The organism is Priestia sp. RMT2NF4, assembly GCF_047872835.1.
GTDB classification, from domain to species: domain Bacteria; phylum Bacillota; class Bacilli; order Bacillales; family Bacillaceae_H; genus Priestia; species Priestia zanthoxyli.
Window position 1 is genome coordinate 1 of record NZ_JBLQZO010000002.1, and the last position, 57,671, is coordinate 57,671.

General features: G+C 35.9%; 62 protein-coding genes (1 of these 62 running past the window's edge). 13 read left to right on the plus strand and 49 right to left on the minus strand.

Annotation, left to right across the window (positions count from 1 at the left end):
- Positions 1-321 (plus strand): VanZ family protein (locus ACMX9J_RS09060; RefSeq protein WP_416225694.1); only part of this gene is annotated, 321 nt, incomplete at its 5' end.
- 106 nt (positions 322-427) lie between these two features.
- Complete coding sequence (locus ACMX9J_RS09065) at positions 428-997, plus strand: hypothetical protein (protein ID WP_063247061.1); 570 nt, start codon at positions 428-430, stop codon at positions 995-997.
- Between the two features lie 78 nt (positions 998-1,075).
- Here ACMX9J_RS09065 and ACMX9J_RS09070 read toward each other — a convergent pair whose 3' ends face one another.
- A complete protein-coding gene (locus ACMX9J_RS09070; RefSeq protein ID WP_063247062.1) occupies positions 1,076-1,492 on the minus strand; it encodes a hypothetical protein in 417 nt (138 codons plus the stop codon).
- A gap of 480 nt (positions 1,493-1,972) precedes the next feature.
- Between ACMX9J_RS09070 and ACMX9J_RS09075 the strand changes: the two genes are divergently transcribed.
- From ACMX9J_RS09075 to ACMX9J_RS09085, 3 genes are all read left to right on the plus strand, one after another.
- Positions 1,973-2,527, plus strand: a complete 555-nt coding sequence (locus ACMX9J_RS09075; protein ID WP_416225695.1) for a hypothetical protein — start codon at positions 1,973-1,975, stop codon at positions 2,525-2,527.
- 128 nt (positions 2,528-2,655) lie between these two features.
- Positions 2,656-3,315, plus strand: coding sequence for a DUF3885 domain-containing protein (locus tag ACMX9J_RS09080; protein ID WP_063247065.1), 660 nt, complete (start codon positions 2,656-2,658; stop codon positions 3,313-3,315).
- Positions 3,316-4,087: 772 nt separating this feature from the next.
- The gene (locus ACMX9J_RS09085) at positions 4,088-4,276 is read left to right on the plus strand and encodes a hypothetical protein (protein ID WP_063247067.1); all 189 of its coding nucleotides are present in this window, start codon (positions 4,088-4,090) and stop codon (positions 4,274-4,276) included.
- A gap of 192 nt (positions 4,277-4,468) precedes the next feature.
- Here the strand turns inward: ACMX9J_RS09085 and ACMX9J_RS09090 are convergent, their stop codons facing one another.
- Both ACMX9J_RS09090 and ACMX9J_RS09095 read right to left on the minus strand, forming a co-directional pair.
- On the minus strand, positions 4,469-5,026 hold the full coding sequence (locus tag ACMX9J_RS09090) for a GNAT family N-acetyltransferase (protein ID WP_416225696.1): 558 nt from the start codon (positions 5,024-5,026) through the stop codon (positions 4,469-4,471).
- Positions 5,027-5,131: 105 nt separating this feature from the next.
- Positions 5,132-6,013 carry an ABC transporter six-transmembrane domain-containing protein gene (locus tag ACMX9J_RS09095; protein WP_416225697.1) on the minus strand — a complete coding sequence of 294 codons (882 nt, stop codon included), beginning with the start codon at positions 6,011-6,013 and terminating at the stop codon, positions 5,132-5,134.
- A 192-nt stretch (positions 6,014-6,205) separates the two neighbouring features.
- Here ACMX9J_RS09095 and ACMX9J_RS09100 point away from each other — a divergent pair, with 192 nt between their 5' ends.
- Positions 6,206-7,027, plus strand: a complete 822-nt coding sequence (locus tag ACMX9J_RS09100) for a MerR family transcriptional regulator (protein WP_416225698.1) — start codon at positions 6,206-6,208, stop codon at positions 7,025-7,027.
- Between the two features lie 228 nt (positions 7,028-7,255).
- Here ACMX9J_RS09100 and ACMX9J_RS09105 read toward each other — a convergent pair whose 3' ends face one another.
- On the minus strand, positions 7,256-7,669 hold the full coding sequence (locus ACMX9J_RS09105) for a DUF6892 domain-containing protein (RefSeq protein WP_416225699.1): 414 nt from the start codon (positions 7,667-7,669) through the stop codon (positions 7,256-7,258).
- Between the two features lie 226 nt (positions 7,670-7,895).
- Here ACMX9J_RS09105 and ACMX9J_RS09110 point away from each other — a divergent pair, with 226 nt between their 5' ends.
- The 3 genes from ACMX9J_RS09110 to ACMX9J_RS09120 all read left to right on the plus strand — a co-directional run bounded on the left by ACMX9J_RS09110 (position 7,896) and on the right by ACMX9J_RS09120 (position 9,609).
- Complete coding sequence (locus tag ACMX9J_RS09110; protein ID WP_416225700.1) at positions 7,896-8,333, plus strand: MarR family winged helix-turn-helix transcriptional regulator; 438 nt, start codon at positions 7,896-7,898, stop codon at positions 8,331-8,333.
- 144 nt (positions 8,334-8,477) lie between these two features.
- A complete protein-coding gene (locus ACMX9J_RS09115) occupies positions 8,478-9,032 on the plus strand; it encodes an SDR family NAD(P)-dependent oxidoreductase (RefSeq protein ID WP_416225701.1) in 555 nt (184 codons plus the stop codon).
- Between the two features lie 49 nt (positions 9,033-9,081).
- On the plus strand, positions 9,082-9,609 hold the full coding sequence (locus ACMX9J_RS09120; RefSeq protein WP_243556218.1) for an NAD(P)H-dependent oxidoreductase: 528 nt from the start codon (positions 9,082-9,084) through the stop codon (positions 9,607-9,609).
- 198 nt (positions 9,610-9,807) lie between these two features.
- On the opposite strand, the gene ACMX9J_RS09125 is transcribed toward ACMX9J_RS09120, so the two are convergent.
- The 20 genes from ACMX9J_RS09125 to ACMX9J_RS09220 all read right to left on the minus strand — a co-directional run bounded on the left by ACMX9J_RS09125 (position 9,808) and on the right by ACMX9J_RS09220 (position 31,859).
- Positions 9,808-10,113 carry a PTS sugar transporter subunit IIA gene (locus ACMX9J_RS09125; protein ID WP_243556215.1) on the minus strand — a complete coding sequence of 102 codons (306 nt, stop codon included), beginning with the start codon at positions 10,111-10,113 and terminating at the stop codon, positions 9,808-9,810.
- 84 nt (positions 10,114-10,197) lie between these two features.
- Positions 10,198-10,638, minus strand: a complete 441-nt coding sequence (sufU, locus tag ACMX9J_RS09130; RefSeq protein ID WP_416225702.1) for a Fe-S cluster assembly sulfur transfer protein SufU — start codon at positions 10,636-10,638, stop codon at positions 10,198-10,200.
- 143 nt (positions 10,639-10,781) lie between these two features.
- Complete coding sequence (locus ACMX9J_RS09135) at positions 10,782-11,726, minus strand: CobW family GTP-binding protein (protein WP_416225703.1); 945 nt, start codon at positions 11,724-11,726, stop codon at positions 10,782-10,784.
- 143 nt (positions 11,727-11,869) lie between these two features.
- The gene (gene dcd, locus ACMX9J_RS09140) at positions 11,870-12,403 is read right to left on the minus strand and encodes a dCTP deaminase (protein ID WP_367077210.1); all 534 of its coding nucleotides are present in this window, start codon (positions 12,401-12,403) and stop codon (positions 11,870-11,872) included.
- A gap of 158 nt (positions 12,404-12,561) precedes the next feature.
- A complete protein-coding gene (locus ACMX9J_RS09145) occupies positions 12,562-13,758 on the minus strand; it encodes a GTP-binding protein (protein ID WP_154989978.1) in 1,197 nt (398 codons plus the stop codon).
- A 526-nt stretch (positions 13,759-14,284) separates the two neighbouring features.
- Positions 14,285-15,187: an AEC family transporter gene (locus tag ACMX9J_RS09150; RefSeq protein ID WP_028414821.1), complete on the minus strand. Its 903-nt coding sequence runs from the start codon at positions 15,185-15,187 to the stop codon at positions 14,285-14,287.
- A gap of 91 nt (positions 15,188-15,278) precedes the next feature.
- Positions 15,279-16,712, minus strand: a complete 1,434-nt coding sequence (locus ACMX9J_RS09155; protein WP_311264854.1) for an aldehyde dehydrogenase family protein — start codon at positions 16,710-16,712, stop codon at positions 15,279-15,281.
- Positions 16,713-16,742: 30 nt separating this feature from the next.
- A complete protein-coding gene (locus ACMX9J_RS09160) occupies positions 16,743-17,477 on the minus strand; it encodes a GntR family transcriptional regulator (RefSeq protein WP_155007777.1) in 735 nt (244 codons plus the stop codon).
- An 84-nt stretch (positions 17,478-17,561) separates the two neighbouring features.
- Positions 17,562-18,902: a sulfoquinovose isomerase gene (gene sftI / locus ACMX9J_RS09165; RefSeq protein WP_416225704.1), complete on the minus strand. Its 1,341-nt coding sequence runs from the start codon at positions 18,900-18,902 to the stop codon at positions 17,562-17,564.
- A gap of 114 nt (positions 18,903-19,016) precedes the next feature.
- On the minus strand, positions 19,017-21,056 hold the full coding sequence (locus ACMX9J_RS09170; RefSeq protein WP_416225705.1) for an alpha-glucosidase: 2,040 nt from the start codon (positions 21,054-21,056) through the stop codon (positions 19,017-19,019).
- A gap of 56 nt (positions 21,057-21,112) precedes the next feature.
- A complete protein-coding gene (locus tag ACMX9J_RS09175; protein WP_251439553.1) occupies positions 21,113-21,784 on the minus strand; it encodes a DUF4867 family protein in 672 nt (223 codons plus the stop codon).
- An 87-nt stretch (positions 21,785-21,871) separates the two neighbouring features.
- Positions 21,872-22,552, minus strand: a complete 681-nt coding sequence (locus ACMX9J_RS09180; protein WP_016766295.1) for a transaldolase family protein — start codon at positions 22,550-22,552, stop codon at positions 21,872-21,874.
- A gap of 163 nt (positions 22,553-22,715) precedes the next feature.
- Positions 22,716-24,113 carry an MFS transporter gene (locus tag ACMX9J_RS09185; protein WP_209367445.1) on the minus strand — a complete coding sequence of 466 codons (1,398 nt, stop codon included), beginning with the start codon at positions 24,111-24,113 and terminating at the stop codon, positions 22,716-22,718.
- 1,172 nt (positions 24,114-25,285) lie between these two features.
- Positions 25,286-25,882 (minus strand): GNAT family N-acetyltransferase, encoded by a 597-nt coding sequence (locus tag ACMX9J_RS09190; RefSeq protein ID WP_176344716.1) that lies wholly within the window; start codon positions 25,880-25,882, stop codon positions 25,286-25,288.
- 248 nt (positions 25,883-26,130) lie between these two features.
- On the minus strand, positions 26,131-27,462 hold the full coding sequence (locus ACMX9J_RS09195) for a DUF4179 domain-containing protein (protein ID WP_176343594.1): 1,332 nt from the start codon (positions 27,460-27,462) through the stop codon (positions 26,131-26,133).
- Positions 27,452-28,018 (minus strand): RNA polymerase sigma factor, encoded by a 567-nt coding sequence (locus ACMX9J_RS09200; protein ID WP_217916001.1) that lies wholly within the window; start codon positions 28,016-28,018, stop codon positions 27,452-27,454. Before ACMX9J_RS09200 ends, ACMX9J_RS09195 begins: the two co-directional genes overlap by 11 nt.
- Before the next feature lie 271 nt (positions 28,019-28,289).
- A complete protein-coding gene (locus ACMX9J_RS09205; RefSeq protein ID WP_176343593.1) occupies positions 28,290-29,276 on the minus strand; it encodes a beta-ketoacyl-ACP synthase 3 in 987 nt (328 codons plus the stop codon).
- A gap of 416 nt (positions 29,277-29,692) precedes the next feature.
- Complete coding sequence (locus ACMX9J_RS09210) at positions 29,693-29,980, minus strand: 3-isopropylmalate dehydrogenase (RefSeq protein WP_176343592.1); 288 nt, start codon at positions 29,978-29,980, stop codon at positions 29,693-29,695.
- Between the two features lie 131 nt (positions 29,981-30,111).
- Positions 30,112-31,275: a DUF418 domain-containing protein gene (locus ACMX9J_RS09215; protein ID WP_176343591.1), complete on the minus strand. Its 1,164-nt coding sequence runs from the start codon at positions 31,273-31,275 to the stop codon at positions 30,112-30,114.
- 374 nt (positions 31,276-31,649) lie between these two features.
- Positions 31,650-31,859, minus strand: coding sequence for a hypothetical protein (locus ACMX9J_RS09220; RefSeq protein WP_034267334.1), 210 nt, complete (start codon positions 31,857-31,859; stop codon positions 31,650-31,652).
- Positions 31,860-32,547: 688 nt separating this feature from the next.
- On the opposite strand from ACMX9J_RS09220, the gene lepB reads away from it, so the two are divergent.
- Complete coding sequence (gene lepB / locus ACMX9J_RS09225; RefSeq protein WP_176343590.1) at positions 32,548-33,087, plus strand: signal peptidase I; 540 nt, start codon at positions 32,548-32,550, stop codon at positions 33,085-33,087.
- Positions 33,088-33,172: 85 nt separating this feature from the next.
- On the opposite strand, the gene ACMX9J_RS09230 is transcribed toward lepB, so the two are convergent.
- Together ACMX9J_RS09230 and ACMX9J_RS09235 are read right to left on the minus strand one after the other, a co-directional pair.
- On the minus strand, positions 33,173-33,484 hold the full coding sequence (locus ACMX9J_RS09230; RefSeq protein WP_047750148.1) for a carboxymuconolactone decarboxylase family protein: 312 nt from the start codon (positions 33,482-33,484) through the stop codon (positions 33,173-33,175).
- A gap of 2 nt (positions 33,485-33,486) precedes the next feature.
- The gene (locus ACMX9J_RS09235) at positions 33,487-33,897 is read right to left on the minus strand and encodes a tautomerase family protein (protein ID WP_034267341.1); all 411 of its coding nucleotides are present in this window, start codon (positions 33,895-33,897) and stop codon (positions 33,487-33,489) included.
- 106 nt (positions 33,898-34,003) lie between these two features.
- On the opposite strand from ACMX9J_RS09235, the gene ACMX9J_RS09240 reads away from it, so the two are divergent.
- The 3 genes from ACMX9J_RS09240 to ACMX9J_RS09250 all read left to right on the plus strand — a co-directional run bounded on the left by ACMX9J_RS09240 (position 34,004) and on the right by ACMX9J_RS09250 (position 36,679).
- On the plus strand, positions 34,004-34,882 hold the full coding sequence (locus tag ACMX9J_RS09240) for a LysR substrate-binding domain-containing protein (protein WP_416225706.1): 879 nt from the start codon (positions 34,004-34,006) through the stop codon (positions 34,880-34,882).
- Positions 34,883-34,980: 98 nt separating this feature from the next.
- Positions 34,981-35,880 (plus strand): alpha/beta hydrolase family protein, encoded by a 900-nt coding sequence (locus tag ACMX9J_RS09245; protein ID WP_047750145.1) that lies wholly within the window; start codon positions 34,981-34,983, stop codon positions 35,878-35,880.
- A 181-nt stretch (positions 35,881-36,061) separates the two neighbouring features.
- Complete coding sequence (locus ACMX9J_RS09250; protein ID WP_416225707.1) at positions 36,062-36,679, plus strand: methanogen output domain 1-containing protein; 618 nt, start codon at positions 36,062-36,064, stop codon at positions 36,677-36,679.
- A 317-nt stretch (positions 36,680-36,996) separates the two neighbouring features.
- On the opposite strand, the gene ACMX9J_RS09255 is transcribed toward ACMX9J_RS09250, so the two are convergent.
- From ACMX9J_RS09255 to eutH, 23 genes are all read right to left on the minus strand, one after another.
- On the minus strand, positions 36,997-38,376 hold the full coding sequence (locus ACMX9J_RS09255) for a PTS ascorbate transporter subunit IIC (RefSeq protein ID WP_028414843.1): 1,380 nt from the start codon (positions 38,374-38,376) through the stop codon (positions 36,997-36,999).
- A gap of 21 nt (positions 38,377-38,397) precedes the next feature.
- The gene (locus tag ACMX9J_RS09260; protein ID WP_028414844.1) at positions 38,398-38,679 is read right to left on the minus strand and encodes a PTS sugar transporter subunit IIB; all 282 of its coding nucleotides are present in this window, start codon (positions 38,677-38,679) and stop codon (positions 38,398-38,400) included.
- Positions 38,679-40,721, minus strand: a complete 2,043-nt coding sequence (locus tag ACMX9J_RS09265) for a PTS sugar transporter subunit IIA (protein ID WP_047750142.1) — start codon at positions 40,719-40,721, stop codon at positions 38,679-38,681. Before ACMX9J_RS09265 ends, ACMX9J_RS09260 begins: the two co-directional genes overlap by 1 nt.
- A gap of 336 nt (positions 40,722-41,057) precedes the next feature.
- Positions 41,058-41,894 (minus strand): alpha/beta fold hydrolase, encoded by an 837-nt coding sequence (locus tag ACMX9J_RS09270; protein ID WP_416225708.1) that lies wholly within the window; start codon positions 41,892-41,894, stop codon positions 41,058-41,060.
- Between the two features lie 36 nt (positions 41,895-41,930).
- Positions 41,931-43,022 carry a low temperature requirement protein A gene (locus ACMX9J_RS09275; RefSeq protein ID WP_416225709.1) on the minus strand — a complete coding sequence of 364 codons (1,092 nt, stop codon included), beginning with the start codon at positions 43,020-43,022 and terminating at the stop codon, positions 41,931-41,933.
- 256 nt (positions 43,023-43,278) lie between these two features.
- Positions 43,279-43,923 carry an isochorismate family cysteine hydrolase YcaC gene (gene ycaC, locus ACMX9J_RS09280; protein ID WP_033580062.1) on the minus strand — a complete coding sequence of 215 codons (645 nt, stop codon included), beginning with the start codon at positions 43,921-43,923 and terminating at the stop codon, positions 43,279-43,281.
- A 172-nt stretch (positions 43,924-44,095) separates the two neighbouring features.
- Positions 44,096-44,662: an NADPH-dependent FMN reductase gene (locus ACMX9J_RS09285; protein ID WP_028414849.1), complete on the minus strand. Its 567-nt coding sequence runs from the start codon at positions 44,660-44,662 to the stop codon at positions 44,096-44,098.
- A 155-nt stretch (positions 44,663-44,817) separates the two neighbouring features.
- Positions 44,818-45,756 (minus strand): ring-cleaving dioxygenase, encoded by a 939-nt coding sequence (locus ACMX9J_RS09290; protein ID WP_416225710.1) that lies wholly within the window; start codon positions 45,754-45,756, stop codon positions 44,818-44,820.
- A 142-nt stretch (positions 45,757-45,898) separates the two neighbouring features.
- Positions 45,899-46,297 (minus strand): DoxX family protein, encoded by a 399-nt coding sequence (locus ACMX9J_RS09295; protein WP_013084346.1) that lies wholly within the window; start codon positions 46,295-46,297, stop codon positions 45,899-45,901.
- Positions 46,298-46,875: 578 nt separating this feature from the next.
- Complete coding sequence (gene mdh / locus ACMX9J_RS09300; protein WP_078082069.1) at positions 46,876-47,832, minus strand: malate dehydrogenase; 957 nt, start codon at positions 47,830-47,832, stop codon at positions 46,876-46,878.
- Positions 47,833-47,867: 35 nt separating this feature from the next.
- Positions 47,868-48,281, minus strand: a complete 414-nt coding sequence (locus tag ACMX9J_RS09305) for a BMC domain-containing protein (RefSeq protein ID WP_116740191.1) — start codon at positions 48,279-48,281, stop codon at positions 47,868-47,870.
- Positions 48,274-48,558, minus strand: a complete 285-nt coding sequence (locus ACMX9J_RS09310) for a EutN/CcmL family microcompartment protein (RefSeq protein WP_013058362.1) — start codon at positions 48,556-48,558, stop codon at positions 48,274-48,276. Before ACMX9J_RS09310 ends, ACMX9J_RS09305 begins: the two co-directional genes overlap by 8 nt.
- Positions 48,555-49,220: a hypothetical protein gene (locus tag ACMX9J_RS09315; RefSeq protein WP_416225711.1), complete on the minus strand. Its 666-nt coding sequence runs from the start codon at positions 49,218-49,220 to the stop codon at positions 48,555-48,557. Before ACMX9J_RS09315 ends, ACMX9J_RS09310 begins: the two co-directional genes overlap by 4 nt.
- Entirely contained in the window at positions 49,217-49,870 is a 654-nt protein-coding gene (locus ACMX9J_RS09320) for a phosphate propanoyltransferase (RefSeq protein ID WP_416225712.1), read from the minus strand. Before ACMX9J_RS09320 ends, ACMX9J_RS09315 begins: the two co-directional genes overlap by 4 nt.
- 25 nt (positions 49,871-49,895) lie before the next feature.
- Positions 49,896-50,189: an ethanolamine utilization microcompartment protein EutM gene (gene eutM / locus ACMX9J_RS09325; RefSeq protein WP_013058365.1), complete on the minus strand. Its 294-nt coding sequence runs from the start codon at positions 50,187-50,189 to the stop codon at positions 49,896-49,898.
- 16 nt (positions 50,190-50,205) lie between these two features.
- Entirely contained in the window at positions 50,206-51,735 is a 1,530-nt protein-coding gene (locus ACMX9J_RS09330) for an acetaldehyde dehydrogenase (acetylating) (RefSeq protein ID WP_416225713.1), read from the minus strand.
- Between the two features lie 34 nt (positions 51,736-51,769).
- Positions 51,770-52,423, minus strand: a complete 654-nt coding sequence (gene eutL / locus ACMX9J_RS09335; protein ID WP_416225714.1) for an ethanolamine utilization microcompartment protein EutL — start codon at positions 52,421-52,423, stop codon at positions 51,770-51,772.
- A 12-nt stretch (positions 52,424-52,435) separates the two neighbouring features.
- Positions 52,436-53,464 (minus strand): ethanolamine ammonia-lyase subunit EutC, encoded by a 1,029-nt coding sequence (eutC, locus tag ACMX9J_RS09340; RefSeq protein WP_251439520.1) that lies wholly within the window; start codon positions 53,462-53,464, stop codon positions 52,436-52,438.
- Positions 53,465-53,476: 12 nt separating this feature from the next.
- Positions 53,477-54,841, minus strand: coding sequence for an ethanolamine ammonia-lyase subunit EutB (locus ACMX9J_RS09345; RefSeq protein WP_116740200.1), 1,365 nt, complete (start codon positions 54,839-54,841; stop codon positions 53,477-53,479).
- Between the two features lie 17 nt (positions 54,842-54,858).
- Positions 54,859-56,304, minus strand: coding sequence for an ethanolamine ammonia-lyase reactivating factor EutA (locus tag ACMX9J_RS09350; protein ID WP_416225715.1), 1,446 nt, complete (start codon positions 56,302-56,304; stop codon positions 54,859-54,861).
- Positions 56,305-56,499: 195 nt separating this feature from the next.
- The gene (locus ACMX9J_RS09355) at positions 56,500-57,000 is read right to left on the minus strand and encodes a EutP/PduV family microcompartment system protein (RefSeq protein ID WP_098334146.1); all 501 of its coding nucleotides are present in this window, start codon (positions 56,998-57,000) and stop codon (positions 56,500-56,502) included.
- A gap of 24 nt (positions 57,001-57,024) precedes the next feature.
- Positions 57,025-57,366 carry an ethanolamine utilization microcompartment protein EutS gene (gene eutS / locus ACMX9J_RS09360; RefSeq protein ID WP_013058372.1) on the minus strand — a complete coding sequence of 114 codons (342 nt, stop codon included), beginning with the start codon at positions 57,364-57,366 and terminating at the stop codon, positions 57,025-57,027.
- A gap of 41 nt (positions 57,367-57,407) precedes the next feature.
- A protein-coding gene (eutH, locus tag ACMX9J_RS09365; protein ID WP_116740204.1) for an ethanolamine utilization protein EutH crosses the window boundary here: on the minus strand, positions 57,408-57,671 show its final stretch. It continues 1,026 nt past the right edge of the window; the window shows 264 of its 1,290 coding nt (coding positions 1,027-1,290); its start codon lies beyond the right edge, outside the window; it ends in the stop codon at positions 57,408-57,410.

Sequence of the window (57,671 nt, forward strand, 5' to 3'; positions counted from 1 at the left end):
TACTTCTTTCAAACAAATACAAATGTCGATGAATGGAACAGCGTATCGCTTTTAAATTTAACTGCAAATGTTATGTTATTTTCACCTTTAGGCTTTGTCGTAGCCCTTATTTGGAGAAAATATCATTCAATTAAGAAAGTAACAATTTTAGGTTTATCTGTTACATGTTTAATTGAATTTATTCAATACTTTATAGGTCGTAGCTCAGATATTGATGATGTTCTACTCAACACGTTTGGTACAGTTATAGGTTATGTGGTTCTTTTAATCATTCAGTATTTAATAAGTAAACCAGTAAGACAAAAAAAGGCGACTATGTAGCTAGTAGCCTTTTTTTATTCCTATAAGCTACATTAAGGTAACTAAGGTTGTATAGTGTATACCTGAGATGATATTGAGAAATGTATGAAGAAAGAGGGATAACAGCTTGAAGATAGTTACTTTAATGGAGAGTGAAATCTCCTCTTTAAAACGACTATATGGGGATATTTATTTTCAGGATATTCAACTTATAGACAAGTTCTTTGTAAAAGGAGCTTTGGATCGGTTTAATCGAATTTTAACTGAAGAGGAAGCAGAAGAACTGTTAACTAATAAATATCAAAATAAGCTTGATGAAATTAATTATATAAATTACTTTCATGAAATTTTTGAACTATGCGGTAAACAGCAGGTATACGTGCATTGTGCAGATATTTTTCACAGTAGCTTAGCTTCTTATAAAAAAATTCTTTCGATCGAGGAATATCGCTATATTTTATTACTAAAACAGGCTATAAAAGGAGAATTTATTCGAACAGATGATAGTAGAGTTTTGGGATTTTTATTTAGACTCTCATTAGATACAAATAGTTTCTCAACTTTCTTCTTTCCTTCAATCTCTACAGTAATATTAGGAAATTACGATATGTCATTACCTATCTTTTGTAAGGATAATCAAACTATGACAAGATTAGAAAATATAGCTCACATATCAGGGTTGTATATTCGAAGATAAAAGCCCTTTTAAAGGGCTTTTATTTGTTACTACCTATAATTTTGATTATTTAAACTGAAAATGTATAGAGTCTACATCTTATGTTTCTCTTTTTAAAATATATCTTGGTGGAGCTCCATATCCTTGTTCTGCTTCAAAATATGCTAGTTTATTTGGAATGCAAACGATAATAGAAGGAAAACCATAACCTACTGCATCTTTAAGAGCTGTAAGTAAAGGTAATTCTTCTCCGTCTATTTTCTTGTTCCATGAAATTGAATAACACTCTTTTCCTGCCCCGTGCTGCTTTAATAATTTGGCTATTTCATTGGCACAAGAATTTGGTTTAGGAATCTCAATCATATATTCTTCTCTCAATGTTTTTGTGTAATTATGATTAAGACGATGTAATGCGTCTTCTCTTTTCTTTTCAGAGAAAAGTTCGAATATCACTCTATCTTGGATTCTCTTAGTAAAGAAGGATCTTACTACTTTTTCTTCTAGCTCTTTATCCATTCAATCCTCTCCTTGAGTAATCTTTATTATATAGAATTTTTCATCAGAGAATCATTAAATTGGTATACGATGTAAATTTAATAATAGGTCAATTAATGCAAAGATAATACCTAATATGAGTGAAAGGGTCAGTATGAATATCCATTTAGTTTTCTTCTCTAACTGAAAGACATTCAGTTTTTCTAATGCAAACGAAACAAGCCACATTATAATTATTGTTTCAATAAATTCAACTATAAAATTAAAAATAAAATCCACTTGTTCTCACTTTCTTGTTTTGAAATATTTACTTTTCTATTAAAACACTTATAGATAAACATTAAAATACTTTTATTCTTATAAAATCCATTATGTTAACTACGTGTGTATTGAGTATACAGTAAAAATATCATTTAAAATAAAAATGTTTTGTATAATGTACTTCTACGATCTCAATTGTAATATTTAGTTTTAAACAAAAAATGGGAGTAAGATAATGCTATGAAATGGACAAAAGTAAAAGGAAATATAGAGAGTTTAATTTGCGATAAATTAAAACATAGATTAAGTATCCATTTGACTCAATATAATGTTTCCCTTGGTGAGCAAAAGCGTATATGGATTACTCTAGATAAAAAGGAAGTCTTCAATGCGTCTTCAGCAAATTATTTAATGGAACATGATAAACTTTGGGCGGAAATAAAAAAGGCGACTGACAAATCTTTTCCCGACTGTTTATATGAATGTTTTCCAGAGTTTATTGGCAAGACGAAAGATTTAAACTACACTACAGTAATTCTAGAGGATAAAGGTATCTTTAATGTCGATCTAGTTTATGATGCATTTATTCAGTATCCTCAACTATCCATTGACAATGCTTTAAATTCTGAGAATGTTATTATCAAAGCCTTCGCACTGTTGGATAAAAGGTTAGGTAAGAGAAAGTTAAAAAATTTGAGATACAGTTCTAATGTTCATCCATTAATCTTGGAGTTTTACAAATTGAGATGGGAAGTTGAAGGGATTAGGACCTTTGAAGACATACCTAATTACTAAAAAAGGCTCTTTTCAGAGCCTTTTTTGGTGCCGGTAATGGTGATTATATTGACTAGATATTTATATCACACAAAAAGAATTCATTAAAAAAATGTTAAAATAAAATCAAAAACCACGGAGAAAAACATATGAACCATGATATTCTACATTCATTTTTAGAAAAACATTTTGAAAAACTAATTTTAAGCCCTTCCTTATTTTATTCTTGGAAAAATAGCATTCGATTTGAAATATCAAATCCTTTAATACCTCATTACAAAAAGGAACATTTAGAGCAAGCATTTTATCGTTCAATCAGATTATTTGAAGCAGTATTTGGAGAAGAAGATGAGATTCTTCTTGTTACAGATGTACATTCCATAAAAAAAGATATCTTTCTCCAAAAAAGGCCTTTAAACGTATATTTAAAGTACATAAAAGATAAAGAAAAGTTATACCAATTAAGTCATTATCTTTTACCCAGTGTATTTGATGAGGAAGATGATCAATCTATTACTCATCGATTTGCAATTTCTTGTAAGAAGTCAGAACTAAAGTATATACAACTCTTAAAAGCTATTTGTTATGAAGACTTTACTCATCCATCTAGTATACTTAAAAGCAATCCACAAAGTGGTTATGATATTTATTTTATCAATCGTTCTAAAGAAATCATTTTTCACCTGTATGATGATCGAGGCTGTGATGTATTAGCCTCTAATAAAGAATCTATAGAGTTTCTTTATGAAGAATATAATCATTGGATTTTAGATTATGACCGAAAAGAAATTGACCTTTTATTTAAATAAAAACATTATCAATGCGCTAACGATTGTGCTCTTTAAACTACCGATAAGCTACACTACGTTAATTAACAATGTATTGGATAAATGTGTTAAATTTAGTAATATTGGGGGGGGGATATAATTGATTTATTTAGTTTGCACAATTATAGGTTCAATAATTGCTATCTTCAACATTGTCAAAGATAGCAATTTTATATGGTTATGTATGTTTATACCTATGTTGATAGACCTTCTTATAGCAAATGTTGATCTTTTAAATTTTATAACCAATGGTTACAGGACTGCTATTTTTTTAATTCTTTATATTGGAATATATTTCACTGTGTTTTTATATGACATTGATAAAATAAATCCTGAAGAACAACCTGACCATTAAAATATATTTTAATGGTCAGGTTGTTCTTCGTACCGATAATACGTTTTATGTTAACTAGAAAGAAATAGCTGCTGCCATAACATCAAATGCTGTTCGATTTCTAAAGTATTAAAAATTAAAAAAACTGTTAAAGTTACAGGTGGTGCAACTAAATTTGCTAACAAACTTGCTAAATCTTATGATTACTATTCAAGAATTAAAAAGCCTGGTAGCAGAGTTGCTAAATACTCCAAAACAAAAGCTATGAAATTAGCGTTGAAAAAGACAGCTAGAGCTACACCAGGTGCTTTTGACGCATTATAAGCACCTCTAGGAATAGATACGTTTATTAATGGTTTTCTAAAGTAAGTTTCACTACACCCTTGGAGTAGCTTATTCAGGTAAAGGGGATTGTTTTTTATGTTTAGTAAAAAAAGAACCTATCAAATATTAATAGCAATTGTTTCGATTGGACTTGTTGTTTACAACTACACTTTAAAATCTAGTGTGAGTGAAGCGACAGATGCCTACGTTATTTTCCCTATTAGTATTGTGTTACTTTTATTATTTGCCTTTATGTACGTAAAAATAGATAAAAAAGATGATTAAAAACAGCTTTTGTCTCCCCTACTTAAACCCCAGATAATCAAAATATCTGGGGTTTTTTATTATAAAGGTTTTAATGTTTACATTAGATAACGACAAATACATAGCTTTTCTACAAATTGCCTATATCTTAGATTACTAAATATTAATGGATTTAATACTAATTCTGTTTATCTAGATGAATTAAGGAGATACTTATTCCTCAGGTTCATTAAAAGAAGTATTTTTTATCCACTCTTTTTTCAATAATGCATACTGAAGAGTATTTTCATACTTAGGTGTTCCATCTTCGTATTTAGTAAACGAAATAAACTCAACAAAACGTCCTTCTTTACGCATTCCTAATTTTTCACATAGTTTTTGTGATTTATAGTTATCCTCCTCAACGTATGCATAGATTCTTCTTGCATCCAATTGAGTAAACAGATACCTAAGGAACTCCTTCACACTCTCGCTTGCATACCCTTTCCCCTCATATTGATCATTAAAGTGCCAACCAATGGAATAAGTATCTGGATCTTCCTTTAAGTAGAATATTTCTCCTATTAGATAATCACTGCCTTTTAAGCAGACTGCAACAAAAGAGTCATCTTTTTTTCTTTTTTGAGCTTTTAAAGTAGCTTCCTCTATTGTGTGAACTTTGTCTTCAAGAAAGCAGTTTACCCTTGGATTAGCCAAGTATTCCAAAAGAGCTTGAGAGTCTGCTTTAGAAAAGTTTCTCAATAGTAATCGATCAGTTTCAATCTTTTTCATTAAAAATCCTCCTAACCTATATTTACGGGCTTATTTCTCTGAAAAGACAACAACAATAATTTAAGGGATAACATAACAATAATGGTTGGCTAAGCTTTTGTGGTTTTAGCTGTTAACGTCTTCAGCAACGCGTTCACCAATATCAAGTACACGCGAAATATTTTGCACAATTTCAGGAAGACCAACTACTGCCTCTTGAAACATCCAAATATAAGCTAGAACTGCATAAATAGCACCAGGCGTAGTACCCTGAACACCTGTAAGCCTAAGTAGTGTAGCTAGGGTTAAGAGAATGACGACAATCTCCATCATCCCCCATGTTTTAGCCTCAGCGTTAGAAATAGCAACACGCCACAAACGTAACCGTGCAAAATGTTTTTGAACAATGGTAAGTGGACGATGAACGACTATATCTGCCTCTTCTTCAATTCGGTTGTTAAGTGCGTGATTCAAACGATAAGAACGTCGACCGAACCAATGGTTTATGATTAGTATTGGAATTAGTGCCAATAAACTTAAGAACCCAATAAACCGGTCATAAAGAAATAACATGATAATAGCGCCTAAAAATCGAATAACCGTTGTTACAACTGCCGGCAGCTCCATCTGAAAGAAATCTACTACTTCTCGAGACAATGAGACACGTCCTACAATTCGAGTTCCTTTTACTCCATCAGCACGCTGGCGCTCCACCATTTCTACAGCAACATTAGAATAAATTCCAACGAATACTTTGGTATCGTAAACGTGCCTGAACAAGCCAACCCCTAGGTGAAGGATCCATAGTAGAGCAAGTGGTATAAGGCTAGCTGGATTCCCTTTAAGCAACCCATCGATTGCAAAACCAATTGTTGCAGCGTAAAGAAGATCGCAAACATTTTCAACAAGAGTGAGCATATAGGTAAGGCTAATTCCTTTACGATTTTTTGACCATATACCTTGAAGGAGTTGACCTACGGAGGATTTTTTCTTTTTTATCATTTGCATCTTATCTACTCTTTCTTTTCTTTAATTAAACAAACTTTAATTCTATTCATTGCTTTATCTTCAAATTCATCATCAATTTGCCTTTTCACTTACTTTAATGAAATAAAGGACTCGTCATTGCTGTTTATATCTCCTTTCCAGTACAATGAACATCATAAAGTATATGGTTACCGTATAGTCAAGGAGGATTTTATGAGGGAAGAGTTGGAAAAGTACTTTACTACTGGTGAATTTGCGAATCTCTGTCGTGTAAAAAAGCAAACTCTGTTTCATTATGACGAAATAGGGTTACTTTCACCTCAAATAAAAACAGAGAATGGATATAGGTACTATTCGTATGAACAATTTGAAGTCTTTCAAGTGATTGCCCTATTTAAAGAACTTGGTGTTCCATTAAAAGAGATAAAAGTTCTTTTAAAAGATAAAAAATCAATAAATATGATTACTCTTTTAAAGGAAAAATCTCTTGAAATTGAAGAAAAAATTAAGAGCCTTAATCATTTACAAGCAATTATTCAAACGCGTTTACAGTTAGCAGAACATGCTTTAAAAACTGATTTTTCTTCTATTTCATTGCAATATTTAGATGAAGAAACCTTTATGATTAGTGAAAATATTTTAGAAGAAGCCGAACAAAAATATACTACAGTTATTCCGGAGCTCATTCATTATACTCAACTTCATAAATTAGATCGAGGGTATCCAATTGGAGCAATGCTTGCGAGAGACCAAATCCAAAAAAAAGAGTTTTACAATTACGAACATTTGTATATCAAAATCCCAAAAAAGATAGAAGAAATTCATTGTCATACACGTCCCCAGGGACTATATGTTGTTGGGTATCAAAAAGGTGCCGAAACCGAACATGCTTACAATCGAATTATTCAATTCGTTAGAGAAAAAGGGTTAAAAATAGGGGAGTATGCATATGAGGAATACGTGATTGATGAGGTAATGGCGGATGGAATAGAGAATTCAATTACAAGAATTCAACTTCAAATTCAAAGCCAATAACGTTTTTTTAGGTTGTATTGCAAAGAGGTACTATATTTACTAAACATATATGGCGTATACAGGCTAAAAATAGAAAACCCAACCTGTGAACTCTAAAGGTTGGGTTTTCTATTTTTGTAAACGGAGTATAGGAGAATTGCTTATTGATTTTTCTAGATGGCAATAATGAGGAAACGTTATTCTTCATAAAGGCGGATTGCTTCTTTTAGCACAATAACATCCTTCTCATTAATCCTCAATCTCAATTCCAGCTTCCTTGAATGGTTCCAATACTTCTGGATCACACATTGAAATATAGTCCACTGTTTTTAAATTCGTTAAGTTCTGAAATCCTTCAACAGATAGTACATCAAATAAACTATCTTCTCCATCCCAGTCTGGCTTTAGAATATGATAAATTTCATTACCTCCATCAAAGCATAAGGATTCAATCTTTTCTAAATCACTCATTTCCAATGTTAACGCTTCTAAATAATCCCTGATTTCAACAATTGGGCCAGCACCAGAATACCATTCAAAATTATTCGTATACTTATCTTTTAAGTCGGTTAATTCTTCTAGAAATAATGGCTCTTGATCTAATAAAGCTTCAATGACCACTAGTTTAAAATTAAAATCTTTAAACATTCCACTTTTCCCCATTTTGCTACCTCCGATTTTATCTCTGTATTAGGCTTGCAATCGCCCCTGCACTATTCGTATTATAACAATCATCTATAAACAAAACCTGCGTTTTCACGTATGTTTTTCGTTTTTATTATTTTCGCGTTGACGGCACAACTGAACCAAATATTCAACCACAACTTAGTTGACTTTACTTTTATTACGTGTTAATTTGTATATGCAAATGAAGAAAAGGAATGATTACATGAATAACGAAGAAGAACAAATATTAATACACTGTCTTTACTTTACAGCTAGCCGATTTGCTCGCAACATTACAAAATTAGCTGAAAAAACATTTGATTTTGGTAACGTCGCTCCCTCCTACCTTTACATGATTATGATTGTAAAGTTTCATCCGGATATCACTCAGAAAGAACTGTGCCACAAGCTATCAATTGCTCCTTCTACAAGTACGAGGTTTATTGATAAACTTGAAAAATTAAAGCTTGTCGTCAAAAAAATGGATGGAAAGCAGACGCGGATCTCGTTAACGGATGAAGGAGAAAAAGTGTATCATCAGTTTCGCGTTTCGTTAAAAGAATTGTTTACTAATTACTCAGAAATATTAGGAGATGAATTTAGTAAAGATTTAAGTAAAATGCTGCATGAAGCGAGCAATAAGTTAGAGAAAGAATCGTAATTTTTTTACCCCTTCATTTGCATATACAAATATAATGGAAGGATTTAATATGTCTGAAAAACTATTACTAATTGTTGGTTCTGGTCCAGGGATTAGCTTAAATACAGCAAGAAAATTTGGAAAAGAAGGATTTTTAAAGTCGCTATGATTTCCCGCAGTATGGACTCCTTACAGAGATATGAAGATGAACTTAAAAAAGACGGAATTATAGCAAAAGGATTTCCAGGTGATGTCTCTTCTGAAGAATCTTTAAGAAAAGCCATCGATAAAGTAATTAAAACTTATGGAAAAGTTGATGTTCTTTTATACAATGCTGCTTCAGGAAGACCTGGCAAACCAACAACATTGAGCGCTGATCAATTAGTAGAAGATTTTAAAATCAGTGTAGCTGGAGCTCTTACTGCTGTTAAAGAAACAGTTCCCCATATGCAAAACGGAGCCATTTTGTTAACAGGCGGCGGATTAGCTCTTCATCCATATGCTGACTATTCTTCATTAGCGATTGGAAAAGCAGGCATTCGTAATTTAGCATATAGCTTGAATCAAGAACTTGCTTCAAAAGGAATTTACGTTGGAACGTTGACTATTAAGGGTTTTGTTGAAGAAGGAACGTACGTCTCACCTGCAAATATTGCTGAGACCTTCTATCACATGTTTGAAAACCGAAAAGACGTAGAGGTCACTTTTGAAGAAAAGTAAAAATTTTTAACACATCATTTGTATATACAAATATAAAAGGAGTTTATTTATGAAAAAAACATTAGTTATTGTTGCACATCCCAATTTAACCACTTCAACCATTAACAAAACATGGAAAGATCGCTTGAGTCAAGAGAGCGACATTACTGTTCATGATTTATATGCCACATATCCAAACGGTACTATTGATGTTGCTTACGAACAACAATTGCTGCTTGAACACGAACGGATTGTGTTTCAATTCCCGCTCTACTGGTACAGCAGTCCTTCTTTATTAAAGGAGTGGCAGGATGTTGTTCTTAGTTATGGTTGGGCATACGGATCTGAAGGCACAAAATTGCATGGAAAAGAGTTTATGTTAGCCATTTCAACAGGCGGACCTGAAGCAGCCTATCAAGCTGGTGGATCTAACCTTTTCAGCATGAGTGAACTAACCAAACCGTTTCAAGCAACAGCAAACTTGACCGGTATGCGATTTTTGCCCTCTTTCATAAAACAAGGAGCACGTATCTTAACGAACGAACAAGTCCATGAAAGTGCTGAGGAGTTGTTGCATCACCTCAAACTTACCTTTTAAGCGCGGACAATCTTTGTACAAAACATCTGATATATTCTCACAAAAATTGTAGTCCAAATAAAAAAAAGACTAACGCGAAGGCGCTTAGTCTTTTTTGTTACCTCTTTTCACTATTCTACATGCAGACACCATTATCTTCTATGTTTGCCGAACAATCAAATCGTACCAATAATATCTTGACTACTAATCCTGTCCCTTTTAGTCAGCGTTAATTTTTTTTGAATCATCAAGTTCTGGAAAAACCACATACATTTCTATTCCCTTACCCTTGTCTTTTATATAATCAAAATCAGCAGTACCTAGGAAATCACCTGGTTTCACATAATCTCCTTCATTAGCACTAAGCTCAAGAGGAATGCCCTCTAGCTGTACTGTATCGGTACCAATATGAACCAAAATGCTGATTCCACTGTCAGTTTTCATTGTAAAGGCATGTTTAGTTGGAAAAATAGAATCGATTGCTCCTGCGATAGGTGCATATATTTCTTTTGCATGAGGTAACACATAGAACGACACCATTTAATTAAGGTCTTACAATGATTCTTGAGAGGATTTGTCCAAAATAGAGTTGCATAATTTTTTTGCTTCTTACTTAATTTGTTGTTCTTGTTTCACTTTTAACAATTTATCAAATGCTTGCCAAGGCATTAACGCACAATTATGTCTTGCAGGCAGCTTATGAATATCTTTTAAACTAATCGCATCTTGTATTTGAGAATCTTTTGCTTCACTTCCACGTACAATCATATTTTTTATAAGGGTAGAAATATCCTTGATTTCTTCTATTTTTTTGTCTTTTGCTATCGTTGTAAACATTGATGAAGAAGCCATACTAATAAGACAACCTTCTCCTATAAAAGATATATCTTGCACTCTATCGCCTTTAATGACTGCATACATTGTCATGATATCCCCACAAGTAGGGTTTTTATAATGTACTTTATGAGTGTGGGATTCCATCGATCTGTGGTTTCTTCTATTTTTCGCATGATCCATTATTACATGCTTGTATAAATGATCTAGGTTCATTTATTTCCCCCCTTATGCTTTTAAGGAAAACGATCTACTGATAGAAAATTGAGGCTTTTCTTACACCTTTTCTTCTACTTTAATCAGAACCAAACAACCTATCCCTCTTATTGGATAGGTAAATTGTGAAGATGTCGTCTTTTTTATAAAAAGCTTTTTTGCTTCGCGCTTTCTTCTAAGCTTTTTAACTCTTTGTTTAACTTTTCTTTATCAAATTTTTCGCCAATAAAGACGAGATTGTTTGGAAAGGATTTTTTTTGTGGAAAAGAGTAAGGAATTCCATATGAATATTGAAATAAATAAGTATCTTCCTCATTTACCACAAACTGTAAAAAGCCTTTTATTCGATAAATAGTACCAGGCAGTTCTTTTATCCATTTTTCAAATTCTTCTTTTATAACTTTACCTTCAAATTGATAAGTCATCGTTTGAATATGCAGATGGTGATGAACGTGTAGTTCAGTATGATTATCCACAGAGGAATGAAAGGAATGATTAATTTCTTCTAGGGATGAAATATTCCCATATGTTGTTTTGCTCATTTGAGCCTTAGTATTCACCTCTCTTATTTCCTCTTGTAGAGATAATTGATCTTCTTTGGTCACTAAATCACTTTTATTTAAGATTAAATGATCACTATATTTTATTTGTTCTACAAGCAGCTTCTGAATTGATTTATTCAATTTCTTACGATCTTTCCATCTGCTTAAATCAATGACGCTAATAATAGACTTAACATCAATATATGGCGCAATAATAGGGGATAAACAGGCGTCTAAAACTTCTAAAGGATGTGCAACTCCCGTTGTTTCTATGTAAATAACATCTGGTTGATGCTGTTGATAGAGAGATAATAGCTGCAGTTCTAATTGATCCTTCATCGTGCAGCAAATACAGCCATTTAAAAGCTCTCTTAACGGCGTTTCTCTTCCAATAATATCTGTATCAACAGAGTGCTCTCCTATTTCATTTAATAAAACAGCCACTTTTTTCTTTCGTTTCTTCTCTTGCTCTAAAATAGTTTGTAATAAGGTCGTTTTTCCACTCCCTAAAAAACCACCAAGTATATATATTTCAATTTTTTTCACCTATCTTCACTCATTTCTTCTTTTATATTCAATGTTTCGTTTCTTTCATATGACCTGAGCGCTTACTTTTAGTTTCAATATATCTTTTGTTATACTCTGTTGTTTCACATCATACCGGAATTCTTCTATTAATCTTAATTCCTCTATCTACCCTCATCTAAGAAAATTTTACTGCCGGTAGCATTCTTTTGTCCCTGATATTTTCCTCTGTAAGGATTAATGGTCGATTGATCCATTTGAGCAAATACTAGTTGGCAAATTCTCCACCCTTTAATTAGCCTTATGGGCAGGCGGTTAGCATTATATAGTTCAAGAGTAATTTGTCCTTCAAACCCTGGATCTACCCAGCCGGCATTTTGGATAAACAACCCCATTCTGCCTATAGAGCTTCTGCCTTCTACAAAAGCAGTTAAATCGTTGGGAAGTTTAATGTACTCCAATGTAGTTGCCAGCAAGAAAGAATGCGGCGGAATAATTATTTCATCACTTTTTAGGCATTCATATTTAATTTCTTGGTCTAAAGACATAACACCTACTTGATGCTCTTTAACCTTTAAATAGCTAGATCCTATTCTTAAATCCACTGAAGCAGGTTGAATTTGATTATCCGTTAACGGTTCAATATGTAATTGTTTGTCTTTTATTTTCTGTTCGATAGTTTTATCAGATAAAATCATCCTATTCTCGCTTTCTTTACGTTTTAGTATAAAAAACCAATGATTACACCTTATGAAGAAGAAGCAGGTTAAAAAGTATTAACCTGCTTCCTTCGATTGCAGTATAAATCAAACCTTTTGACATTTTAGAAGTCACAAATGAGATAAGATATTTTCTACTACGCCTGTTGTAACTTCCAAGTGAAGGAATCTGTAAACTCACTCCAATCCTCTTCCAGCTCTTCCTCCGTTAGAAGACATTGGTCTAATTCCTTTTCAATTTTATCTTGTTCTAAATCCACACCGATAAATACTAATTTGGTATGACGGTCACCAAACTGATCATCCCATTCATCCAATAAATGCGGATTTTGTTTAATAATTTGCTCTTGTTGGTTTCTTGGCAAGGAGGCAACCCAATAAGAAATAGGCTCAATACTTACAGATGGTCCAGCTTGAGACATTAAAAGCGCTACATTATTTCGGCTAGCGCACCATGCAATCCCTTTAGCTCTCACTATTTGCTTTGGCATTGAATAAACCCATTCAGTAAAACGTTCTGAATGAAAAGGCCTTTTTATGTCATAGACAAAAGAACTGATTCCATATTCCTCTGTTTCAGGTGTATGCGCATGATGACCTTCATTGAGTTCCTTTATCCAGCCAGCCGAAGCGCTCGCTTTATCGAAATCAAATAAGTTCGTATTTAAAATTTTCCCTAACTCAACTTGTGAATGACTAGCACGAATAATTTTAGCACTAGGTTGTAATGTTCTTAGTACGTTCTCTAATTTCAGCAGCTCATCTTCTGTTACGAGGTCACATTTGTTTAGAATCAGCACATCACAAAATTCAATTTGATCAATTAGCAGATCTGCTATTTCCCTTGTATCCTCTTCTCCTAACGATTCTTTACGATCAAGTAAAGAATCTCCTGACTCGAAATCTTTCCAGAAGCGATTTGCATCTACAACCGTCACCATCGTATCAAGTTTACAGAATTGAGTTAGATCAATTCCTACCTCTTCATCGATATATGAAAACGTTTGTGCTACAGGAACGGGTTCACTTATGCCTGTAGACTCAATTACTATATAATCAATATTTCCTCTTTTAGCTAATTTCTCTACTTCAATTAGAAGATCTTCTCTTAAAGTACAGCAAATACACCCATTTGACATTTCAACAAGCTTTTCTTCAGTTCGAGATAAATCTCCACCCTGCTTTACTAGTTCAGCATCGATATTGACTTCACTCATGTCATTTACAATGACTGCTACTCTTAATCCTTGTCGATTCTTTAAAATATGATTTAATAATGTAGTTTTTCCAGAGCCTAAATAGCCACTTAAAACGGTAACAGGTATTTTCTTCATTAGAACACTCCTATACACAAATCGTAATTATTACGATTTAAATATACTATGTAGATTAGATGAAGGCAAGAAATTTAGTAAAATTGTTATTTATTTCTCTTGCATTTTTATATGAGCTGTAAGGCACTCTTTTTATTAACTAGTGATTGGAGCCCCTCTGCTGTATAGATATACTCAAGGATCATACTAAAACCCAAAAAAACTTATTAAAAGAATCCATAGGTCCTTTTAATAAGTTTTTTCCGTTACCAGTGCCTTTACAGTTTTTCCGTATAACCTCTTAAATTTCGAATTAAAAAAGAGATCCCCGTCAGTAAACAATTAAGAAACAAATATTTAGTCAGATAGTGTTGAAAACTGTATGTGAAGTAGAAGTATAAGAAGAACACAAAACTAAAATAGAAAATAAACTTTAAATATCTTTTTAAAACTGCGTTATGAGGAGAATTCACGTTGACTACTCCTTTTAAAGTCATATAATAAAATTATTTTTTTAACCTATATTGAAACGTTTTTCTGTGTTATTTTACAAAACAATTAGAAAAATGATAGGCAATGTAGCAAGGCTTAGAGAGGTACTAATTAACGTTGCGCTTGATACAAACTCCGGCTCTGTATTAAATTGCAGCGCGTACATAGTTGTATTAGCAGCTGTGGGCATAGCAGCCATAATAATCATGATTTGTTTCACCATCTCATCCACAGGTAGCAGAAGCGTTAGTATATAAGCAATAAACGGCGAGATTACAAGCTTGATAGCTAATGACCATGAAACTTTGGCTTTGGCTAAATTTCTAATTGATATTTTAGCAAGCTGCATGCCAAGTACAATCATGATGGTAGGAATAGCTGCACCGGCTACTAAATCAACCGCTTCTTTTACAGAGTTGCTTAACGGAATATGAAGAAACTGAAATATAGCTCCTAAAAGTCCCCCATACACAATTGGTATCCGTCGGACTGCGTCAATAGCTGATTTTATACCATTTCCATTTGGACTTCCTTTCGCAGCATAGTAAACTCCAACTGTACACATGACCAGTTGCTGTATGACCATGAGAATAATGGCAGAGTCTAAGCCGGTAACGCCAAAAAGTAATAAAACAACAGGTGTACCGTAGTTTCCATTATTCATAAATGAAGACGCTAATATCATTCCACAGGTTTCTGAAGTAGAATATCGCTGAAAATAAGCAATAATATAGACGACAGCAATTAATGCAAAGCAAAGTGCAAATGTGTATAACGTAAGATATAAGTAATCAATCGTAAATTTGGTTGTGTAAAATGTTTTGAACACTAGAACTGGAGACATCAAATAAAGTGCCATTGTTGAAATCGTTTTGGTATCAAATCCTATTTTCTTTTGTCCAATAAATCCAAGTGCAAAAATCCCGAAAATAGGAAGAAGGATTGTTAGGAACTCCATGTTTGTTCACCTTCGTCATTTTTTCTTTGTTATTTTCCAAATGAAAGACCTAGAAAATTAAGAATCTAGGTCTTTCATTTAAACTAATACATTATAAATTTAGAACAATGATACGTTCTTCCGTCATTTCTTCAATTGCATATTTTGGACCTTCTTTTCCGTTACCGCTCTTTTTCACACCGCCATACGGCATATGATCGACACGATACGCTGAAGCATCATTTACAATTAATCCGCCTACTTCGATTTCACGAGCTGCCTTCATAGCAAACTGTAAGTCGTTCGTAAAAAGGCCTGCCTGTAACCCATAGTCAGAATCATTTACTTTTGAAATCACTTCATCAATCTCATCATATTGAGCAATGGCTACTACTGGCCCGAATACTTCTTGACGACAAACTTTCATCTCATCATTTACATTGGTCAAAATTGTAGGAAGATAGAAAGCACCGTCACGCTTTCCTCCTAGTTCAATTTTTGCCCCTTCTTCCACCGCTTCTTTTACCCATTCTTCCACTCGCTCTGCTTCTTTAAGACGAATCATAGGTCCAATATCAGTTTGCTCATCCATTGGATTACCGACTACTAACTTTTCTGTTTTTTCTTTTAGCTTATTAACAAAAGCAGTATAAATATTCGTATGAACATAAATTCGTTGAACCGAAATGCAAACTTGTCCTGCGTTATTAAAGCTTTTTTGAGAAATTAAAGATGCAGCTTTTTCTAAATCAGCGTCTTTATGTACGACAGTAGCCGAATTATTTCCTAGTTCAAGTGAAACTTTACGTAAACCCGCCTTAGATCGGATAAGTTCTCCTACTCTTGGGCTTCCTGTGAACGTAAACATATTAACATCTTGGTTTTCTAATAACCATTCACCAATTTCTGCCCCATCTCCAGTCAATACTTGAAGGCGCCCTTTTGGCAGCCCTGCTTCTTCCATTAACTCAGCTAGCTTGAGCGCACAAATTGGAGTGACTTCAGCAGGCTTTAATACTACGCTATTCCCAGCTGCAATTGCCGGTCCAAGTTTATGACAAACTAGATTGATAGGTACATTAAACGGTGTGATAGCTGCAACAACTCCAACCGGGACTTTTACTGTAAAAGCCATGCGACTTTCTGAGCCTTGAGCTGATTCAACAGGCACACCTTCTCCATGAATACGCTTTGCCTCTTCCGCTGAAATTTGTAAAGTTGTAGCCGCACGCTCAACTTCTCCGCGAGATTCACGAATAGACTTTCCAACTTCAGTAGCCAAGATTTCAGCAAATTCTTCTTGGCGGCTTAGTAATAACTCAGCTGCCTTCATTAATACCTCGTAGCGTTCATATGGTGAAAAAGTGTTTTTTAACGCCTCTTTCGCGCTGGCCACAGCTTTATTTACATCATCTTTTGTAGCTACTGAGATTTCAGCTGCAGGCTGCTGCGTATATTTATTTAAGACTTCCATTTTTTCTGCTGTTGTTTCCCATTCCCCATTTACATATAAACCATATTGTTTGACTTGAGTTAAACTTGTCATTATCTCCACATCCCCAATTGTATTAGCGTTTTATCTTGTAAGCTCAATATTGTAATGATATTTATCACTGCGATATTTTGTTACCGTAAATTCGAGTGGCTTATCATCAAAACCATAACTTACTCGTGTCATTTCAAGTAAAGCTTCTCCGCCTCGTATGCCTAACAGATCGGCTTCATAAATCGTTGCATTAATCGCAGATATCTTCTCTTTAGCTCGTTTCAAGAAGATTTCATTCTCTTCTAGCACTTCGTAAAATTTTGCACGATTTAAATCTTGTTCAACTAGTGTTTTTCCAATATGCGTAGGCCAACAAGAACGTTCAATAGCGATAGGCACTTCATCGGCAAAACGAATTCGTTCAATAACTAAAACTTCTTCTCCAGCATCCAATTCCAGCATGGAAGTTTCATAATATAAATCTTTTTTAAAATCAGTACGAATGAGTTTTGAATTCGGTGTTAATCCTTTTTCCGCTACTTCTTCTGCTAGTCCTTTAAGCTTGCCTAAGCTGCCGCCAATAAGCGGCTGAGGTTTTACAATTGTTCCTCTGCCTTGTTTTTTTTCCAGCAGTCCATCCTGTACTAGCATAGAAATAGCTTGTCTTAAGGTAGTACGGCTTACATCAAATTCTTGCATTAATTCTTGTTCTGTTGGAATTAACGTATTCGGCTTCCAAGTTTTCTCTTGTATACGTTTAATTAAGACATCTTTTACTTGAAGATAAAGCGCGATATTTTTATTAGAACCTATTGTATCCTTCATGTTCTCAAACTCCTTTTAAGTTAGCGTTTGGTATTATTATATAGTATTGGCTAACTTTTACTGTAGCGGAGAAGTACGATTTTCTTAGATATAGACCTTTGTTTCTAGATTAAGCATACGTCCTAGTTCAATTAGATGTTCTGTCACATCACCATAAACTAGTGCAAAGTGAGGTTCATATCCTGCATGCATAAGTTCATAAAGTGTGTCTGATGCATTTGTCGCCAGTTCCACTTCTACAGACGTACCTGTAAAAGGCTGCTCTACATCTAAGGCATCTCCTTTCATCACTAGAAGGCGATACCCGTCAGGCGTATGACTTACCCTGAAGATCGTTACTTCTCCTGCTTTTAATCCAAAATCCATCGCAAAACCAATTTTTCTGTTAGGATGTACCCCTGCTGTTGCTCCGGTAGAAGGATTGGCAAGCGAATATGCTCCTGCACCGCAGTGCCAAAAAACAACTGAGTTTTTTTCTTCGTCTATGTGAACTAAATCCCCTAGGTAAGGTGCATTTCCGCCTGCTAACTCACGCAGGATAAACATGGAGATTGATCCGTGAATATCTGACTCACAGGATGTCACCATTCCGTCTTCCGTAAACTGAGATAGAGTTGAGCACGGAGCAGCTCCTAAATCATTAAAGAAATCTGGCCAACATCGCATAGCTAATGCATCTAACTTTTCACGTTGAATGTGCTTTTTAATATATGTGGAAAATTGAGCAAATTTAGTAACGGTTTCATCGTTTCGATTTAGACCAATCACCTGCTTTTCTGCCCGCTCAACTTCCCCTAGCCATTCGTGTTCTGGAAGCTTTACGCACTCTTTAAACGCTTCTTGTAAATCCATCTTATGAAGAGTTACGCCAAGTGCGCTTTTTAATTCATCTTCGTTAGCTTGTGAAAAGAAGAATCCCGGCGGATAATCTCCCACTACCCCAATTTTTAATTCATTTAATGCTTTTAACACGCGCATAACGTTAATTTGTCTTAATAGACGATCCTGCAACGCTTTCTCATCTGGATTTCCAAATACAAACGCAAACGGATGCTGATGATTACGCAGCACATTACTGGTGCTATTTCCGCCTGTTAGAGAGTTTAAACGTAAACGTCCCCCTACACTTGGCTCACGTACTGACCAAACAATTACAGGCTGTTTAAAATACTCCAATATCTTAACCATAAATTCACCGTCGGCAAACGTAACGCTTTGATATAAGACGGTATCAATCTTATCCCCTTTAATTGAATCAAGAAATCCCTGTAATTCTTCAACTGATGTTATAATTTGCTCCGGCGCGATAAGAGTACTGCAGTTGCCGTTCAGCCACTCCATACTTTTTTGACGATACATTTCAGCTGCTTCAATATCAAATGTTTTTCTACCTATAGGCACATATAAAACTGTTGTATTTTGCATATAGAGTTCCCCTTGTCGTAAAACTATTTGTTATAACCATTTTAAAATACATCATTACCTTTATCAATACTATTTCTCTGTTTGACTATATTTCTTATATAAATAGCTCTTAAATTAGATGTGAAGTAGTTTAGAAAACAACTCACTCCATATAGATTTTTTACGGTAAAATACAGGTGGATAACCTAATGGCGCTTGAACAGTAACCGATCCTCCTGTATACTCTTCACCGCTCCATACATGGACCCACTGATCTTGTGGTAAATATACTTCCCACTCTGTTTGGTTTTCTTGATGAACCGGCGCAACAAGTACATCTTCACCAAATAAATATTGATATTGAATATCATATGTTTTTTCGTCTTCTTCATAGTGCATAAACAAAGGTCGCTGAACAGGAATTCCACGTCGCGCATTTTCTTCTACAAGTGATCTAATATAAGGTGCCATCGTTACATAAACATTAGACATTCTTGCTAAATGCTCTAGTGTCTCCTCATCACCGTCAAACTGGAAACAATCATCCGGACGATTTCCTTCATGTGTTCTCATCATAGGCGTGAAGGCTCCCATTTCTGCCCATCTCATCAGCAGCTCTTTTGAACGTTTATTACCATGTAGACTTGTGTACCCGCCAATATCACTATGGTGTAAGCCACAGCCACTCATTCCTGATGATAAAGCTGCAGGAATAACGGAAGCTAAACCATCATCCAGCGACCAATCTACGCTTTGATCTCCGCCCCAAAGAAGCGTACAGTATTTTTGTATGCCCGTATATCCGGCACGCATAAAGTATACAATTTCACCAAGTTTTCCTGCTTCTGATACCGCTTCATAGTTCGCTTTTGCCCACATTGTCGGCCAAGCATTATGCATAATCTTAGCGTCGACTCCATTTTTGAGCACAACATCCGTTGGTAAGTATTCGCCAAAGTCGGCCATCCATCCGTCTAATCCAAAATCAATCATGTTCTCTTTAATAACTTGTTTATACCATTGGGTAGCCTCTTCGTTGGTAAAATCCACAACTCCGCAATAAAATTCACCGAAATCCACTAAATACGTATTTCCTTCCGTATTTAATGCTAAGTATCCTTTATCTTCAGCTTCCTTATATAAATCACCTTCAATGGCTACATATGGATTAATGTAACCTAGAAAACGAATATCATTTTCTTTCCACTCTGCAATTTTTTTATCTAACTCCGGGTATTCACTCTCGTTCCATTTCCAATTCCACATTAAGCGTTTGCCGAAAGAAGTAATACGTTTGCCCTGCCAATCTTGGCACCATACTCCAGATACCTTCATACCTTTCGCTAAAACTTTTTCTAATTTTTGTTCAACAACATCTGTACCACCTTGAATACCTAAAACCACGCCGTTATATACCCAGTCTGGTAGCTCGGGCTGTCTTCCGAATAAACCCGTAATTTTTTCAACTAATTCAAGGTACGTATCCGCCGTTTCAAACAGCATATATTCAGGTACTTCCCAAACCTGCAGTTCATGGAACGTCTCATTGCGAAAATCAAAGTCCGCGTATGCCGTTGTTTCTACGTGACAATAGTACTTTTTACTAGATACATATGTAGGCTGAGGAAAGTTGGTATTATAGTAATCTCCTCCAGCTCTATCAACTACATCAGCTTGCCATGTTACATATGTCTGTTTGTTTCTTCCTACGCCCGGCTCAGATGTCCATAAAGGAAAGTTTTTTCCTCTCATATTAAAATGAGAAAGTTGTTCTCCGCATCCATAGACTTTTTCCTGTTCATCTGCAGCTACTCGTAGCCAAAAGCGGTTAATGTTCGCATCGTGTTTTTGGTATTCTACTTTTAGACGATCCTCTTCTTCCTTAACTATAAGAGACAGCATAGTAGCTCCATTGTTAAAGCTGGAGAAATCAATTTTATAAGCCCCTTCTACTTCTTCAACATTCGCGTAGCGAAGAGCTGTACGTTCAGTCACATAATCTTTAATATCAAAGTTCCCTCGATACATTTCAATCGTTTCTTCTCCATAACCAACAAACAGCATTGGCTTTTGTATTGTATGCTGAAGCAGAACTACACCGTTAAGAGCAACTTCAAATCCATCTTGTAAGATCTCCACATTTACCCCTTTAGTTACGTTTAAGGTACCTGACATTTTTCTCTCTCCCATCAATTAATAGAGCTTAGTCTTTTGTCTAACATTCATGCGCTCTATTGATAAACTTTAATATTTTCTCCTTTTATACCTGGGTGTGCACCTTTATTGATTAATTGCTCTCTTTCAGGATGAGCAATTAACCATTTATTTTTCATAAACAATAACTCATCTTCTTTTGTTCTTTTTTGAATATTAGTTGATAACGGATCATTTGTTCCTTTAGGTAAAATGACGACTGTTTTAAACCCTTCGTTATTGACCTTACAAGGAGCAAAATGTAATGTCGTACCATACAATTCAACTGCTGCTCCCTCAGGTACGAAGAAAGCGATTACATCACTTGAATTAAAAAAGTTATTTTCAACTTCCTGTACCTTACCTAATAAAAGAACCATATCCGTTATAGCGATGTTAATTTCACTGCTTTTATGATACTCAAGACCATTCAAAGTTGAATTAGGACCATTACAATATCCAATTTGAATAGGCATCTCACCATAAAAAGCTTCTTGAAGCTGATCTTTAATAATGGTGTTTTCCATCTCCGTGACGGATGCTACGTATACATTCTGATCTTGAGGAATAGTTAAACTATCCATATATGTTTCTAGTTCACTGAAATCGTATTCATTAATTACCTTTCCATAAGGCTTAAATTTGCTGTCCTCTATATGATAAAAAGATACATGTTTATTTAAGTCTTTCATGTATTGAAAGCTGCTCAACGTTTTTTTCTCTCCTTTTGCTATATAAAAAGCCCCTCCAAGAAGATAATAAGATTCTAAGAGGCGCCTTTTATAAAATACATATGTTTATTTTAAGACAGGAGCTTCTGTGACTGTATTATCCCAAGCGTTGCGGAATTTGTTTAAACCATAGTCTGTGAACGCATGCTGGAAGCTTTCTTTATATACATCAAATCCGCAAGTCACAATATGCGCACCAGCTTTTGCCGCATCTACAATTTGTTTACCATTACGTAAAGCAGCAACAATGATTTCTGTGTTGTAATCGTAGTTTTTATAGATATTCACAATATCCTGAATGTATTGAGTTGTATCGTCCCCGCTATTTTCTTTCCAGCCGACAAATGGAGATACAAATTTAGCTCCAATTCTTGCAGGCTGAAGTGCTTGTGATGGCGAGAAGACAAGAGTGACGTTAGTAGAAATACCTTCTTTTTCAAATTCCTTTGCTGCAATTAAGCCAGGCTCTGTGCATGGAATTTTAATAACAAAGTTTGACGATAATTTAGCAATCTTTGTCCCTTCTTCTACCATATCTTTAGCATTATCTAAATGAGGATTGATTTCCACTGAAATCGGGAAATTTTCGACTCCTTTAAACTCACTTGCAAATTCATCTAAAACCGTTAAGAATGGTTTACCGCTGTTCATAATGTGGCGAGGGTTTGTTGTAACTCCATCAATTGCCCAGTTTTCATACGCGTAACGAATTTCCTCTAAAATTGCACTATCTAAAAAATACTTCATCTTTATACCTCCAGTTAAGTGACTATTACCCCTAAAAGATAATGACCTTTATATAATTTGTAATAACCTTTGTATTTATAATATGAAAACGCCACCAATATTTCAAGTACTTTTTGCTAGATTATTAAATTAATTTTGTATTTCGTCCATTTTACCTATCATCTTACATTGGTATTCTATTTTTACTTTTAGCAAGATCCGCTACGATTTTATTGTATTTTTCATCTGAAAGTTTATAAAAGAAAAACATGACAATAATCGTTGCAATGGCTAATGCACTTGGATAAATAAACATTAACCCTCTGATTCCCTCCAGCACATTTGCACTTTGCACCGCGTTTGGAACGTAACCCACAATTCCTAACACAACGCCAGGAATAAAGCCTGCAAGCGCTTGAGAAAGTTTACGGAAGAACGTAAAGAAAGAATACACAACACCTTCAGATCGATTTCCAGTCTTCCATTCGCCATACTCTACAGCATCAGAAACTAATGCCCAGTTTAAACTGTTTACAAATGAGCTTCCGAAGAAAGCAAAGCAAGCTAATGTAATAAAGATCACTGCGTTATCTGCAAAAACATAAGCTAAAATATCTCCTACAGCCCAAATCGCGCACCCTAATATGTACGTAGATTTCTTTCCAATTTTTTTAACCATGAAAGGAACCATTGCTACGCCGATAAATACACAGCCGATACTAAAAAAGCCCATATAAGGAACGATTGCTACATTTTTTAAAACGTACTGACAAAAATAGACTTGTACAGCAAGCTTGACGTTAAAAGCTGAAAAGGTAAACAAATTAACTAAACAAAGAATGAGTAAAGGCGTATTCTTAAAAAGCCCTTTATAGCTGTCAGTCAGCTTTACATTTGTATTTTGGGGTTTTTCATACACATATCTTTCTTTTACATTGGCATAACAATAGATTTGTAATAAAACGCCCAAAAATGCAAAAATAGATACAGCCACTAAATAACCAGTAGATTGATTGTTAAACATTAAGACAATCGGCATAAACCCTACAGTTGTAATAAGAAGACCTAAATTTGAGCCTGCTTGTCTAAATGATGCCATTTCTGCTCTTTCAACGGGATCTTTTGTCATCGCAGGTACCATTGATCCATAAGGAATATTTGAAATGCTATAAATTGTTCCAAATGCCATATACGTTACATATGCCCATATAATCTTTCCGGTTATTGAAAAATCAGGATTAGTAAAGCTGACTATCGTTATCAAAGCAAGCGGTATTGCAGCATAGAGAAAGAATGGTCTAAATTTGCCTTTAGGGCCTATCTTCTTACGGTTATCAATCCAAGTACCTACTGTAATATCAGCGAACGCATCCCATATTTTCGTAATTAAAAATACTAAACCTGCTGTTGCAGAAGGCAAGCCTAACGCGTCGGTATAAAACTTCAGCAAATAAATTTGACCCAAGTCTAACATAAAGTTATTTCCTACATCTCCCAATCCATAAGCAACCTTCTCTTTAAGTCTTAGTTTCTTAGGCGTATTAATTGAATGTTCTACATTTTGAACCAATGGCTGTTCCATAAGTTCTCCCCCTTTGATTAACACTTTTTAAGACTTCACATTAAAGATGCATCACATAGGAGATTACAATTTTGATACACTTCCAAACTTATAACCTCCTCTAAGTTGATACTAAAATCACCCCTCTTTCATAACATCACAATGTTTTAAAAAAAGTTACTACCTTTTTATTTATAATATGAAAACGCATACAAATTATCAAGTGTTTTTTTTATTTTATTTACAAAAGGCTGAATAATAATAACAATAAATCTATAGATGTCCCTTGAGGAATAAGGATTCTTTTTGGGTTGTGTGCCGCAAAGAATGGTTATGTACACTAGTTTTATATATGATATAAAGATCTTTCCAAAGAATAATTATGATAAAATAGGATGAAAAGGAATTTAAAAATTAAAAGAGGTAAAATCAATTTGGGAAGAAATTTTGTTATAACGTTATTCATTTGTGTATTAAGTATTCTACTGAAAATTATAATGCTTGTTCTAAATTTAAATGGCATTTACGTGCAAGGCACCAACTTTTCTCAGGACACTATTGACCTTATTATAAATACCGTAATCTTACTATCCGTTACCAAGATTATTATGTATAAACTAAAAGATAAAACGTTAAAAACCCTTACTGTTATATGTTCGACCTTTCTCATAGTAAGTAATTTTTGCTGGTGGCTGTTTATAGATAGTGATACTGCATACACTACTTTTTATTCTCCTAGCAGGAATGAAGCTTTTGTGGTTAAAGAAACGCGTCATAGTGAGGTCTATCAACTGTTGAAATTTAAATTATTATCAAAAAAACTTGTGGATATTCGTGGTGATGATGGTTACAGAATGTTTTACGAGAATAACTACAAATTAGAATGGATGAATCAGAACCAATTAAAAATCCACTATCTATTTGACCCAATAAGCCCTAATGATTATAAGAATGTAACTGTTACATACAAGGAATATTAAATATCTAGATATACTAACAGCCTTTAGATTTGCCAATCTAAAGGCTGTTTTGATTGTTGAAACAGGTATTACATTAGTTTCAACTTATTTTTTTACTTCTTCCAAAGTAGCTTTAATATCACATTATAAATCTTATTGTTTTAAAAAGAGTATTCCTAAAAATATCCTAATAAAAAATAAGTTTGATCGATAACACAAAAGAATTAGTCAGCATTACAGGAGTTCCTTTTGATAGCAATAGCACTCATGCACTCTATCGTATTCACGAATAATCTTTTCCTTTTCAGGCCCTGTATAATGGGCAATTGCCTGAACTGGCTGTAAATAGTGGACTGAGCTACTAAGGGCTTTTTTTATTTCCGTAGATGTTTCAAGGAATACATGTAAATAAGATGCCGTGGTTTTAAAATTGTTTTTTAAATACCATTTATTTACCCAGTGATCATCCCGAGTCCACGCTTCAAGATAAGTAATCCCTAGCTTTCTAACTTGATTTTCTGCTTCACAAAGCAGTTGATTGGCAATTCCCTTGCGACGAAAATCTGGATGAACAGCAAGATGCCAGATCATACCTCCAAGCCCGCTTTCTAAACCGGAACAAACCGTGCCTTTTTGAGATTCACATTCAACATCAATAAGTCCCACAATTTGCTTATTGTCTACAGCCACTAGCTCAACAGCTGAATTTTTATATTTCTCTTTCACTCTAAGAACGTTATCAAAATAAGCAGTGTCCAAGAACGATAATACTCTACACCGAAGCCATTCAGTTTCATCTGTTTCTTTATAATCTCTTATATACAAGAAAATCCTCCTAAACTTATTAATTGCTTAAGAAGACTTTTCTTTTTTCACTTATAAATTTCCTCGTTTATACCAAAAGTTTTTATTTAGTGGGATAAGAAGGTACTATTACGGATACTTTTTTAAACGTATATCTTTCCAATCCATATGTATTGTAACCTTAACTAATCAACGTTAAGGCGAGCTATTAAAATCGTTAATGCTAAAAAAGCTAAGTTTCTTAGTGCGATAAGTAAGAAACTTAGCTTTATCTTTTATTTAGATACTTTAACAACTGTACCATTTACATTGATTGCTTTGATTTTTGATAAATCTAACGGAGAAGAAGGTAAAAATTTAGCTTTAACGCTTTTATTATCACTAAAGTTTTGTAATGAGTCGAGTGATTGAATGCTTCCATTTTTCATTTTCACACTCACTTTTATGTTATCAGTATCTTTAAATTGGCCTTTTCCATATAGCGTTACACCTAGAGATGAAAGGGTCATTTTAGTTGCTTTCCAACTGCCAAAGTCTTCATTAAAGTTCAGGCTTTTTTCATTCCCTACAGAATGCAGTTTAAATGTAGTGCTCCAATCACCTTTTGTAAAATTACCGTTAGATACAAGGTGTCCCATCAGCTTTAACTTACTAAGATCTTCATTATTTACATCAAAAATATATTCTACATATTTATTTCCATAAACGATTTTCCCTGATTTATCTACTCCATAATGGACGCTAGAAGAAGCATTTATCTTCTTTCCAAAGGAATCAACTAAGTAAAAATCTCCGTGGCTATCGATATCGTCATCGGACCATTTTGTTTGAACGTGAAGTTGACCATCCACAATTCCAATGTTTGATACATGCATAAACTTTATTTTTGGTAGGGAAAGAGTGGTTTCGTTAGGTTTCAAGATTTCTATCTTTTCACCTTTTTCAAGTTTATCAAACATCTCTCCACCACCTCCAGACGTACTATCTGAGTTAATAGAAACTGTCGCTACTTCTTTATTTTTTAAATCTGCTAAGTGAGTGTCTACATAAATACCATCATGGTTATGCTTGTGCCTAAGGAAAGAGCTTATTTGGAAATTTATTTTTTTATTGTTTAAGCTTGTGCCTCCATTTGCTTGAACTCGTAACGTCGCTGTGTTTGTATCTTTATCGTAGTCAACAATTTGGCTATTAAACATATGCCCTTCAGTTAGTGTGTAATCATAAATGTCCAACGTTTGGTCTATGCGGTTACCGGTTAAATCTTGCATCGTAACATAAATAACAGCCATTTCATCATCATTTATGGCACCTATAACCTTCATTTTTATTCCTTTATCTTCACTAGTGGTCTCAATAGGCTGAAGAAACAAAGCAATGTCGGGACTAACAAGAGATAGTAAGTGGTTAAAACTTGGAAAGGCCGCTGCACTTACACCTGCAGAGCCTATAAGGAATAAAGCTGCGGCAACTGGAAACACAATTGCTTTTTTAAACGTTCTTCTTGGTTGCTCCAATTTAGCCTTTTCTACACCGAGTTTGGCTCTCATATGTAATTCTTTTGGAATTTCAATTTGTTCAAGTTCTTGTTTTAGTTTATTCTTCATAAATACCAACGCCTTTCACTTGTTTACGAAGTTTAGCTAAAGCACGATATAAAATAGATTTTGCCGTGCCCAAAGGAATGGTTAACGTCTCAGCTATTTCCCTAAAAGAATAGCCTTCGTAAAATCTTAAAATAACCACACTTTTTTCATCTTCATTTAATTCTTCTACTAGTTGGTGAAGGGACAATGTAAGGGGAATATCTTCAATGTCTGAACCGATGATTTCCTCATGTTCTGGATGTAATTGAACAACTTTGCTATTTTTTCTTAAATGATCGATTGCACACCTAATGGTAATCTTGATTAACCATGTCTTAAAGTATTCTGGCTTTTTTAATGTATCTATGTTTTTAAAAGAACGGTATGCTACTTCTTGCACTACATCAAGAGCATCGTCCTTATTTTTGACATATACATAAGCCATTCGATAAATATCTTGTTCATATGTCTGAAAAAGCTTCAAAAAAGCTTTATCATTACCTTTTTGAGCTTTCTTAACGATCCTAATAATTGAAATCCTTCCTCTCTTCTTTTTCCTTTTATACTTATTAGACAAAGTTACTTGGCATTTGGCTTAAAATTTTAATAAAAAAATGAACTAACGGTATAAAAAGACTCTAATTACCTTTTTTTAGTCAAGGTGTTTTTGACTAAGAGCATGGTAAAGATTGTAGAAAATATAAAAAGCTATCCCGCCATTGGTAAACGAGATAGCTTTCTAGTAGAAATGCATTTAATTTTCTTTGTTTATTGTTTTCATTCTTCCGTTTATTAAAGATAGTATAAGCTGTAGAATTCTTGTTGTAATGGTATACATTAATTATTTACTACTTACCTAAATCCCATTTAATAAGGTGGCCTGCGTGGGTAAGGCCTCCTCCAAATCCGTAGAGTAAGAGAACATCTCCATTTTTTAATTTCCCGTCGTTTATCCCTATTTGTAATGCTAGAGGAATGGAAACGGAAGAAGTGTTTCCCATGTACTCAACACTAGTTAATGTCTTCTCGACTGGAAACTCTGATCTTTCACATATAGATTCAATCATTCGTAAATTGGCACTGTGTGGAACGAACCAATTTACTTCTCTCTTTTGTAGATTTGCTTGTTCTAGCAATTCAGATATACCTAAAGGAATTGTTCGAGATGCCCACTTATATACTTCCCTTCCGTTTTGCACCATCTTGCCACTCGAACTCAAAGGTTGTCCATGCATAGTAGTAGATAAATTGGTGCGGTATACATGTTTACCTCCCTTTCCATTTGTACCGATATGCGTAGCAATAAAACTCGGGCGCTCTACATCACTTTCGACCAAAACAGCTGCAGCTCCATCCCCAAATAGGACACATGTAGTGCGATCTGTATAATCTGTAACCTTTGATAACGTTTCTGCAGTTACGATTAGGACTTTATGATGAAGTCCTGATGTAATAAAAGCGTTTGCCATGTGTAATCCGTATGTAAAACCAGCACAGGTAGCATTAAAGTCTAGGGCCCCTGTTGTAGGAATATCAAAGTAGTCTTGTATTTGAGCTGCTACGCTTGGAAATGCATAGTCCGGTGTCGTAGTTGAGACAATGATACATCCTACATCCTTTAACTCTTTCTGATACTGCTCCACTAAGTTTTCAATTGCTTTAACAGCTAGATCAGAAGAATATTCGTTTTCATCAGCAATTCTTCTTTCCTTCATGCCAGTTCGTTTCACGATCCATTCATTGTTTGTATCTACAATTCTTTCTAAATCGTCATTGGTAAGTCTTTTTTTCGGTACATATGTACCTATTGCTGTAATACGTGCAGTTGATTTCATTGTATTCACCCTTCTCTTATTTGTTACCAAGATATATAAATTGATATTAGTACTAGGTACTAATAAAGTCAATGATTTTATATGAAAAAATTGTAAATTAAATTCATTCAAGCTTAATAATAAAAATATAAACCTCCCCCGAATTATACCTGGAAGAGGTTTATATTTAGTAAGCTTATTAGAGGGTTAAGGTAATGACCATATGCATAAAATGCAAATTTTTTATTCATTCATTTTATTTTTTCTCTTGCATCAAACCTTTATAAATAAGGGATCTATAAAAAGCTGTATAAACGATAAACTCAAAAGGCGAACAAGCCCTTGAGTACCAAGGGTTTGTTTTTTGCATGAGTTCCGGAAACAGGTATTATGGTAACTACAAACTTACGAAGTATGACTCTTACTAAGCAAATTTTTTATTTATTGTTATATTGTTTTATAACTGTGACTATAACTGCCAGTAACAGAACAATTGCGCTATTTATAAGTAAATAGTATCCAACTTGTAAACCATAAAATATGGCAAAAGCGTCTCTAATGATCAACAGTGCTAATATACCGCCTATTGCCCCAAATAAAGCGGCCAGTATCAATATTGTAAAAGCAGCAGCGTATAGACTTTTCTTTTTTTTGTAGGAGATAAATCCAACGATATTTGAAATAATAAGAAAGAAGCCGATAAGTATTAAGAAAAAGGTAGCCATTTTCTTTAATTCTCCTCTACGGACTATTAATTGGTTAAAATTTCCAATACCTAATATCACTTTAACATAACATTCTATGTAAAAGTTTTGCTTCTTATAACAGGTTTGATATTCATCCAAAAGAAGATGACTTACATTTTAAGATCTTTCTTTATATTTTTCCTTATAGTTAAATTGGCTAAGCGTTTACGCGCTGATTCCATAGGACCCATGTTAAAATAACGAAGCCACAAAGTAGCAAATAGCATTTGAAACAAACAGATTAGTATCCAAACAAAAATGACGAAGAATGAACGTGGGTGTCCACCCCACCCAAGGCCCCATCCATAAAATAAAATGGAGCTTAAAACATTCTGTAACACGTAGCAACTTAAAGACATCTTCCCTACTTTCTCTAAAACGCTCCATAACGAAAAGGCCTGAAATTTTTCAATTAGAAAACTAATGGCTCCCATGTATCCAATCGACAAAATAGGGGCAAATACATACCTTACTGGAAAATCAAAGTATCCTCCAGGAACAAATAATAATAGGTTTAGAGGTAGCCCAACTAAAAGTCCTGTCTTCATCATCCTCTTTCTGATATTAATACCCTTGGAGTTATTGTCAAAAGCCCCTATTCTCACTAGTAAAACACCAATTAAAAACATACATATATTAAATGGAATGACGAAAATTGCTTCTGTGCGCAGCTCCCAAAAATGAAAAAGTCGATACTGAATTTGATTCATCCATGATCCATGTTGATAAAGGTTCATCACTTCTTTCGGCACAGCAACTAGCTCATCTCCTATTGAGTTAGTTAGCACACCTAAGAACACAAGTAATATAAAGAAAAGATGAATCGCTGCTGCACTAATCATTGTTATTCGTATCATCGTCTTCCGCATTTTTACGATAAATGAAACAATAATTGCTGTTACTGCATAAGACATTAAAATATCGTACTCTAAGACAAAAATAAAGTGCAAAAGCCCTTCCATTAATAAAATCAAAGACAGCCATATGTATCTTCCTGGCCACGTCTGATTTAACCGTTTTGATTGCTGATATTTCAGTTCTAAACCAACACCAAACATAATGGCTAAGAGGCCAAGTAATTTTCCGTTAATTAAGGATAGAAAAAGGATTCTTAAAAAATCATCTCCTGATAACCACCATTGATTATGGTTAAAAGTAAATATATAGTTTATATCTCCCAGATAGGCAAACAGCCAAATGTTTGTTCCCAATGTTCCCAGAATCGCTAGCCCTCTTAATATATCTAAAGAGCGAATTCGTTTTTTATTCTCCACTTCTCACGCCCCCACCCTTTACTTTCATTCTAATAACGTTCCGAATACATTTCCAAAAAGGATTGTTTATTTTCGTTACTCTCCTTCTTGATCTGTCATAGTTCAACTATATTAGATTACGTCGCGTCACCTTCAACCCTTATTTTTAAATGAATTATTTTTAGTACGATAAAGAAAGCGTGGATACGTTTTGAGAAGTGCAAAGACTGCCCGCTTTAATCCAAAAGATATACTGGCTTACGCAGAGTACTAATTACAAAAAAAAGAAACCCTAGTATTTTCAAGGTTTCTTTCTTTCTGACATTCCACTCTAAGCGACAATTGAAGATAAATTAAATAACGTGGTTGAATACATACTTTCTAAAAGCTGGCATCTAGCTTTTAGAAAGTTCGTTTATCTCCCTTTCAATAAGAGCTACTGAAAGCTCGAATGCTTGTATCCTTCTTTTAGCTAAGGTTATTTGAGATTTATATCTATCCGCATTTTCTTTAGCTTCAAACGTTTTTACTGTCTGTCTGAGTTTATGTAAAGTTGAATCAATTTGCCGTTTGGCTTCAACTAATTCAAGCACATCAAATTTCATTGGAGTCGCTCCTTTTTATCATTTTTATCGGTAAGATGTTTTCCTTTAAAAAGATGGTTTATCAGTAGAGGTACTGTTATCTATATTTTTTGCCCTGTATATGAAGAGCCACCCAAAAATGCTTATTATATTAAATACAGTGACCACAAACTTACTATTTAAGACTTCTACTAACAATATACCTGATAAAATAGTTTTTGTTTATCTATAGAAATTGAAAAGGTTCCTTTAAAAGCAGCAGATTTCTCTGAGGTATTGAAAGGTAACATTGATTTTTATTGAGATGCTCAGCTGTTTTAAACTAGCCTCTTCGCAAGGGTCACGCTAAATGAACCGTTCAAATTCTCTCACCGCAATAAAATTTGTCATACAAATTTCAATTTTCATCTTCACAACAAAAATAGTTTGTGATATACTTCACATGTAAGGATGTTCATAACGAACTAACAAACTCTTGAATGTAAAGTAGAAAAAGCTATTTCACTCCGATGCCAATACGATTGAAATAGCTTTTTTTATGTTCTTATTTCGAGAACCACACTATTTCTGCTGCTATGGCCTTCTATGAAGTTTATTAATCTTGTTAAAAAATCATCTAAGTAAACCTTTAATTGTTAAATTAAAGGTTTATTTCTATATATTGTGTTATACTCTTAAACATGTATTACGGTTGTAGAGGAGTTTTAAATTGAAACAGAAAGAGATTTTTTCGTGGATCAAATCCATCATTATTGCTTGTATCCTGGCTTTTGTGGTGAGAGAGTATATCTTTACGCCTATAGTAGTAGACGGCGAATCGATGATGCCTACTTTAAAAGATAGTGAACATATTATTCTTAATGAAGTGGGCAAAAATAACCCCGATAATATAAAAAGATTTGATATTATCGTTTTTCACGCTACAAAGGAAAAAGACTATATTAAAAGAGTAATTGGTTTACCGGGTGATCATATAGAATATCGCAATGACACGCTATATATAAACGGAAAAAAATATGAAGAGCCTTATTTGGATCAATACAAAAAAGAAATAGTAACAGGCCCGTTAACTGAGGATTTTACAGGCAACAAAACAGTTCCAGAAGGCCAATTATTTGTTATGGGAGATAATAGAATGTACAGCTTAGACAGCAGATCACCTCAAGTAGGAACAATCTCCGTAGACAAAATCGTAGGAAAAGCTAAATTAGCTTATTGGCCTTTAAAAGAATTTCAATGGATGAAGTAACATATTTAAAAGCTCCCTCACCAAAGGGAGCTTTTTCTATTAAAAACAAACTAAAAAGTAATAATATTTATCTATTTTCCCTCTATTATTGCTTCCCCACTATACTCAGTGCTGCAGCTGCTTTTGGCCACCCCACGTAAAAAGCCATATGAGTTATTAGTGCAATAATTTCTTTTTCAGTCACTCCATTCTTTTTTGCCAGCTGCAGATGAAAAGGCATTTGTTCAGTGTTGCCAATACTGATTAAAGCAGAAAGTGTACTCAAACTTCTTTCTTTTGGTGTTAAAGTTGGGTCTCCCCACACTTCCCCAAATAAGATATGTTCTCCATATTTCACAAAGTCAGGAGCAAGATCTCTCATGTCGTTCAGCAGCTTAGAATCAATACCGTTATTCATATTTATTGTGCCTCCTTTTGATTAACCATTTGTGCGATTCCTTGCCCAAATGACCAGTTTTCAAGGGTTGTTTCGTTTACTGTAATAAAGATATTGTTTGTAGAAAGGTCTAAGTCAGTGTGAAGTCCCTCTGCAATGGACTGATATAGCTTCTTTTTCTGCTCGATAGTTCTCCCCTGCCCACATGTAATGGAGATATAAATCATTGGATCCGTTCTTTTTTCTCCATTTTCTAAGAGGTACTGTGAGTCATAGAAAAAATGCTGAGATGGATACGGTAAAAACAGTTGAAAATAATCTTCTTTTGGGATGTGAAAATGTTGGATTAACGACTGATGAATATGATTGCTTACTTTTTTTAATTCCTTATTATTTAGTTGATGTTCTGGATAATAAACGTTCACAAATGGCATCTATCATCTTCCTTTCTATATTTAGTTTACTTCCAATATCTTCATTTGTATAATTGAAAATATATCGTATAAGTATCGTAAAATCCGATAGAGATGGGGTTAGAAAGTGGAAATTAAAGAATTAACGACGTTTAAAACAATTGTGGCAGAAGGAACGTTTTCACTTGCAGCACAAAAATTAAACTATGCCCAGTCTACCGTCACTGCTCATATTAAAAAGCTAGAAAAAGACCTTGGATTTCTTTTGTTTGAACGAGGCTGGGAAGCAACATTAACAAAGGAAGGTACGTTATTTGTAGAAGAAGTAGATAGCTTGTTGAAGCACTGGGAGTATTCCATATCTCAAGCGCAGCGTATAAGCAAAGAAGAAAAAGGAACGATCAAAATAGGCTTATCAGAATCGATTGCTCAAAAGCTGATGCCAGCTATATTAAGCTATTTACATGGTGAAAAACCGTACATACATTGCGATTTCACTATTGGAAACACGGCTCTTTTATCAGAACTACTACATCAAGATAAATTGGACTTTGCTGTTTGTGGAGAGAATACAAACCTTTCCGGCGTATCTTTCACCCAGCTTGATAAAGAACACATTCAATTTATTGTTAATACCCCTGATCACCCGTTATTAAAGCAAAAATCAGTTGAAATAGCCGATATTATTGGCTATCCCATTTTAATAGGAGAAAATAGCTGTTATTACTATCAATCCGTCAATCATTTTTTAGCAGAGAATAATTTAGCCTTTAAAACCGTTTACAGCTGTAGTGCCCTACACCTTATTCCAGAAATGATGTTTGGACATGCGGTGGGAATTATCCCTAGAGGAACTAGTTTGAAGCCAATTAATATCCCGTTTAAAGTACAAAGGTTTGACCCCGAAATGCCTATAGGGCTATTAATTTCTACTGAAAAAAGAACTTATTTGAGTCAGACAAAAAAGAGTATTATAGAGGTAATTAAATCTTCGTTTTTAAATTAATTAACCCTTTATTGATTTTCCAAGAGAGCTAAATCAATAAAATTTCATATATGAGCTTGTTGTAATAAGGATTTTTAAAAGCAAGGAGGAGTATATAAGTGCAAATAAAAAAACATGAAAGACAGTTATTTTATGCCGGATGTCAATTCGTAGATATAGAAAATCAAGAACATGAAAACGTCTTGCCTCTGCTTATTATGTATCCTACATACAAAGAAGAAAAAGTTGAAAAGATGGGACCTTACACGATAAGCGCTGCGCAAGATGCTCCGCTTTCAGATGGATTATTTCCTTTGGTCATTATTTCTCATGGAGATGGAAGCACGCCTCTTGCTTATCGAACCATTGCTCAATTTTTAGCACGTAATGGTTTTATTGTAGGGGTACCTCAGCATCCGTTTAATAATCGAGAAAATAATACGCTATCTGGAACAATAGACAATCTAAAAAATCGGCCTACTCATATACGTACTGTAATCGATTGGTTTTTAAAAGAAAATTCCTTTTCTCCATCCATTCATTCAAATAATATTTCTCTTATTGGCCATTCAATGGGAGGATATACGGCTCTTGCTGTAGCAGGTGGAGTTCCCACTTCTTTTCCTTCTGAATCTCCTGATCAAAAGCCTTATTGTTTATCTGTTGATCATGATAAGCGGGTTCAATCACTTATTCTTTTAGCGCCAGCCGCCGTATGGTTTAGAGAAAGAGGAGCGCTTCAAGACGTGAATATACCTATTTTAATGATTACAGGAGAAAAGGATACGATTACTCCTTCTTTTCACGGGGAATTTGTGTTAAATGGGGTTCCTGATGCGGAAAAAGTTCAGTATATCGTTGTAGAAAATGGAGGACATTTTTCATTTCTCAGTCCATTTCCGGACTTTATGAAATCTCCTACCTTCCTCCCTTCTCAGGATCCGGAAGGCTTTAATCGCAAAGAGTTTCATGAGGACCTGCAAAACACTATATTGGACTTTTTATTACATTCTTTTTAATAGATTAGTCACTTGTACCACCTTTTCTTTTGAAGCAATTATATCTAGGAAGAAAAGTTAAAAAACATAACACACACTCTTATTAATCTGTAATAATTAAGAAATAGATATATATAGAAAAAGTGCTGCTTATCGAATTAATATTTTTACTCTTTTACAAAATAAAAGGGGGATTTACAATATGGTTTTTAAAAAAAATCAGCTAACCGGACATGTATTTTTGGCTAAACTTATTACACAGTACGCAATGATTCATGAAAAAACGGTAGGCCCCGTAGCTGAAGAATATATTAAACAACTTGGTATTCGTACTGGAGATTGGATGGAAGGCTTTTATAGCGATAAGCATGAAAAGTGGACGGTAGAGAAATATGCAGAAGTTATAATTGACCTTAAAAATTCAATTGGAGGTCACTTTGAAATTGTTTCCGTTCATCCAGACCATGTGATTGTAAGCGCTACTCAATGTCCATTTGGTGACGTCGTACAGGATGCTCCTCATCTGTGCAAGATGACGTCTAGTGTGTTTGGAGGAATTGCAGCTCGTAAATTTGGCTATGGAAAAGTGAGCTTGCGCCAGCGTATTGCTCTTGGTCATCCAATGTGTGAAGTTGCTATATACTTTACAAAACACAGTGAAGAAAATGGAGATGTGTATGAAAATCTTCCTATTACGCCTTCTTATGGTAACCCTTTCAATTGGGAAGAGGAAACGATTCATATGCTTAATCAAGAACTTCGAAGAAGCGATGAAATGATTGAAACCCTTCTTGCGGAATTAGAAGAATTACGTAAATAGTATTTCATTACCACACTTAACTATTAAGACATTTTGTTCTAGTTAGAGAAGCAAAACAAGATGTAGAAAACAAAGAGCAGCCTTTAATTAAAGGTTTGCTCTTTGTTTTTACCACTCATTTCAATTATTATGGTAAACAGAAGAAAATAAAGTAAAAGTTATTATAGCTATTTAGGGATTTTATTTGTAACCTTATGCTTACGAATCAGATGCGTCACCCTAAAGAATCCTTGAAGCGGTCAGAATGCCTTTGTTAATTGCATGAACTGATAATGAATGGATTGACGATACTACTTCAAACTCTTGTCTATCATTTTTTATTTCTCAACTTTTTTGTAAGGCACTGCATGACTTTCTTGCTTGCGTATACTGGCCAAGATCATTATCAGTAACACTAAACCAATACCAACCATAATGGTAGTTTTTCCACCGAAATGAGCTAGCCCACTCAAGAATAGTCCCACTATACCGAAGTCTGAATCTGAAAATGTAGCATTTGATAGACCCAAATCTCCCAACACGGGTATTAATAGAATTGGCATGAAACTGATTAAAAGGCCGTTCACAAATGATCCTAAAATCGCACCGCGTACACCACCCATTGCATTTCCAAACACCCCTGCAGCTGCACCGGTAAAGAAGTGAGGTACTACACCTGGCAAAATAATGATTCCTCCTGATAAAACTAGTATTAACATACTAACAATGCCGCCTAAAAAACTTGAAAAGAAACCAATTAATACAGCGTTTGGTGCATAAGTATAGATGATTGGAACATCTAATGCTGGCTTTGAATTTGGCACAATTTTAGAAGATATCCCTTTAAATGCTGGTACAATTTCAGCTAATACCAATCGTACACCAGCTAAAATGACGAAAACGCCGGCAGAAAACATTCCTGCTTGAAGTACCGCAAATAAAATATAGTTTTTTCCGTCACTTAATTTTCCTTCGACATAACCAGGCCCCGCAAAAAGAGCGACAATAACGTAGAAAATCGCCATAGTTAATGCAATACTAACCGTACTGTCTCGTAAGAAGCCGAGCCCTTTTGGAAAGTTAATTTTTTCTGTTGATACAATCTCTTTCTTTCCCTTTACAGCCATCCCCACGAGACCACCAACTGCAAAACCAACTGCTCCAGAATGTCCTAGTGCCACATTATCATTACCTGTTAATTTACGGATAAAAGGCTGAACGAGGGCTGGAGAAAGCGTCATAAAAATTCCCACTGTTAAAGCACCAAAAAGAATTAATGAAAACGATGTAAAACCACTTACGGATAAAATGATGGCAATCATACATGACATGTACAAAGTGATATGTCCTGTCAGAAAAATATATTTAAATCGTGTAAAACGAGCAATCAGCAGGTTTACAATCATACCAAAAAACATAATTAATGCGGTCGAAGAACCATATTTACTCAGTGCAATCGCAACGATGGCTTCATTATTTGGAACGACACCGTTTACGTTAAATGCTGCTTTGAACATTTCTCCAAATGGAGCGAGTGCTTGCTGAAGAATCCCTGCACCTGCTGTAATAACCAGGAACCCAACAAACGTTTTTGTTGTTCCTTTTAGTGTATCTGAAAGATTTTTCTTTTGTGCAAGTAGACCTACTAGAGCAATTATGGCTACTAAAACTGAAGGTTCACTCAGAACGTTAACTAATACATTTAACACCTGATTCATCGCTATCACCTCTCAATTTCTTTACAGTAGATTTTTTTCTTGCAGAACCCCTGTTAATTTAGCGCGTAATTCTTCTAAATCAATAATATTATCCAAAATTACGACGTTTCCTAAGCTTGCCCCGCCCTCTGCAATATCTTTTGCAAGGAAGAACACGTCTGCATCCTCTGGTGTTGCAGAACCTAAATCAGAATGATTTACTTCTACGCCGCTTACTCCCATCTCATTCAACAATTGTTGAATATTCATTTCCACCATAAAACTTGTTCCTAATCCTGATCCGCATACTGTTAAAATTTTCATTATTCATCTTCTCCTTTTTTTCGCATCATAGCTATAATTTCAGCTGAAGTTTCAGCTTCTTTTAAACGCTTTAATGAGTCTTCATTTACTAAAAATGAGGTCAATTCTGACAGTGCTTTTAAATGTAATTTGTTATCAATGGCTGCTAGACAGATAAACAAGTCAATTGCATGTTCTTCTTGGTTCAGTAACAAAACTGGTTTCTTCATTCGTAAAAGGGACATACCAAGCTCTTGTACACCTTGTTCTGGCCGGGCATGAGGAATAGCAATTCCTTTCCCTATATGAATAAAAGCTCCCATTTCTAAAACTCTATCAATCATTGCTTGAGTATAGGCTGAGGTAATATAATGCTGTTCCTCCAAAGGTTTTGCTGCCAATTGGATTGCTTCTTCCCACTCTAGAGAATCGTCAGAGAATTGAATCTTATCCTCTGTTAAAAGTTCAGAAAGCATAGGGGCGTAACTCCTTTCACGTGTATGGCTTTGTCTTAAATGTTTCGTTAAATCTTCATAAAGCGCTTTTTCATTTTTAATAGTTGCATATTTTCGTATGGTCGCCATTAACTTATCCATTGGGATAGTTGATTGAACCGGCAAATTGAAATCGGCTGCCACGGCCTGCTGCAAATAGTTTTCCTCTAGCGCTGTTAATAATGGACGTGTTAAATAAACAGGCTTGGATGATTCCAAATAAATAGTTGAAAAAATCATATCGTAACTGTCTGGTGACAGTTTTTCGATTTCTGCAGCCGAATATGATTCTGTAAAATGCAATTTTGGAAACAGTTGTCGTAATTGCGTTCGTAGCATCATAGAGGAACTAATCCCGTTTGGGCAAACGATTGTGGCTCTATACACTTTAGGTTTAGCCTCCAGTTTTCGAACATGCCCACCGAATAAAATCGTAAAATACCCTATCTCTTCATCTGAAATACATTTTCCCGTATATTCAGAAAGCGGCTTCAACGCCTGTTTAACAAATTCAAAGAGTACACCGTGCTCTGTTTTAATTGTGTCAATCAACGGATTTGATAATGGCACTTCACAGATGATTCTAAAATAGGCTGGTACCAAATGTTTATATAAGAGCGATTTTAAAATATGCCTTTCCTTAAATGGTACTAATATTAAGCGCTCTACTTCTGAAATAATAGTACTCGATACAAGGTCAAGCTTTTCATCAATATGGAGCTCGTCTATATTCTGCATAGCAGATAACAATTGAACCGTTAGATAGATAACCTCTGCTTCAGCCACTTCATCAAATAAATAAGCTGATAGCTCTTCCCCCATTTTTAGTAAGGGCTGTTCTTTCATTAATTTAATTTGCTTGATTGGTAGAATCAGTTTATGATGCCCAGACCTGCACTGTAGAAATAAGAGTTCATAAACTAGCTGATCTAGCCGGTTACTAACAAAGTCAATCCGATATTTTTTAGCTAAATCATTTACGTTCTCTCTAATTGCTGAACCCGTATTTTCATAATTCCAACTATTAAGAACCTGCTTCATCCCTGAAATGCCCATTGGCAATTGCAAAAGTGTTCCAATACAAATAGTTGCAAATCGACGCTTAAGCCTCTCTTCTCCCTCTAGATGAAAGCCATCTGTCCGGTTATAAGATAACTGAATGCCTTCTTTCTCACAATACGAACGAAGCTTTTTAATATCCGCTAGTGCTGTATTCCTGCTTACCTGCAGAAAAGACTGATAATGTATATTTGCTATCGGCTCTTTTCTTATATACGTGTATAAATAAATTAAGTATATCCGCTCAGTCTCTTGAAAAACTGACTGCTGACGGTTAAGCGATGTTCCTTCTAGTTTCCAATAATTTTTAATTCTTTCATCAACCTTAAATTCTATATCAATCACTTGAATTTTCGGTAAATCTAAATTGCTTAATGCATTGTTCAACTTATCAAGCGTATAGGCAAATTGTCGAGGTGATAAATTTATTTGAAGTCTCAACTCCGGAATTGATAACTTCGGGTAATTAATCATCTGCTCAAGCAGCTGCAATGATTTATGATCAAACATCTTATTATCCTCCTCATGTTTATTATAAAATAGAAGTGTTAGCGATTACATAACTGTTCAATCCAATCTTTGTTGTCATTTTAGAATAGCTGTTGGACTGAAGGTTATATTTCCCATTTAAAAGTTTAACATAAGCTCTCGCACCACAGAATGGCAAACGTTTATTATTTGATTTTTATCTTTTAAAGCTATAGTAAAGCAATTTAAATGGCCTCCCTTACTATAGTACGCTTTTCTATCGGCGTAAAAACCAAAAAAGAAGCAACCCTTCGGCAACTTCTTCCTGTTTTTCCTATTTATACATCAGATTGCCATCTACAAAACAATCACTTACATTCAGTCTCTTAAAAACGACAGCAGCGCTTCGTTAAATTCATGTGCATGCGTTGCATTTAAGCCGTGTGGACCGCCTTTTATTAAGGCTAATTTGGAACCAGAAATAGCTTCATGCGTTCGCTTTCCGCTATATTCAAATAGAACGATCTCGTCTGCATCACCGTGAATAATAAGAGTCGGTATTGTAAACTTAGCTAAATCGGCTCTGAAATCCGTTTTGCTGAAAGCAGCTATACAGTCTAATGTTCCTTTAGGCGATGCAGCTGCTGCAATATCCCGGTTGTACAGTCGAAATGGTTCGCTGACTAAGCCATTTCCGGCTTCAGCTCCAAAAAATGTTTTTGTAAAATCATCAAGAAAAGCTAAGCGATCATTTTTTACACCGTTTTCAAATTCTTGGATTCCTGCATCATCCAATGCTCCTTCAGGATGATCCTCTGACTTGTAAAGAAATGGTGGTACGGCTCCTGCAAATACGGCTTTTTCTACTCTATCTGTGCCGTACGTTCCTACATAACGGGCTACTTCTCCGCCACCCATTGAAAATCCAACTAGTGTCACATTTTTTAAATCCAAATGTTCTAGCAGCTGATGTAAATCAGCAGCGAATGTATCATAATCGTAGCCGTCCCATGGCTGAGAAGACTTGCCGAATCCTCGGCGGTCATACGTGATGACTCTGTGTCCAGCCTCAATAAGAGCCGGAACTTGATATTCCCAAGAACGTCCGCTTAGTGGCCAGCCGTGAATTAAGACAACCGGCTTTCCTGTGCCATGATCCTCGTAGTATAGTTCAATAGGTGCTTGATTTTCTGTTCCTACCGTAATCTTTGCCATTTCGCTACCTCCATTATATAGTCATTCTTTATTTGGTTAAGTAGTTGTAAACCTAGCGTAGATCATAAAAAAGATCGCTAATTCTCCTATAATAACAGTGCTGGGAACAATCAGTATTAAGTTAATAATAAAAAACAGCGCTAAAATTCCTAAAAACATTCCCAAGTGATACACTTTCAAACGATGTTGTTCAAATCTATATTGGTGAAAAACAAGAGTGGTTGCCATGAAATAAAGCAGCACGGATCCGAATACAAAATATAAGCTGAATGTGTACTGAACTTCATGTAAAAACATGAGCTTAATCGATGCTGCAATCATGCTTAGAGACATGAGGATAAGTAAGTGTCCGTAAATAATCGTTTGTCCGGCTCTTTGAATAGACTTGTTTACTTTCTTTTCTACATTCTCAAAGTACTGCCACCACATAGCAATAATCAGGACAAATGAAATAACCGAAAATAAAATGGTATTCCAGTCCCCTTTTTGTGGCTGTATCACAGCAAGAATGCTGACAACGGATTCTCCAAACAGGATTAATGTTAACAAAGCAAAACGCTCTAATAAATGAGCGGTGTTGGTCGGTAATTTCGCCAGTCTATTATGCCCTAAAATAGGTAAAATAATATCCACTGCAATTCCTGTATACAACACGGCGTAGCGAATCCATGAATCAAAAAGAAGCGAAAGAAGTGAGATGAAAATCCCAATTCCAAAGCATGTGCCTAAAAACACAGCAACTTTTTTTCGTTCATCTCGTTCAAATTTTTGAACAATAAGGTATTGAATCGAGGTTAACGCTCTTAGCCCAATATAGCCAATCAAAAAAGAGACGTAATATTGATCAAAATCTACGGACAAGCTTGAGATCATAATAAGAACAAACAGCATTTGAAGAATCATAAAGATGCGCTGATGCAAAAAATCTTGTCCAAACCGATTGATAAACATCGTTTGTCCGGTCCACGCCCACCATATAGGAATAAAGATTAGTACAAACTTTAACAAATACTCTCCATGAATATACCCTTGTTCAACGTGAAGCAAAACATGCGTAGCAGTAGCAACGGCTGCCACAAATAACAAATCATAAAAAAGCTCCAGCCACGTAACTTTTTTTTCTTCCACTACTCCGCATCCCTTCCTATCATTTACCAGGCTGTCGTGAATGTACTTTATTTTATATATAAGAGACGCATACTTCATGAAAGGCAGCTTAGTAAAAGATAGGTGAGCCAACGGTTCATCAGTGGGCTCACCTATCTAACAATTACTTTTATGTTGTTACATTTTCTCCATCACATAAATGATCCATAGATGCCATTCTACTTTCGTGTTTTATATGTAAAGAGAACAACCGATGCCAAACATAAGCTCCGCTATGTTAGACGCTCTGCTTGCTGAAATCGCGCTGAGCTCCTCTATAGCTGCCCATCAAGTTTTGATAACCAGGAAGATGACTAGAAATTAAATTGCCAAAACCTTCAACGTCGTTGCGCCAGTCACGCTGCAGCTCGCACGCTACGCTAAACCAGTTCATAAGCTGCGCGCCGCCGTGAGCCATACGCGTTAATGCCGCATCTGCGACTTGCTTATTGAACGTCCCGGAAGCGTCTGTCACAACAAACACTTCGTAGCCTGCTTTAATGGCAGAAAGCGCAGGAAAAGCAACGCAGACGTCTGTCACTACACCGGCGATAATCAGCTGTTTTTTCCCGGTCGCTTTAATGGCTTTAACAAACTCTTCGTTGTCCCACGCGTTAATTTGTCCAGGACGAGCTATTTTTGGCGCGTCAGGAAACAAATCCACGAGTTCCCCCATTAGCGGGCCGTTGGGTCCATTTTCAAAGCTAGTTGTTAAAATAACCGGTAAATCAAAGAATTTAGCCGTATCACCAAGAGCCAATACGTTGTTTTTAAATTCATCAACACCATAATCACGTACAAGGCCGGAAATAAGACCCGTTTGGTGGTCAACTAAAAGCACGGCAGCATCATCTTTTGAAAGGCGAGAGTAAAGATCAGACATTTTATCATCCTCCTTAAATTAAGGCAAGTAAGGACACGTACCTTTTCCATTCCTTACAAGCGGTCTATCATTTGAACGGTTTTTTGGATTTCATTTATGATCTGTTGAGTAAAACATGTATAGAAAGAAAAGTTATTTCTGAGGTGAAGGTTCGTGAGGTGTGTTCTCTTTCTTAATCTAGAACAGGAACAGGCGCTTGATCAATCCAATGAATGAACTGCTGTAAGTAGCGCTGAAGATAGCGTTTCGTTGACTCATCAGTTAGGACCTTTTGTTGAGCATCAACTTTTTCATGAACTTGCGAAATCAGCATTTTTTGAAATGGTAAAACATGAACTTGCATAGCTTCTAGTACTTCTCTCGTTTGCTTTTGAGCAAAAGCCGTACCGAAGCCTCCTGGAGTTGCTCCAATGAGACCAACTGGTTTTCTGTTTAAAACAGAAGAAGTCCGAGGCCTTGATGCCCAGTCCAAAGCATTTTTTAATACCCCTGTAATTCCGGAATTATACTCTGGACTTACAATGATAACACCGTCAACATCTTGAATCGCAGCTCTAAAGGATGCGACAGATTCTGGTGATCCGTCAGCTTCTAAGTCTTCATTAAAAAAAGGCAGGCTGCTTATTTCAATCCAGCGATATTGAGCTGAGTCATCTAATGTAGTCAATGACTCAGCAATCATTCGGTTATACGAATTCTTTCGTAAACTTCCACAAATAAGACCAATGGTTTTTGTCATCTATTCACCTCCTCACTTGGAATTAATTTCATATTACCACGGTGTTTCAAATATAGATATTAGTTTTATATATAGATAAATTAATTCCTTCTTTGTACCTAATTTAGGGTTAAACTAGCGTTTTACCATTACTAAAGGAATTATTTCAGTAAAATTCAGTCTAATTCTCTCACTTCAAAAGGAATCAAAGCTCTTTCAATTTGATCTCGATGGGTTTCGTACTGTTCAGGAAGCATGAGCTTTTCTCCCATTGTTTCAAGTGACTCATCATGTGCAAAACCTGGAGGGTCTGTTGCAATTTCAAATAGAATGTCTCCGTGTTCTTTAAAGTAAATCGCATTAAAGTAATTTCGATCTCGAACAGCCGTCACTCCGTATCCGCTATCGGCTACGTATTTCTGCCATTCTAATTGATCTTCATCATCTTTTGCTCGCCATGCAATATGGTGAACCGTTCCAACGCCCATTTGCCCGCGCCCAATGGTTGTTAATTTTAAATCGATGACATTTCCAATGTCAGCTGATGATTGAAAACGTATAAAATCTCCTTCTTGCCCTACTTTTTGTAGACCCATTACGTTTTCTAATAATTGAGCTGTTTCATCAGGTCGAACCGATAATAACGTAGCGCCTCCGAATCCTTTAATAGCTACTTCAGGTTTAATTTCACCAGCTTGCCACGTATTCTTTTCACCTTCTTCTCTTTCCACAATCTCTAGATGCAAACCATGAGGATCGTCAAACTCTAAATACTGCTCTCCAAATCGCTCCATCTTTGTAGCTGGAACTCCAAACTTAGCTAACCGTTGTTCCCAAAAGCTCATCGCACCTTTTGGAACCACATAGGAAGTTACCCCAACTTGCCCGTCACCTATTTTTCCTTGTCGTGCATTTGCCCACGGAAAGAATGTGATAATCGTTCCAGGTTTTCCGCCTTCATTCCCAAAGTAAAGGTGATACGTTCCTGGATCATCAAAGTTTACCGTTTGTTTGACCAAGCGTAATCCTAATACACCCGCGTAAAAATCAACATTTTCCTGAGGATGACCTACAATCGCCGTGATATGATGAATACCCGCTGTTTTTTTACTCATTACTACCATCTCCTTCGATACATTTTTCGTCATATGTTTCGTTATTCCTCTTAAAATTACAACTATTTATCGTAAATATCTCGAATTCGAGATATTAGTCAAAAAATAAAAGCACCTTGCTTATTCCAACCCATTTTCTCTTTTAGAAAATAAAAGTATCTAGTGCATAATAACCTGGTCCAGCAATAGCTACACCGATTGCTACAACTAAAAGCGTAAGATTATATTCATATCCGTTTTGTGTTGCCCAGTATCCATTTGGACCGTGTACTTTCACAATCGCCATAACCATTGTTCCGGCAATCAAAAGTGCTCCAAGCGGCGTAAGAAGTCCTGCAGCAAATAAAGCTCCACCTACCAGCTCTGATAACCCAGCCATTAACGCCATTCTAACGCCTGGCTTCATTCCGATTGATTCAAACCATCCGCCCGTTCCTTTTAAGCCGTGGCCGCCAAACCATCCAAATAACTTCTGAGTTCCATGAGCCATAAAAGATAATCCAATGACCAAACGTATTAACAACAAACCAATACTCACCATTTTTTATTCCTCCTATTTTTTCATCATCTTAAAATCTCGAATTAAAATATCTTGAATTAAGGATAATTATAAAATCATATACTCCTGCTGTCAACATAAATTTTTATATTTTTTTGTAGCTAGTTGAAAGGCTTAACGACTTATTAAAAACATATTCTAGATTTTGTGTGGATATGAGCACGGGGGCGGAAAATATAACGGGTGAACTTTGTTGTTTATTAATCATATTAAAAAAGCAAGCAAGGTTATAAAGTCACCAGGATGAGTAGCGGGAGTATTACAAAACGTATCGCGTATGACCCAAGTTCTAAAAATAATTAAGCAAGGTTTATTTACTTTTCTGTGAAATATAAAAGTAATATCACTTATTCATACAAAAATGCACCCTACAAATGTAGCAGGATGCATTTCAATCAGTTTTCTGTATCTTTATTATTTTTTCTGCTGAAAGGTTCCTTAACACACTCAAATGATTAGAAAATATTCAGCAGTTTCTATTGGTCCAATTCCTTCAAGTACATAACTTGAAAATACCTCTAAATTTTAATAATAGGCAGCTGAAATAATCAGAAGTTGGTTTAGCTGAATACTTCTGAAGACTCTAAAATAGCCATAACGCTTTGTACGGATTCGATTGAACGTTTTAGCCCTTCATTTTCCTTTTCCGTTAAAGGAAGTTCAATGATATGTTCAATTCCATCTCCTCCTAGGATTGTTGGTACACCTAGGTAAAGATTATTACAGCCATATTCACCTTCTAGATAAGCTACGGAAGGGAGAATTCGCTTCTTATCCTTTAGAATCGCTTCTGCCATTTGAACCATAGAAGCAGCAGGAGCATAATAGGCACTTCCATTTCCAAGCAGATTAACGATTTCTCCTCCACCTTTGCGCGTTCGCTCTACAATAGCTTCTATACGTTCAGGGGAAATGATTTTTTCAAGTGGAATTCCTCCAGCGTACGAATAACGAACTAATGGCACCATATCATCTCCGTGGCCGCCTAAAACAAAACCTGATACATCTTCAACAGATATATTTAATTCTTGAGCCACAAATGTATTAAAACGGGCTGTATCTAATACACCAGATTGGCCTATTACTCGATTTTTAGGGAATCCCGTGGTTTTATAACAAACGTACGTCATTGCATCGACTGGATTACTCAATACAATAATATAACTGTTTGGTGCATGTTTTTTTACGTTTTCTGATACTTCTTTCATAATTTTTGCGTTTGTTGAGACTAGGTCATCACGGCTCATTCCCGGTTTTCTTGGAAGTCCTGCAGTAATTAATACTAAATCTGCATCCTGAATGTCTTCATAGCTAGATGTCCCCTTGATATTAGCGTCAAACCCTTGAACTGGGCTTGCCTCTAACATATCAAGTGCTTTTCCTTTGGTCGGATTAGTCTGGGAAGGAATATCAACTAATACTACGTCTCCAAGTTCTTTTTGCGCCATCATTAATGCTGCTGTGGCTCCTGTAAATCCCGCTCCAATTACAGCTATTTTTTTACGCTTAAATGCCATGATTTATCCCCCATTCCTCGTCGTTTATATGTATGCTATTCTACTTTTTGATCTTCTTCTACAGCAGCAGAATCTGCTTTTGCTTTATATTGAATACTGGATTTTGTTTTAGCAGCCGATGATTTTTTAGTCGCTTTATTGTCTTTAGGTGTCTCCTTTGACTGCGATTCTTTATTTTCATCTTTTAATAGGCTATTTCCAACCTCTTCATCAGGATGGGGAATTACATGCGCTGACACTAATTCTCCAACACGAGCCGCTTCTTCTTTTCCCATATCTACAGCTGCCTGTACTGCACTAACATCACCTTCCACTAACACTGTTACAAGAGCCGCGTCCACTTTTTCTTGCTTCACTAAGCGAACATCAGCTGATTTTAGCATCGCATCCGCTGCGACAATCGAACCTATTAAACCTCTTGTTTCAATCATTCCAAGAGCTTTACCCATTCTCTCCACCTCTTTCTATATCAACAGAATCTATAATTCCGATAATAATCGCATCAATAGGTAATGGAGTGTCAGATGCCATATGTGCTGCGGCACTTCCTTGAGTAACCATTACCTTATCACCAATCCCGGCTCCAATACGATCAACTGCAATAAAAGAAGAGTCGTTATTCGATTTATTTAAAAGTTCTGGTTGAACAACTAAAAACTTTAAACCGCGTAAATTATCTTCTTTTCTTGTTGCCCAGACGTTACCAATTACCGTCCCTATTTTCATAAAACATCCGCTCCCTCTATGTCTATCACGCAAATTTCTTTTCCTAATTCTCTTGCTGTATCGCGTGCTAAAGGAGTGATAATCGTTTTAGGTGAAACAGTAATTTTTTCTTCTTCTACTAATTTCACATGTCTTTGGGTTAGCACTCGTTCTGTAAATGATAAAGAATGTCTGTTTAAGCCTGATTGCAAAAATCTCTCAAATGATTGAATTTTCACTCCAAAGCTTTCTAATGTATTTTTATAAGCAATTAAATGTGCTGCATATTTGTTGTTTACTGGTTTTTTTTGATTACTGGATAGCAAAACGTTTCCTAAAGTTACAGAAGGAATGAGTGAAACAGAAATTCCTTCTAGCAAAGCCTCAGCTAAAAGATAACTTTCTAGTGTATCTGTCATACCTAGAGCCCCTTTTACTAGCAGATCCTGCTTTGCTTCTGCAAATAAAATACCTTGTATATCTTTTGGAAGGTTTTCTTTTTGGTCATCTCCGTAAACCAGTGTCCAGCTTGTTTCTAACTTTTTGATTTGAATTGGATCAATTGCTGCCGACTCTTTTACGATCAGCAGCTTTGGCTTTACGTTTAGGTGCTGCTTGCCTGATTTATCTAATCGTTTTAAAACTTCTACTACAATTTGTTCAATCAGAGCATGTTTGTTCATAAAGCTTCCTCGTATAGAGAAAGAATCCCTGTAGCTCCAGTAGAAATTAGCCCAGCATTCGCTTCATCTGTATCAATATGCATTTCAAGCTTAAACTTTGGCGAAACTCGAATTAATACACGTTCGAGCATAGTAGGTCTTTCTCCTTGAGAGGTAATGCGAACACACTGACCATTTTTTACACCATAAGCTTCAGCATCATCAGGCGTCATATGAATATGAGCTCGTGCAATGATTAAGCCTTCTTTCTTGTAAATGCTACCCTTTGGTCCAACTAATGTAATCGCTTCTGAATTCTTTATATCTCCAGACTCACGTAGTGGAGGAACAGAACCAAGTTTAATTGAATCTGTTTTACTGACCTCCACTTGAGTTATACTCCTTGCTGGACCAAGGACTCGCACCTTTTCGATGCTTCCTTTAGGTCCCACAATAGTAACTGTTTCATTAGCTGCAAATTGACCAGGCTGAGACAGGTCTGATTTTTTTGTTAGCTCGTATCCTGCTCCAAAAAGAGCTTCTACATCTTCTATACTTAAGTGACAGTGTCTAGCAGATACAGCCATTGGGACTGTATTGCTTTGCTTGTTTGTTTGACTTAGCTGCTGAACAACCTCTGCTACAATCGATTGAATGGCCTGCTTATCCATGCGCTATGCTCCTAACTTTTTAAGCTTATAGTTCACTATCGATTTTCGGTAAAATACTTTCTAGTTCATTGTGTGGACGTGGGATAACATGAACGGAAATAAGTTCTCCAACACGCTGTGCAGCTGCCGCACCAGAATCTGTTGCCGCTTTTACCGCGCCTACGTCACCGCGTACTAAAACCGTTACAATTCCTCCACCTACGTGAACTTTACCAACTAAATGTACGTTTGCTGCTTTTACCATTGCGTCTGCTGCCTCTACTGATGCTACTAACCCTTTTGTTTCAATCATTCCTAATGCTGTTAGTTCTCTTGCCATTTTTAATTCCCCCTAATTAGTTTGTTTGATATTTTTGAAGTGCTTGATTAACCATTTCAGAAATTGCTGCCGAATCAATCGGTCCCTGTGGCTTTAATTGATTCATAACTTCGTTGACAATTTCCTGTACGTCTTGATGATCTTTTGTATCTGATGAAGCAAAGGTAGAAGATACGGATGGTTTCGGAATTGTCACCTCTTTTGTGCCGTAGGCCATTCGCTTAATATTTAATAAATGGCGAGCGGTCACATTGTCTGACGTAATGTTGCCTCCAAACGAACCGCATCCTAGTGTAAAGGATGGCTTAAGTCCAGTGGTACCACCCACAGCTCCCACTGACGAGAGTGTGTTGACCATGAGTCTTGAGACCGGCATTTCAAGAGCAAACGTTTTAGCTACCGCATCATCGTTTGTATGAAGCGATAAGCTGTGACCTCTTCCACCAAGATTTAATAAGCTTAAACATAATTCCCTTGCCTGCTCTTCGTTCTTAGCTGTATACAATGGAAAAATAGGTGCTAGCTTTTCAATCGAAAACGGAACATCCTTTGCCACCTTTGTTTCTTCAGCAACTAAGATTCGTGTATCAGAAGGTACTGTAATACCTGCCATTTCAGCAATTTTCACAGCACTTTGACCAACAATATTTGGATTAAGCTTCTTTGGAATTGGTGAAATCACTTTTTCCATCTTAGCTTTCTCTTCTGAATTTAAGAAGTAGGCACCATTATTCTTTAATTCTCTAATAGCCATTTGTTGAATATTAAGATCGACAACAATCGCTTGCTCGGTTGCACAAATCGTGCCGTTATCGAACGTTTTGCTATCGACAATCATTTTTACTGCTTGGTCAACCTTCGCAGTTTTTTCAATATATACAGGTACATTTCCTGGACCTACACCATAAGCTGGTTTCCCAGAACTATACGCTGCGCGAACGAGACCACTTCCGCCTGTTGCTAAAATTAAGTTCACATCTTTATGCTTCATTAATTCATTGGTTGCAGCCATAGAAGGATTAGAAATCCAACCAATAAGTCCTTCCGGAGCTCCAGCTTCAACTGCTGCATGCGCACAAATTTTAAGCGCTTCTACTGTGCAGTTCATTGCTCGGGGATGGGGGCTGACCACTAGAGCGTTTCTAGTTTTTAAACTAATTAATGTTTTGAAGATAGCCGTTGAAGTTGGGTTAGTTGTGGGGATAATTCCAGCAACAACTCCAAAAGGAGAGGCGACTTCTACCACTTTGTTCGCTCTATCTTCGTGAACAATACCTACTGTTTTTTCATTTTTAATTGATTCATAAACAGCTCTAGACCCTACCTCATTTTTGATTTTCTTATGTTCTACAACACCCATTCGCGTTTCTTCAACTGCCATTTTTGCTAATTCCAACGCTTTAGAATAAGCTGCTTCGGCAACTCGTTCAACGATGCGATCTACTTGCTCTTGTGAAAAATTCAAGTATATCTGCTGTGCGGCTTTTGCCTTTTCCACTGCATTTCGCATCTCTTGTAAAGATTGAAGATCTTTATCAAACTGCACATCCAACAACTCCTTTCTACTGTCTATAAGCTTTTTAATAATGAACTGGATTTCTTGCAATGTCTAAAATAGCCTGGCGGAACGCATCAGCAGCTGCTTGACAGGCTGATTGAGATCCTGTTAAAAAACCACCGCCAAAATTTGTTTCAGAAGGAGGACCAAAAAATTTCACAAGCTCTACATCAGCTGCTTTAAGCGCTACATCAAGTCCATACATAGCCTCTAGTGGCGGGGCAATTAAATAAGCGAGTGGTTCTCCAATAGAAATTCCTGCTTCTTTAGAAAGGTAAGAACCTGTCCTTGCCACCACATGTGCATACAGCGCGTGATTTTTTTCTTCATCCAATGCTTCAAAATAGGCATCTGACTTCGTCACTTGTAAAATGGCATCAAGTCCAGCTTTAACTTCATCTGGACTTGGACCCGCTAATACACCAATCATTTCACCTGATAGCGGACCTGACGCATGAGCAGCACCAGCATAAAAAGAACGGGCATAAGCTACTTCAACATCTGCTCTTTTGGTGGCTTCGTCTAAAGCTGTATAGCCCACGTCATCAATACTTGATGTAAACATGGCTAAACTTCTATGGTAAGGCTGCAAGTTAAACTGCTGAACTAAAGCGTCATCCACATTTGGAATCACACGAACAGCTAAAATGTCAGCATGGATACGTGTTAAAGCCACTCCTATTCACCTCTATTGTTCTTTTTGAACAAGCGATACACCGCTAGCTTCATATTTTAAAATTTTTTGAACCAATGTACCGAGATAAGCACCCGCTTCAACTGGAGGAATGCCGCCTTTATGAATATTGGAAACCACCATTCTCTCAGCTTCAATCATTCCTTTTCTCGGTTCATAGCATAAATAGGCACTTAAGGATTCTGCACTTATAAGTCCCGGACGTTCTCCAATTAAAAGTACCACCACTTTTGGCATCAGGAGTTCACCAATGTCGTCCATTACAGCAACTCGACCTTTTTCTATGTAAAACGGAACGCCTACATCTAAATCTGCGCTTTTTAAGGACTGTTGAAGAGATAAATAAACGTCCTCGACATTTTCTTCAATGGCTTTGGAGCTTAAACCATCAGAAACAATAATTTGAACAGTTGGCGATTTGGTACATTTTTCCTGGATGCACTTTTTGGCTTCGTCTGATAGCTTTCGTCCATAATCCGGTCGGCGAATGTACACTTCTTTATCTGTTACCTGAGTATTTACTTTAAATAAATTCAATCGCTTTAAGAGATCGTCGTTCACATTGCCATAAACAGCATCAACGGCTGCTGCATGGTCATAGCGGAATTTCAGCCATGTTTCTGTTCGTGGACGTAAGCCTGCTCTGCCAATTCCGATTCGAGCAGGTGTTTTTTGAATCAATGTATCTAATTCTTCTTGATTCACTGGATTTTTAATACCAGCCACCTGCTGTTTTGATTCAATATCTTTTTCTTCCTGTGGAATAGTCATTTTACTTTCCGGCAGAGATGTTGAATCAAATTCTTGAATATTCGGAAATTTAATTAATTCCTTTTCCGAACCATCTTCTACTACTTCAGCTAGAGGACCATTAATCACTTTCTTATTTGCATTGGATGTATGAGCCCAAAAAGTTACGCTGCTTTGACTATCGTCAGTAGGAGAGCTTTGTTCGAAGCTAGATTGTTGTTCTAGCTTTTCGACAATGGATCGTGTAATTTTTTCAATCAATTCAGGATTCATCCTCTTCATCACCTACCTTGTAAAAATACTTGGATCTCCTGCATATTTACTTAATTTCCCTTGTTCAAAAATCCCCATTTTCTCGAGCCACTCTGCAAATAAAGGAGAAGGCTGTTTCCCCATCGTTTGCCTTAAAGTCGCTACATCATGGTAGCTCATTGATTGATAGTTAAGCATACAATCATCACCCATTGGTGTTGCAATGATAAAATTAACGCCTGCAGCAGTTAGCAATACACCTAAATCTTCAATATCATTTTGATCTGCTTTAATATGATTGGTGTAACAAATATCTACACCCATCGGAATTCCATGCATCTTTGCCATAAAATGATCTTCTAAACCTGCACGAATAACTTGTTTGTTGTTATATAAGTACTCAGGTCCAATAAAGCCAACCACGGTATTTACAATGTAAGGGTCATAATGACGTGCAAACCCATAGTTACGAGACTCTAACGTGAGCTGATCCATCCCAAAGTGTGCTTCAGCTGATAGCTCAGAACCTTGTCCTGTTTCAAAATATAAGCACTGAGGCCCTGTTCCTGTTCCGTGACTTTTAGCTAATTGATTTGCCTCTTCTAGTAAAGCAGCGCTGATTCCAAATGAACGGTTAGCGGCTTCTGTTCCAGCAATACTTTGGAAAATCATATCCGCTGGCGCTCCTTGTTCAATAGCTTTCATCTGAGTCGTAACATGAGCTAAAACGCAGTTTTGAGTTGGAATTTCCCAATCATTCATAAAATTTTTCGTAGCGTGTAACAGCCGTTTTACACTTTCAACCGAATCATCAACAGGGTTAATACCAATAACGGCATCTCCAATTCCGTAAGACAGCCCTTCTTTTAACGAAGCAATCATGCCTTCTACATTGTCTGTAGGATGGTTAGGCTGTAGTCTAGAAGCTAAGGTTCCTTTTTGGCCAATCGTAATATTGCATTTTGTTAAAATTTCAATCTTATTTGCAGCGTGAACTAAATCAAGGTTTGACATTAGTTTTGCTACTGCAGCAATAATTTCACTATTTAACCCTCGACTAATCCTCTTTAAATCCTCACCCGTTGTTTCATCACTTAAGATATACTCTCTAAGTTCTGCTACGGACCAATTTTTTATCGATTGATAGATGGGCTCATTGACTTGACTCTCAATAATTTGAGATACTTCGTCTTCTTCAGGGGAGATCATTGGGTTTTCGCGAATATCAGCAAGTGTTAGTTCACTAAGCACTTCCTTTGCTGCAATTCTTTCTTGAACGGTTTCTGCAGCTAAACCTGCCAGCCGGTCGCCAGACTTTTCTTCGTTTGCCTTAGCAAACAAATCTTTTAAATCAGAAAATTGATAGACAGCACCTAAATAATGTGTATGTAACTTCAACAGTGAAGCCCCCTTTCTTATGAATGGAACGTAAGGGTTTTGACTACTACCGGTACCACGCTTGTTTGTAGCAGCTGACCAATATCTAAGTAGTCACCGTGTTCCACCTTAATTTGATCAATACAAATAATGCTTTGCGACGAATCTTGGGCAACCAGCGTTTGGCCTAATACCTTGGCATGATCGCTTTCAAGAACAATGATCAACGGCTGATCTCTTTTGCTTTTTTGTTTCACTGCTTCTAGCAGACCTTTTGCCAATTGTTGAATATCTCGAAATCCTACGTATGGAAGTCCAGATAAGTACAAAGCAAAGTTTTGCCCTTCCTGCTGAGGATCATGTATCTCAATTGCATCTTTTACGGCGTCCTTTAAGTGATGAACACTTTTTTGAAACCCATCCTTAAACGAAATTTGATAAACAGGTATATTTCGCACAGGTAAATCTTTACTTTCTACCTGAATCGTGGCTCCACTGATTTCAGTTGTTTGTGTACCGGCACCAAGAACGGTTGCGCGAACGGTTTCATCAGGGTGAATCCATGACCATCCCTTCAAACTCTGACTATCTTTTAAAGAGTCTGCAAGCATTACTCCTATGTCGTGGTAAGGAGCTTGTTCAACACCTTTAGACTCATATTGATAGAGACACTCACTAATTCCACCAGAAAACATAATGACATCAATTTCTTCTTTCCAATTCGGTTCATGCCCTAAAAGTAGTACCTTGTCCTCTGCTGTCATGGTACGTGTTAGCATTCGACTAATCACATCGGCCATATAATTTGTTATATTCTTTATCTCTTCTTCCACCATTACATCGCCTGTTGCAAGAGTACTATTCCACTCTCTTAATAGGTTTCTAACGGGTGGCGAAATACTGCTGATTTTATCTTCCGAAAACTCGATCAGCCTGCCTCCTATGTGCAGCGTGCAGGTTCCACACAGCCTTCCCATTCGATAAACTGCTACATTAGCTGTTCCCCCGCCAATATCTATATTGGCAATCGTTTTGCTCGTTTTTTTGGAGTATTGGTAAGCTCCTGATCCTTTTGCTGCAATAATCCCCTCTAGATCAGGACCTGCAGTTGCTACTAAAAACTCACCGGCATGATTTGATAGATGGTGAATCATTTCCTCCGCATTTTGCTTAGTTGCTGTCTCACCTGTAATAATCACGGCACCTGTTTTAATATCTTCAGAACCAACGTTTGCTTTATCATACTCATTTCTAACAAGCTTCTCTATTGCTTCAATATCGATTGTTGTTGATGTGAGAAGTGGTGTTCGATAAATCGGGCTGCGATGAATAATTTCTTTATCAATAATCTCAATACGCGGCAAGTGTGTTCCTCCTGCCATATTCATCAGAGAAAATTGGCTTAACACAATTTTGGTTGTGCTTGTTCCTATATCAATTCCTGCACTGATAATCTCCTCTTTTAGCGGTTCGTATCGCTTCATATCCCTCCACCTCGTCAACCTTCAATCAGCAAAAGGTTTTAGTCATTACTGATTGCTAATTAGTCGTGTTTTAGTCAAATAAAAAAGGCACCTCATACGAACTATCTCCTAAAAGATAGCTGTATAAGGCGCCTTTGCCCGTAATTTTTTTGTATATTTAGAATATAACTGATTTCTTACAAAATGTAAAGGTTTTCATTTAAAAATAATAGTTTTCGATTTCCAATTATCACTACACTCTTTCATCTCTTGTAAAGACTGACACTGTACCAAAGCTCGAATCTCCTCAAGCCCTTCTTTATTAAAGGAAGAAGTGACAACAATAGGACCATTTACAACTACTTGTCTTGCTTTTTTGATAGCTAAGCTCACATCAGCATCTTCTGCATCACTTTTTGTAATGACCCCAATAGCTAACTTATTAATACCTGTACTAAAATTGGGTGGAAAGACTGTCTTTTTCTTTGTGGCGTCGTGCAAATATAACACATGTGTAACTTCAAGAGCGGTTGCCATAATATTTTTATAAAAAAAAGGATTTTCAACATATTCTCCAGGTGTATCAACGATCCAATCATAATAGATTAAAGCTTGTGTTTTAACTGCCTCGACCGGCTTTCCAAGCAGAGCATTTGTTAATGTCGATTTACCGGCACCAATTGAGCCAATGAGCATGGCTCTATTTTTTTCATGCATAAGTCTCCCCTCCCTACTATACAATTAGGATTTTGTGATAATTGAAGGTGTGTAACCTAATGTTTCGGAGAGAAAACGATTGATTTCTCTCATGGCCATATCTACTTCTGAAACGCTCCCCACAATAACAAGACTTCCTGTAAAACGATCTAAAAAACCTAATTGAACATGTGCAGCTTTTGTAGCCAAATCACCTGCAATGATAACCGTCTCACTGGGAGTCAATGTTAGAATGCCTAGAGCTCCTTCTTGCTGTATACCTAATTTTTCGAACATATCCGGATCTGGATTTGCAATTAAATGGCTCAATGTAATTTGTTTTCCAGGAACAAACTCTTGGATAAAACGTTTTTTTTCTTCACTCATAAAAATTACCTCTCCCTTATCGCACAAATTCTATACAATGCTTACATCACTTGTGTCTTACTGCTTTTTTCTTCTACCTCTTCATTTTCTTCAGCTGCTGAACTTAAGTACTCGTCTTTTCCAATAATGCCTGCTTCGCGATCCTTCTTTTCTAGCTCTAAGGCTTTTGGAACAGATAGCCAATATGCTAAACCAATGCCTATTAAACCTGCTGAGAACTTCCCGATAATAACTGGAAGAATTAATGTCGGCTGAAAATTGGCTGTAAAAGATAAATGATCTCCTAATAAAAATGCCGAGCAAAC

Bases quoted from the DNA above. Each gene is read 5' to 3' on its own strand.
- ACMX9J_RS09070 (WP_063247062.1), bottom strand. From the start codon at position 1,492: ATGGATAAAGAGCTAGAAGAAAAAGTAGTAAGATCCTTCTTTACTAAG.
- ACMX9J_RS09075 (WP_416225695.1), top strand. From the start codon at position 1,973: ATGAAATGGACAAAAGTAAAAGGAAATATAGAGAGTTTAATTTGCGAT.
- ACMX9J_RS09080 (WP_063247065.1), top strand. From the start codon at position 2,656: ATGAACCATGATATTCTACATTCATTTTTAGAAAAACATTTTGAAAAA.
- ACMX9J_RS09085 (WP_063247067.1), top strand. From the start codon at position 4,088: ATGTTTAGTAAAAAAAGAACCTATCAAATATTAATAGCAATTGTTTCG.
- ACMX9J_RS09090 (WP_416225696.1), bottom strand. From the start codon at position 5,026: ATGAAAAAGATTGAAACTGATCGATTACTATTGAGAAACTTTTCTAAA.
- ACMX9J_RS09095 (WP_416225697.1), bottom strand. From the start codon at position 6,013: ATGCAAATGATAAAAAAGAAAAAATCCTCCGTAGGTCAACTCCTTCAA.
- ACMX9J_RS09100 (WP_416225698.1), top strand. From the start codon at position 6,206: ATGAGGGAAGAGTTGGAAAAGTACTTTACTACTGGTGAATTTGCGAAT.
- ACMX9J_RS09105 (WP_416225699.1), bottom strand. From the start codon at position 7,669: ATGGGGAAAAGTGGAATGTTTAAAGATTTTAATTTTAAACTAGTGGTC.
- ACMX9J_RS09110 (WP_416225700.1), top strand. From the start codon at position 7,896: ATGAATAACGAAGAAGAACAAATATTAATACACTGTCTTTACTTTACA.
- ACMX9J_RS09115 (WP_416225701.1), top strand. From the start codon at position 8,478: ATGATTTCCCGCAGTATGGACTCCTTACAGAGATATGAAGATGAACTT.
- ACMX9J_RS09120 (WP_243556218.1), top strand. From the start codon at position 9,082: ATGAAAAAAACATTAGTTATTGTTGCACATCCCAATTTAACCACTTCA.
- sufU (WP_416225702.1), bottom strand. From the start codon at position 10,638: ATGAACCTAGATCATTTATACAAGCATGTAATAATGGATCATGCGAAA.
- dcd (WP_367077210.1), bottom strand. From the start codon at position 12,403: ATGATTTTATCTGATAAAACTATCGAACAGAAAATAAAAGACAAACAA.
- ACMX9J_RS09145 (WP_154989978.1), bottom strand. From the start codon at position 13,758: ATGAAGAAAATACCTGTTACCGTTTTAAGTGGCTATTTAGGCTCTGGA.
- ACMX9J_RS09150 (WP_028414821.1), bottom strand. From the start codon at position 15,187: ATGGAGTTCCTAACAATCCTTCTTCCTATTTTCGGGATTTTTGCACTT.
- ACMX9J_RS09155 (WP_311264854.1), bottom strand. From the start codon at position 16,712: ATGACAAGTTTAACTCAAGTCAAACAATATGGTTTATATGTAAATGGG.
- ACMX9J_RS09160 (WP_155007777.1), bottom strand. From the start codon at position 17,477: ATGAAGGATACAATAGGTTCTAATAAAAATATCGCGCTTTATCTTCAA.
- sftI (WP_416225704.1), bottom strand. From the start codon at position 18,902: ATGCAAAATACAACAGTTTTATATGTGCCTATAGGTAGAAAAACATTT.
- ACMX9J_RS09170 (WP_416225705.1), bottom strand. From the start codon at position 21,056: ATGTCAGGTACCTTAAACGTAACTAAAGGGGTAAATGTGGAGATCTTA.
- ACMX9J_RS09180 (WP_016766295.1), bottom strand. From the start codon at position 22,552: ATGAAGTATTTTTTAGATAGTGCAATTTTAGAGGAAATTCGTTACGCG.
- ACMX9J_RS09185 (WP_209367445.1), bottom strand. From the start codon at position 24,113: ATGGAACAGCCATTGGTTCAAAATGTAGAACATTCAATTAATACGCCT.
- ACMX9J_RS09195 (WP_176343594.1), bottom strand. From the start codon at position 27,462: ATGAAGAATAAACTAAAACAAGAACTTGAACAAATTGAAATTCCAAAA.
- ACMX9J_RS09205 (WP_176343593.1), bottom strand. From the start codon at position 29,276: ATGAAATCAACTGCACGTATTACAGCAATAGGTACATATGTACCGAAA.
- ACMX9J_RS09210 (WP_176343592.1), bottom strand. From the start codon at position 29,980: ATGGCTACCTTTTTCTTAATACTTATCGGCTTCTTTCTTATTATTTCA.
- ACMX9J_RS09220 (WP_034267334.1), bottom strand. From the start codon at position 31,859: ATGAAATTTGATGTGCTTGAATTAGTTGAAGCCAAACGGCAAATTGAT.
- ACMX9J_RS09230 (WP_047750148.1), bottom strand. From the start codon at position 33,484: ATGAATAACGGTATTGATTCTAAGCTGCTGAACGACATGAGAGATCTT.
- ACMX9J_RS09235 (WP_034267341.1), bottom strand. From the start codon at position 33,897: ATGCCATTTGTGAACGTTTATTATCCAGAACATCAACTAAATAATAAG.
- ACMX9J_RS09250 (WP_416225707.1), top strand. From the start codon at position 36,062: ATGGTTTTTAAAAAAAATCAGCTAACCGGACATGTATTTTTGGCTAAA.
- ACMX9J_RS09255 (WP_028414843.1), bottom strand. From the start codon at position 38,376: ATGAATCAGGTGTTAAATGTATTAGTTAACGTTCTGAGTGAACCTTCA.
- ACMX9J_RS09260 (WP_028414844.1), bottom strand. From the start codon at position 38,679: ATGAAAATTTTAACAGTATGCGGATCAGGATTAGGAACAAGTTTTATG.
- ACMX9J_RS09265 (WP_047750142.1), bottom strand. From the start codon at position 40,721: ATGTTTGATCATAAATCATTGCAGCTGCTTGAGCAGATGATTAATTAC.
- ACMX9J_RS09270 (WP_416225708.1), bottom strand. From the start codon at position 41,894: ATGGCAAAGATTACGGTAGGAACAGAAAATCAAGCACCTATTGAACTA.
- ycaC (WP_033580062.1), bottom strand. From the start codon at position 43,923: ATGTCTGATCTTTACTCTCGCCTTTCAAAAGATGATGCTGCCGTGCTT.
- ACMX9J_RS09285 (WP_028414849.1), bottom strand. From the start codon at position 44,662: ATGACAAAAACCATTGGTCTTATTTGTGGAAGTTTACGAAAGAATTCG.
- ACMX9J_RS09290 (WP_416225710.1), bottom strand. From the start codon at position 45,756: ATGAGTAAAAAAACAGCGGGTATTCATCATATCACGGCGATTGTAGGT.
- ACMX9J_RS09295 (WP_013084346.1), bottom strand. From the start codon at position 46,297: ATGGTGAGTATTGGTTTGTTGTTAATACGTTTGGTCATTGGATTATCT.
- mdh (WP_078082069.1), bottom strand. From the start codon at position 47,832: ATGGCATTTAAGCGTAAAAAAATAGCTGTAATTGGAGCGGGATTTACA.
- ACMX9J_RS09305 (WP_116740191.1), bottom strand. From the start codon at position 48,281: ATGGGTAAAGCTCTTGGAATGATTGAAACAAGAGGTTTAATAGGTTCG.
- ACMX9J_RS09310 (WP_013058362.1), bottom strand. From the start codon at position 48,558: ATGAAAATAGGGACGGTAATTGGTAACGTCTGGGCAACAAGAAAAGAA.
- ACMX9J_RS09315 (WP_416225711.1), bottom strand. From the start codon at position 49,220: ATGAACAAACATGCTCTGATTGAACAAATTGTAGTAGAAGTTTTAAAA.
- ACMX9J_RS09320 (WP_416225712.1), bottom strand. From the start codon at position 49,870: ATGGATAAGCAGGCCATTCAATCGATTGTAGCAGAGGTTGTTCAGCAG.
- eutM (WP_013058365.1), bottom strand. From the start codon at position 50,189: ATGGCAAGAGAACTAACAGCATTAGGAATGATTGAAACAAAAGGGTTA.
- eutC (WP_251439520.1), bottom strand. From the start codon at position 53,464: ATGAATCCTGAATTGATTGAAAAAATTACACGATCCATTGTCGAAAAG.
- ACMX9J_RS09350 (WP_416225715.1), bottom strand. From the start codon at position 56,304: ATGAAGCGATACGAACCGCTAAAAGAGGAGATTATCAGTGCAGGAATT.
- ACMX9J_RS09355 (WP_098334146.1), bottom strand. From the start codon at position 57,000: ATGCATGAAAAAAATAGAGCCATGCTCATTGGCTCAATTGGTGCCGGT.
- eutS (WP_013058372.1), bottom strand. From the start codon at position 57,366: ATGAGTGAAGAAAAAAAACGTTTTATCCAAGAGTTTGTTCCTGGAAAA.